Annotated in this window: 52 protein-coding genes and 1 tRNA gene (2 of these 53 cut by a window edge); 35 read left to right on the top strand and 18 right to left on the bottom strand. The window is 72.5% G+C overall.

Annotation, left to right across the window (positions count from 1 at the left end; genetic code table 11):
• The 7 genes from ACGF1Z_RS29615 to ACGF1Z_RS29585 form a co-directional block, all read left to right on the top strand.
• A protein-coding gene (locus ACGF1Z_RS29615) for an MFS transporter (protein WP_393009083.1) crosses the window boundary here: on the top strand, nt 1-1,212 show its 3' portion. It extends 213 nt beyond the left edge of the window; 1,212 of the gene's 1,425 nt are visible here — the last part of the coding sequence; its start codon lies off the left edge, out of view; it ends in the stop codon at nt 1,210-1,212.
• A 444-nt stretch (nt 1,213-1,656) separates the two neighbouring features.
• Nucleotides 1,657-2,799 (top strand): MFS transporter, encoded by a 1,143-nt coding sequence (locus ACGF1Z_RS29610; RefSeq protein WP_393009082.1) that lies wholly within the window; start codon nt 1,657-1,659, stop codon nt 2,797-2,799.
• Nucleotides 2,796-5,105, top strand: a complete 2,310-nt coding sequence (locus tag ACGF1Z_RS29605; RefSeq protein WP_393009081.1) for a molybdopterin oxidoreductase family protein — start codon at nt 2,796-2,798, stop codon at nt 5,103-5,105. The genes ACGF1Z_RS29610 and ACGF1Z_RS29605 overlap by 4 nt, the downstream gene beginning before the upstream one ends.
• A gap of 7 nt (nt 5,106-5,112) precedes the next feature.
• Nucleotides 5,113-5,712: a 4Fe-4S dicluster domain-containing protein gene (locus tag ACGF1Z_RS29600; RefSeq protein WP_393009080.1), complete on the top strand. Its 600-nt coding sequence runs from the start codon at nt 5,113-5,115 to the stop codon at nt 5,710-5,712.
• Nucleotides 5,709-6,395 (top strand): Rieske (2Fe-2S) protein, encoded by a 687-nt coding sequence (locus tag ACGF1Z_RS29595; RefSeq protein ID WP_393009079.1) that lies wholly within the window; start codon nt 5,709-5,711, stop codon nt 6,393-6,395. The genes ACGF1Z_RS29600 and ACGF1Z_RS29595 overlap by 4 nt, the downstream gene beginning before the upstream one ends.
• Entirely contained in the window at nt 6,392-6,811 is a 420-nt protein-coding gene (locus ACGF1Z_RS29590) for a hypothetical protein (protein ID WP_393009078.1), read from the top strand. The genes ACGF1Z_RS29595 and ACGF1Z_RS29590 overlap by 4 nt, the downstream gene beginning before the upstream one ends.
• A gap of 57 nt (nt 6,812-6,868) precedes the next feature.
• A complete protein-coding gene (locus tag ACGF1Z_RS29585; RefSeq protein WP_393009077.1) occupies nt 6,869-7,084 on the top strand; it encodes a hypothetical protein in 216 nt (71 codons plus the stop codon).
• A 19-nt stretch (nt 7,085-7,103) separates the two neighbouring features.
• On the opposite strand, the gene mscL is transcribed toward ACGF1Z_RS29585, so the two are convergent.
• The 6 genes from mscL to ACGF1Z_RS29555 all read right to left on the bottom strand — a co-directional run bounded on the left by mscL (nt 7,104) and on the right by ACGF1Z_RS29555 (nt 12,921).
• Nucleotides 7,104-7,616 (bottom strand): large conductance mechanosensitive channel protein MscL, encoded by a 513-nt coding sequence (gene mscL, locus ACGF1Z_RS29580; RefSeq protein ID WP_393009076.1) that lies wholly within the window; start codon nt 7,614-7,616, stop codon nt 7,104-7,106.
• 114 nt (nt 7,617-7,730) lie between these two features.
• On the bottom strand, nt 7,731-8,264 hold the full coding sequence (locus ACGF1Z_RS29575; protein WP_393009075.1) for a hypothetical protein: 534 nt from the start codon (nt 8,262-8,264) through the stop codon (nt 7,731-7,733).
• Between the two features lie 223 nt (nt 8,265-8,487).
• On the bottom strand, nt 8,488-9,348 hold the full coding sequence (locus ACGF1Z_RS29570) for an S-methyl-5'-thioadenosine phosphorylase (RefSeq protein WP_393009074.1): 861 nt from the start codon (nt 9,346-9,348) through the stop codon (nt 8,488-8,490).
• 90 nt (nt 9,349-9,438) lie between these two features.
• Nucleotides 9,439-9,765: an FmdB family zinc ribbon protein gene (locus tag ACGF1Z_RS29565; RefSeq protein WP_393009073.1), complete on the bottom strand. Its 327-nt coding sequence runs from the start codon at nt 9,763-9,765 to the stop codon at nt 9,439-9,441.
• A gap of 69 nt (nt 9,766-9,834) precedes the next feature.
• Nucleotides 9,835-11,115: an MFS transporter gene (locus ACGF1Z_RS29560; RefSeq protein WP_393009072.1), complete on the bottom strand. Its 1,281-nt coding sequence runs from the start codon at nt 11,113-11,115 to the stop codon at nt 9,835-9,837.
• Between the two features lie 246 nt (nt 11,116-11,361).
• Nucleotides 11,362-12,921: a potassium/proton antiporter gene (locus ACGF1Z_RS29555; RefSeq protein WP_393009183.1), complete on the bottom strand. Its 1,560-nt coding sequence runs from the start codon at nt 12,919-12,921 to the stop codon at nt 11,362-11,364.
• Nucleotides 12,922-13,143: 222 nt separating this feature from the next.
• Between ACGF1Z_RS29555 and ACGF1Z_RS29550 the strand changes: the two genes are divergently transcribed.
• A complete protein-coding gene (locus ACGF1Z_RS29550) occupies nt 13,144-15,870 on the top strand; it encodes a penicillin acylase family protein (RefSeq protein ID WP_393009071.1) in 2,727 nt (908 codons plus the stop codon).
• A 39-nt stretch (nt 15,871-15,909) separates the two neighbouring features.
• On the opposite strand, the gene ACGF1Z_RS29545 is transcribed toward ACGF1Z_RS29550, so the two are convergent.
• Nucleotides 15,910-16,515 carry a 5-formyltetrahydrofolate cyclo-ligase gene (locus ACGF1Z_RS29545; RefSeq protein WP_393009070.1) on the bottom strand — a complete coding sequence of 202 codons (606 nt, stop codon included), beginning with the start codon at nt 16,513-16,515 and terminating at the stop codon, nt 15,910-15,912.
• A 151-nt stretch (nt 16,516-16,666) separates the two neighbouring features.
• Between ACGF1Z_RS29545 and galU the strand changes: the two genes are divergently transcribed.
• The 7 genes from galU (at nt 16,667) to ACGF1Z_RS29510 (ending at nt 22,051) form a co-directional block, all read left to right on the top strand.
• Entirely contained in the window at nt 16,667-17,566 is a 900-nt protein-coding gene (gene galU, locus ACGF1Z_RS29540) for a UTP--glucose-1-phosphate uridylyltransferase GalU (protein WP_393009069.1), read from the top strand.
• Nucleotides 17,567-17,570: 4 nt separating this feature from the next.
• On the top strand, nt 17,571-18,929 hold the full coding sequence (gene glp, locus ACGF1Z_RS29535; RefSeq protein WP_393009068.1) for a gephyrin-like molybdotransferase Glp: 1,359 nt from the start codon (nt 17,571-17,573) through the stop codon (nt 18,927-18,929).
• 57 nt (nt 18,930-18,986) lie between these two features.
• Nucleotides 18,987-19,472 (top strand): cyclic pyranopterin monophosphate synthase MoaC, encoded by a 486-nt coding sequence (gene moaC, locus ACGF1Z_RS29530; protein ID WP_393009067.1) that lies wholly within the window; start codon nt 18,987-18,989, stop codon nt 19,470-19,472.
• Complete coding sequence (locus tag ACGF1Z_RS29525) at nt 19,469-20,065, top strand: molybdenum cofactor biosynthesis protein B (protein WP_393009066.1); 597 nt, start codon at nt 19,469-19,471, stop codon at nt 20,063-20,065. The genes moaC and ACGF1Z_RS29525 overlap by 4 nt, the downstream gene beginning before the upstream one ends.
• The gene (locus ACGF1Z_RS29520; protein WP_393009065.1) at nt 20,062-20,679 is read left to right on the top strand and encodes a GNAT family N-acetyltransferase; all 618 of its coding nucleotides are present in this window, start codon (nt 20,062-20,064) and stop codon (nt 20,677-20,679) included. Before ACGF1Z_RS29525 ends, ACGF1Z_RS29520 begins: the two co-directional genes overlap by 4 nt.
• A gap of 146 nt (nt 20,680-20,825) precedes the next feature.
• Nucleotides 20,826-21,881 (top strand): gephyrin-like molybdotransferase receptor GlpR, encoded by a 1,056-nt coding sequence (gene glpR / locus ACGF1Z_RS29515; RefSeq protein WP_393009064.1) that lies wholly within the window; start codon nt 20,826-20,828, stop codon nt 21,879-21,881.
• Nucleotides 21,882-21,977: 96 nt separating this feature from the next.
• Nucleotides 21,978-22,051 (top strand) — tRNA-Ala (locus ACGF1Z_RS29510).
• Between the two features lie 105 nt (nt 22,052-22,156).
• On the opposite strand, the gene ACGF1Z_RS29505 is transcribed toward ACGF1Z_RS29510, so the two are convergent.
• Both ACGF1Z_RS29505 and ACGF1Z_RS29500 read right to left on the bottom strand, forming a co-directional pair.
• Entirely contained in the window at nt 22,157-23,125 is a 969-nt protein-coding gene (locus ACGF1Z_RS29505; RefSeq protein ID WP_393009063.1) for a trypsin-like serine peptidase, read from the bottom strand.
• Between the two features lie 143 nt (nt 23,126-23,268).
• Nucleotides 23,269-23,769 (bottom strand): GNAT family N-acetyltransferase, encoded by a 501-nt coding sequence (locus ACGF1Z_RS29500; RefSeq protein WP_393009062.1) that lies wholly within the window; start codon nt 23,767-23,769, stop codon nt 23,269-23,271.
• A gap of 50 nt (nt 23,770-23,819) precedes the next feature.
• Between ACGF1Z_RS29500 and ACGF1Z_RS29495 the strand changes: the two genes are divergently transcribed.
• Nucleotides 23,820-24,623, top strand: a complete 804-nt coding sequence (locus tag ACGF1Z_RS29495) for an exodeoxyribonuclease III (protein ID WP_393009061.1) — start codon at nt 23,820-23,822, stop codon at nt 24,621-24,623.
• 19 nt (nt 24,624-24,642) lie between these two features.
• On the opposite strand, the gene ACGF1Z_RS29490 is transcribed toward ACGF1Z_RS29495, so the two are convergent.
• On the bottom strand, nt 24,643-25,257 hold the full coding sequence (locus ACGF1Z_RS29490; RefSeq protein ID WP_393009182.1) for a MerR family transcriptional regulator: 615 nt from the start codon (nt 25,255-25,257) through the stop codon (nt 24,643-24,645).
• Nucleotides 25,258-25,500: 243 nt separating this feature from the next.
• On the opposite strand from ACGF1Z_RS29490, the gene ACGF1Z_RS29485 reads away from it, so the two are divergent.
• The 5 genes from ACGF1Z_RS29485 to ACGF1Z_RS29465 all read left to right on the top strand — a co-directional run bounded on the left by ACGF1Z_RS29485 (nt 25,501) and on the right by ACGF1Z_RS29465 (nt 29,777).
• On the top strand, nt 25,501-27,024 hold the full coding sequence (locus tag ACGF1Z_RS29485; RefSeq protein ID WP_393009060.1) for a flavin-containing monooxygenase: 1,524 nt from the start codon (nt 25,501-25,503) through the stop codon (nt 27,022-27,024).
• Entirely contained in the window at nt 27,021-27,920 is a 900-nt protein-coding gene (locus ACGF1Z_RS29480) for an alpha/beta fold hydrolase (RefSeq protein ID WP_393009059.1), read from the top strand. Before ACGF1Z_RS29485 ends, ACGF1Z_RS29480 begins: the two co-directional genes overlap by 4 nt.
• Nucleotides 27,917-28,807, top strand: coding sequence for an SDR family oxidoreductase (locus ACGF1Z_RS29475; RefSeq protein WP_393009058.1), 891 nt, complete (start codon nt 27,917-27,919; stop codon nt 28,805-28,807). Before ACGF1Z_RS29480 ends, ACGF1Z_RS29475 begins: the two co-directional genes overlap by 4 nt.
• A 109-nt stretch (nt 28,808-28,916) precedes the next feature.
• Nucleotides 28,917-29,099: a hypothetical protein gene (locus ACGF1Z_RS29470; protein WP_393009057.1), complete on the top strand. Its 183-nt coding sequence runs from the start codon at nt 28,917-28,919 to the stop codon at nt 29,097-29,099.
• Between the two features lie 123 nt (nt 29,100-29,222).
• The gene (locus tag ACGF1Z_RS29465) at nt 29,223-29,777 is read left to right on the top strand and encodes a GNAT family N-acetyltransferase (RefSeq protein WP_393009056.1); all 555 of its coding nucleotides are present in this window, start codon (nt 29,223-29,225) and stop codon (nt 29,775-29,777) included.
• On the opposite strand, the gene ACGF1Z_RS29460 is transcribed toward ACGF1Z_RS29465, so the two are convergent.
• A complete protein-coding gene (locus tag ACGF1Z_RS29460) occupies nt 29,720-33,076 on the bottom strand; it encodes a S41 family peptidase (protein WP_393009055.1) in 3,357 nt (1,118 codons plus the stop codon). The genes ACGF1Z_RS29465 and ACGF1Z_RS29460 overlap by 58 nt on opposite strands.
• Nucleotides 33,077-33,260: 184 nt before the next feature.
• Here ACGF1Z_RS29460 and ACGF1Z_RS29455 point away from each other — a divergent pair, with 184 nt between their 5' ends.
• Nucleotides 33,261-33,833 (top strand): TetR/AcrR family transcriptional regulator, encoded by a 573-nt coding sequence (locus ACGF1Z_RS29455; protein ID WP_393009054.1) that lies wholly within the window; start codon nt 33,261-33,263, stop codon nt 33,831-33,833.
• Nucleotides 33,834-33,940: 107 nt separating this feature from the next.
• A complete protein-coding gene (locus tag ACGF1Z_RS29450) occupies nt 33,941-36,148 on the top strand; it encodes an MMPL family transporter (protein WP_393009053.1) in 2,208 nt (735 codons plus the stop codon).
• A gap of 96 nt (nt 36,149-36,244) precedes the next feature.
• Here the strand turns inward: ACGF1Z_RS29450 and ACGF1Z_RS29445 are convergent, their stop codons facing one another.
• Nucleotides 36,245-36,607: an SsgA family sporulation/cell division regulator gene (locus ACGF1Z_RS29445; protein WP_393009052.1), complete on the bottom strand. Its 363-nt coding sequence runs from the start codon at nt 36,605-36,607 to the stop codon at nt 36,245-36,247.
• Nucleotides 36,608-36,756: 149 nt separating this feature from the next.
• On the opposite strand from ACGF1Z_RS29445, the gene ACGF1Z_RS29440 reads away from it, so the two are divergent.
• The 4 genes from ACGF1Z_RS29440 (at nt 36,757) to ACGF1Z_RS29425 (ending at nt 40,558) form a co-directional block, all read left to right on the top strand.
• Nucleotides 36,757-37,788 (top strand): energy-coupling factor ABC transporter permease, encoded by a 1,032-nt coding sequence (locus tag ACGF1Z_RS29440; protein WP_393009051.1) that lies wholly within the window; start codon nt 36,757-36,759, stop codon nt 37,786-37,788.
• A complete protein-coding gene (cbiQ, locus tag ACGF1Z_RS29435) occupies nt 37,788-38,549 on the top strand; it encodes a cobalt ECF transporter T component CbiQ (protein ID WP_393009050.1) in 762 nt (253 codons plus the stop codon). The genes ACGF1Z_RS29440 and cbiQ overlap by 1 nt, the downstream gene beginning before the upstream one ends.
• Entirely contained in the window at nt 38,537-39,292 is a 756-nt protein-coding gene (locus tag ACGF1Z_RS29430) for an energy-coupling factor ABC transporter ATP-binding protein (RefSeq protein ID WP_393009049.1), read from the top strand. Before cbiQ ends, ACGF1Z_RS29430 begins: the two co-directional genes overlap by 13 nt.
• A gap of 102 nt (nt 39,293-39,394) precedes the next feature.
• The gene (locus tag ACGF1Z_RS29425) at nt 39,395-40,558 is read left to right on the top strand and encodes a serine hydrolase domain-containing protein (RefSeq protein ID WP_393009181.1); all 1,164 of its coding nucleotides are present in this window, start codon (nt 39,395-39,397) and stop codon (nt 40,556-40,558) included.
• An 81-nt stretch (nt 40,559-40,639) separates the two neighbouring features.
• Here ACGF1Z_RS29425 and ACGF1Z_RS29420 read toward each other — a convergent pair whose 3' ends face one another.
• The 5 genes from ACGF1Z_RS29420 to ACGF1Z_RS29400 form a co-directional block, all read right to left on the bottom strand.
• Nucleotides 40,640-41,152 carry an RICIN domain-containing protein gene (locus ACGF1Z_RS29420; RefSeq protein WP_393009048.1) on the bottom strand — a complete coding sequence of 171 codons (513 nt, stop codon included), beginning with the start codon at nt 41,150-41,152 and terminating at the stop codon, nt 40,640-40,642.
• Between the two features lie 132 nt (nt 41,153-41,284).
• A complete protein-coding gene (locus ACGF1Z_RS29415; RefSeq protein WP_393009047.1) occupies nt 41,285-42,136 on the bottom strand; it encodes an EamA family transporter in 852 nt (283 codons plus the stop codon).
• Nucleotides 42,133-42,621 (bottom strand): YbaK/EbsC family protein, encoded by a 489-nt coding sequence (locus tag ACGF1Z_RS29410; protein ID WP_393009046.1) that lies wholly within the window; start codon nt 42,619-42,621, stop codon nt 42,133-42,135. Before ACGF1Z_RS29410 ends, ACGF1Z_RS29415 begins: the two co-directional genes overlap by 4 nt.
• A 107-nt stretch (nt 42,622-42,728) precedes the next feature.
• On the bottom strand, nt 42,729-44,363 hold the full coding sequence (locus ACGF1Z_RS29405; RefSeq protein ID WP_393009045.1) for a penicillin-binding transpeptidase domain-containing protein: 1,635 nt from the start codon (nt 44,361-44,363) through the stop codon (nt 42,729-42,731).
• A gap of 241 nt (nt 44,364-44,604) precedes the next feature.
• Nucleotides 44,605-46,347: a dolichyl-phosphate-mannose--protein mannosyltransferase gene (locus tag ACGF1Z_RS29400; protein WP_393009044.1), complete on the bottom strand. Its 1,743-nt coding sequence runs from the start codon at nt 46,345-46,347 to the stop codon at nt 44,605-44,607.
• A 52-nt stretch (nt 46,348-46,399) separates the two neighbouring features.
• On the opposite strand from ACGF1Z_RS29400, the gene rsmI reads away from it, so the two are divergent.
• The 6 genes from rsmI (at nt 46,400) to ACGF1Z_RS29370 (ending at nt 51,837) form a co-directional block, all read left to right on the top strand.
• Nucleotides 46,400-47,287, top strand: coding sequence for a 16S rRNA (cytidine(1402)-2'-O)-methyltransferase (gene rsmI, locus ACGF1Z_RS29395; RefSeq protein WP_393009043.1), 888 nt, complete (start codon nt 46,400-46,402; stop codon nt 47,285-47,287).
• Between the two features lie 139 nt (nt 47,288-47,426).
• On the top strand, nt 47,427-47,858 hold the full coding sequence (locus tag ACGF1Z_RS29390) for a hypothetical protein (protein WP_393009042.1): 432 nt from the start codon (nt 47,427-47,429) through the stop codon (nt 47,856-47,858).
• 64 nt (nt 47,859-47,922) lie between these two features.
• Nucleotides 47,923-48,792 (top strand): TatD family hydrolase, encoded by an 870-nt coding sequence (locus tag ACGF1Z_RS29385; protein ID WP_393009041.1) that lies wholly within the window; start codon nt 47,923-47,925, stop codon nt 48,790-48,792.
• Between the two features lie 72 nt (nt 48,793-48,864).
• On the top strand, nt 48,865-50,022 hold the full coding sequence (locus tag ACGF1Z_RS29380) for a ubiquitin-like domain-containing protein (protein WP_393009040.1): 1,158 nt from the start codon (nt 48,865-48,867) through the stop codon (nt 50,020-50,022).
• Nucleotides 50,023-50,062: 40 nt separating this feature from the next.
• Complete coding sequence (gene rsmA / locus ACGF1Z_RS29375) at nt 50,063-50,947, top strand: 16S rRNA (adenine(1518)-N(6)/adenine(1519)-N(6))-dimethyltransferase RsmA (RefSeq protein WP_393009039.1); 885 nt, start codon at nt 50,063-50,065, stop codon at nt 50,945-50,947.
• On the top strand, nt 50,944-51,837 hold the full coding sequence (locus tag ACGF1Z_RS29370; RefSeq protein ID WP_393009038.1) for a 4-(cytidine 5'-diphospho)-2-C-methyl-D-erythritol kinase: 894 nt from the start codon (nt 50,944-50,946) through the stop codon (nt 51,835-51,837). The genes rsmA and ACGF1Z_RS29370 overlap by 4 nt, the downstream gene beginning before the upstream one ends.
• Before the next feature lie 30 nt (nt 51,838-51,867).
• On the opposite strand, the gene ACGF1Z_RS29365 is transcribed toward ACGF1Z_RS29370, so the two are convergent.
• Nucleotides 51,868-52,839, bottom strand: a complete 972-nt coding sequence (locus tag ACGF1Z_RS29365) for a hypothetical protein (RefSeq protein WP_393009037.1) — start codon at nt 52,837-52,839, stop codon at nt 51,868-51,870.
• A 240-nt stretch (nt 52,840-53,079) separates the two neighbouring features.
• Between ACGF1Z_RS29365 and ACGF1Z_RS29360 the strand changes: the two genes are divergently transcribed.
• Together ACGF1Z_RS29360 and ACGF1Z_RS29355 are read left to right on the top strand one after the other, a co-directional pair.
• On the top strand, nt 53,080-54,363 hold the full coding sequence (locus ACGF1Z_RS29360; protein WP_393009036.1) for an acyltransferase: 1,284 nt from the start codon (nt 53,080-53,082) through the stop codon (nt 54,361-54,363).
• Nucleotides 54,364-54,817: 454 nt separating this feature from the next.
• Nucleotides 54,818-56,416, top strand: partial view of an ABC-F family ATP-binding cassette domain-containing protein gene (locus ACGF1Z_RS29355; RefSeq protein ID WP_393009035.1) — the 5' portion only. It continues 198 nt past the right edge of the window; only the first 1,599 of its 1,797 coding nucleotides appear in the window; its start codon is at nt 54,818-54,820; its stop codon lies beyond the right edge, outside the window.

Below are 56,416 nucleotides of genomic sequence, written 5' to 3'. Positions count from 1 at the left end.
GTCACCGCGACCAGCCTGAAGGACGTCGGCTTCGGGTTCTCCACGTCCCAGCTGTTCTGGCTGACGGCCGTCCCCGGTCTGACCGGCGGTACCGCCCGGATCCTCTACACCTTCCTCGGCCCGATGATCGGGCAGCGCCGCTTCACCGCCCTGTCGACGCTCGTGCTGATCGTGCCGCTGATCTGGCTCGGCATCGCCGTTCAGGACCCGTCGACCCCGTACGGCGTGATGGTCGCCATCGCCGCCCTCTGCGGTATCGGCGGCGCCAACTTCGCCTCCTCCCTGGCCAACATCGGCTTCTTCTTCCCGAAGGCCGGGAAGGGCAACGCGACCGGCATCAACGGCGGTCTGGGCAACCTGGGCGTCTCGGCCGTCCAGCTGCTGACCCCCATCGTCATCACCTGGTCGACGATCGCGATCGGCTCCGCCCAGCACAAGGCCGACGGCACGCCGGTCCACCTGCAGAACGCGGCCTTCATCTGGGTCCCGGTGCTGCTGGTGCTGGCCGCCGTCGCCTGGTTCGGCCAGAACGACCTGAAGGTCGCCTCCACCCCGTTCAGCCGCCAGAAGATCATTTTCAAGCGCAAGCACAACTGGCTGATGACCTGGCTGTACGTCGGCACCTTCGGCTCCTTCATCGGCTTCGCCGCGGCCCTGCCCATGCTGATCAAGACCACGTTCCCGGACTACTCGATGGCCACCTACGCCTGGATGGGGCCGGCGGTCGGCGCCCTCGCCCGGTGGGCGGGCGGCTGGATCGCCGACAAGTGGGGCGGCGCGCGGGTGACGATCCTGTCCTTCGCGGGCATGGCGGTCTCCCTCCTGGGCGTGATCGCCTTCCTGCCTTCGGGCGGGGACGGCGGCTCCTTCTACGGCTTCTTCCTCTGCTTCCTCGCGGCGTTCCTCTTCTCCGGCATCGGCAACGGCTCGACCTTCCGGCAGATCCCGGTCATCTTCCGCGGCACCCACCTGAAGGGGCTGACGGAAGGCACCCCCGAGTACGCCCGGGCGCTGAAGCAGGCGGAGATGGAGTCCGGTGCCGTCACGGGCTTCACCTCGGGCGTCGCGGCCTACGGCTTCTTCTTCATCCCGGCCCTCTTCGCCTCGGTGGCCGTGACCAGCGCGATGTGGGGATTCGTCGGCTTCTACGTCAGCTGTATGGTCGTGACCTGGTGGTTCTACGCCCGCAACGGCGCCGAGGCGCCGAGCTGACCGGCCCCGTCGGACTCCGGAGAAGGCCCTGCCCCGGCGGGGCCTTCCCCCGTCCCCGGGCTGGGGGGCCTTCGGCGGTCCACCGGTGACCGATGCCACCCCATGGGACCGATCAGGCGGAATGCCACGGAGGAAGCAGCGAGGACGATGTCCTCCCCTTCCACAAGCTCGGCGAAGCGAAGGGGGGAGCCCGCGCCAGGCCGCGCACCCTCCATGGCACACCGTCCCCCACCCCGGAGCAGGTGGCGGCCCGCGAGACCTTCCGCGCCCGCGGCCCAGGAGACCTTCCGCGCCGGCGGCCGCTACGCCGTCCGAGTCCGGCGGGCCCGCCGAGCGCCGGTGCCGTCCTGAGCATCCGCAGCCGCCCGCGCCCTGGCAGGAGACACTCACCCCTCCGTGCCATATAACGGGCGAATAGGGTAAAAAACTACCTAAAGTGGCGGCGTGATCGAGCCACCGCAGGCCTCCGCCGAGCCCCAGCAGGCCACCGCCGACCCCCCGCCCGTCCCCACCGAACGGCCCCCTCAGAGCCCCGCCCAGGTGCGCCGACGTGCCTCCGTCGCCGGGACCGGCGTCTCCCTTCTGCTGATCCTCGCGATCGTCCTCGGCAGCCGACTGCTGCGCGACTTCGACTCGGCCCTCCTTCCCTACGCGGTGGCGACCGTCTTCCTCGCCTTCGGCGTCGCCTACCGCTACACCGTGTGGGTCTCCGCCCCGGGCGCCCGGCGTCTGTTCCAGCAGGGCTGGCGCGCCTTCTTCTCCGTCGAGAACTTCCGCAGGGCGCCCACCGCCCTGCCCCGGATGATCGCCACGTACCTCGGCTTCCAGAAGTTCCTCGGCGCCCGCTCGCACGCCCGCTGGGCCGCCCACCAGCTGATCTTCTGGGGCTGCGTCCTCGCCGCGCTCATCACCTTCCCGCTGACCTGGGGCTGGTTCACCTTCACCTCGTCGACGGGCTCGGGACCCGGCTACGAGATGCGGATCTGGGGCTTCAAGGTCCTCGGCTTCGACTCGCTGAACGTCGTCGGCTGGCTCATGTTCCACGGCCTGGACATCGCCGCCGTGCTCGTCATCCCCGGCGCCGCCTACTTCCTGTGGCGCCGGATGAAGGACCGCGGAGCCGTCACCGGACAGCGCTTCGCCTACGACCTGGTGCCGCTGCTGGCCCTCGTCGTCATCTCCGTCACCGGTCTGCTGCTCACCTTCTCCTCGATCTTCCTGCACGGCGGCGGCTACGAGTTCCTGGCGATCCTGCACATGGTGTCGGTGGTCTTCACCCTCATCTACATCCCGTTCGGGAAGTTCTTCCACATCGTGCAGCGGCCCGCCGCCGTCGGCATGCAGCTGTTCAAGTACACCGCCCGCCGCCGTGCCGGGCAGCCCGACGGCGACGGCGACGGCTCCGGCCTCCTCGCCTGCCGCCGCTGCGGGCAGCCCATCGACAGCGCCTCCTACGTCGAGAACCTCCAGGGCACCATGCGCGACCTGAGGCTCGGCTTCGACGAATGGGCCGAGTACTGCCCGCGCTGCAAACGCGTCCTGCGGGGCACCGCCTACCTCAGCCACGTCAAGAAGGGCTTCAAGTGACCTCGCCACTGCCCGCTCCCCTGCCCCTTGACCCCTCCGTCGCGCCGCCCGGCACCCGCAACTTCCGCGACGCCGGCGGCATCCCCGCCGACCGCTGGCACGCCGACCAGAACGGCGAGACCCTCGTCCCCACCCACTGCTGCTTCTGCGGAGTGCAGTGCGGCATGTATCTGCGCGTCGACCGCGGCGGCAAGGTCTTCGGCGTCGAACCCCGCAACCACGACATCAACCGCATGCGGCTCTGCCCCAAGGGCATCAACGCCTACCAGCAGGTCAACCACCCCGACCGGCTCACCAGCCCGCTGCTCCGCCGCAACCGCGACGAGCCCTTCCGCGAGGCGAGCTGGGAGGAGGCCCTCGACTTCACCGTCTCCGAGATCCGCCGCATCCAGACCGAGTACGGCAACGACGCCTTCGGTCTGCTCGGCGGCGCCAGCCTCTACTCCGAGAAGACCTACCTCGTCGGCAAGTTCGCCCGCGTCGCCCTCAGGACCCGGCACGTCGACTACAACGGCCGGCTCTGCATGGTGTCCGCCGCCGGGGCCAACAAGCTCGCCTTCGGCATCGACCGGGCGGGCAACCCCTTCTCCGACATCCTCCTCACGGACTGCCTCCTCATCGCCGGCTCCAACGTCGGCGAGTGCTTCCCCGTCATGACCCAGTACCTGTGGGGAGCCAGGGACCGCGGCGCCACCCTCATCGTGGTCGACCCGCGCGAGACGGCCATCGCCCGCACCGCCGACATCCACGTCGCTCTCAAGCCCGGCACGGACTCCGCCTTCTTCAGCGCCGTCCTCCACGTCGTCGTCGCCGAGGGCCTCACCGACGAGGCCTACCTCGCCGCCCACACCACCGGCTGGGAGGAGGTGAAGAAGACCGTCGAGGCGTACCCGCCCGCCCGCTCCGCCCAGATCTGCGGCGTCCCCGAGGAGCAGATCGTCCAGGTCGCCCGCATGTTCGCCGGCGCGGGCAGGGCCATGGCATGGCACGCCCGCGGCGTCGAGCACCACTCCCAGGGAGTCGAGAACTGCCTGACGATCATCAACCTGTGCGTCGCCACCGGGAACATCGGCCGCCCCGGCGCCGGCTACGGCACCATCACCGGCCAGGGCAACGGCCAGGGCGGACGCGAACACGGCCAGAAGTCCGACCTGCTGCCCGGCGGGCGCTCCATCTCCAACCCCGAACACCGCCGTCAGATCTGTGAGATCTGGGGCATCGAGGAGTCCGAACTCCCACCGGCCGGCACCTCCATGATGGAGATGGTCTGGCAGATGCAGCGCCGGGAGATCCGCGGCCTCATCGGCATCTGCAACAACCCCTTCGTCTCCCTCCCGCACTACGCCACGGTGAAGGAGGGCTACGACGCCACCGAGTTCCACGCCCAATTCGACTTCTTCCTCTCCGAGACCGCCGCCAACGCCCACGTCGTCTTCCCTGTCACCGTCTGGGCCGAGGACGAGGGCGTCATGGCCAACGCCGAGGCCCGGGTCGTCAAGCACAACAAGGCCCAGGAACCGCCCGCCGGCGTCCGCACCGACACCTGGGTCATCTGCGAGCTCGCCAAGCGGCTCGGGGCCGGCGACAAGTTCGCCTTCCCGGATTCCCGCTCCGTCTTCGAGGAGCTCCGCATCGCCTCGGCCGGCACCGTCAACGACTACTACGGCATCACCTACGAGCGGCTCGAGGAGACCGGCGGCATCGCCTGGCCCTGCCCCACCACCGACCATCCCGGCACGCCCCGCCTCTTCGAGGACGGCCGGAGCTACCACCCCGACGGCAAGATCCATATGCAGGTCGTCGAATGGCATCCGCCCATGGACCCGTACAGCGAGGAGTACCCCCTCTCACTCACCACCGGACGCACCGTCGCCCACTTCCTCTCCGGCAACCAGACCCGCCGCCTGGGCGCCCTCGTCGAGCAGACCCCGCGTCCCTGGGTCGAGGTCCACCCGTCTCACGGCTTCCGCAACGGCGACCCGGTCCGCGTGGTCACCCGGCGCGGCAGCGAGGTCTTCCCCGCCCTGGTCACCGAGGCGATCCGCCCCGACACCGTCTTCGTCCCGTACCACTGGCCCGTCCCCACCGCCGCCAACGCGCTGACCATCGACGCCCTCGACCCCCGGTCCAAGATCCCCGAGTACAAGGTCTGCGCCGCCCGCATCGAGGCCGCGGAGCGCATCGACGAGGTGCCGGCACCGCCCACCGCCCCCGGCCACGTCGCCTACCCGGCCACCCAGATCTCCCGCGACGACCCCCTTCCCCCCACGTCCCCGCAGGGCCGTGGCACCTCGGAGAGGAGCTGACGGCGTCATGATGGGCCGCACGATCTTCATCGACCCGGGCCGCTGCATCGGCTGCCAGGCCTGCGTCTCCGCCTGCCGCGAATGCGACTCGCACCGCGGCAAGTCGATGATCCACCTCGACTACCCCGACGAGGGGCACTCCGTCGCCTCCCTTCCCACCGTCTGCATGCACTGCGAGGACCCCGTCGCCCCCTGCGCCGAGGTATGCCCGGCCGACGCGATCCTGGTGACCGCGGACGGCGTGGTGCAGCAGGCCGACACCACCCGCTGCATCGGCTGCGCCAACTGCGTCAACGCCTGCCCCTTCGGCGTCCCGAAGATCGACCTCCAGGCGAAACTGCAGATGAAGTGCAACCTCTGCTACGACCGCACCGCCTACGGTCTCGCCCCCATGTGCGCCACCGTCTGCCCCACCGGCGCCCTCTTCTACGGGACCCTGGACGAGCTCCGCGCCGAACGCCCCGGCGTCGAGGTCGCCGACTCCTTCACCTTCGGGTCCACCACCGTCTCCACCGGCGTGGCGATGGTCGTCCCCGCCGACAAGGTCCAGTGGCCGGTCCCCGGCGGCCTGCCCATCGTCGAAGTCAACGGAGTGGATGTCCGATGAGCCTCACCGAACAGCCCCCCGGCCACGGCTCCGACCCCACGGACGCGCATCCCACGGACGCCGACCCCGCCGACGCGGCCCAGGTGGCCCTCCGTGACCGCATCTCCGCCGACTCCCTCACCACCCGCCGCGACTACCTGCGGATCGTCGCCACCGTCTCCGGCGGCCTGGCGGTCGGCGGCATCGGCGTCGCGTCCGGGATCCTGCACCGGCACGGTGACAGCGACGGTGCCCTCGAACCCAAGCGGATCGCCGACCGGATCCTTCCCGGCGACTCCGTCGCCTTCCGCTATCCCGACGAGGAGGACCGCGCCGTCGCCGTCCGCCTTCAGGACGGCACCCTCGCCGGCTACTCCGCCGTCTGCACCCACCTCGCCTGTGCGGTGCTCTGGCGCAAGGACCGGGGGAGCGAGGGCGAGCTCTACTGCCCCTGCCACGAGGGAGTCTTCGACGCCCGCACCGGGGAGGTCACCGCGGGCCCGCCGCCCCGCGCCCTGCCGAAGGTGATCCTCGTCGAGGACGACGACGGCAGCGTCTGGGCCGTGGGCACCACCCGCTCCGGGGAGAGCACCCAGGAAGGCCTGTGCCGCCAGCTCGGCCAGGAGCGCCCCGGCCTCGCCGAACGCCTCGGCTGTCCGGATGCCTCCGCCCGCGGCGCCCTGGAGAGGAGCCGCAGGACATGACCGACACCCCGTTCCCCAAGGACCCGGCCGCCCCCGGCCACCAGGGCGGATCCCCCCGGGACGTGCCGTCCCCGGCCGTCTACACCCCCGGCAGCGCCCAGCCCCGGCTCAACCGCCCGGTCCACGAGCGCTACCCCCAGATCCGCCCCACCAGCGGCTACGGCGATCCCCGGGTCCGCCACACCGGTCCGGGCCCGGGCGCCGGCACCGACCAGGAGCCCGAGCGCTCCTCGAAGCTCTCCGCCCGCCTGGCTCTCGCTCTCACCGTGGTCATCGGCCAGCTGTGGGGGCTGACGGTCGTCGTCGACGAGTGGATGTCCGGCGACACCGGGACCGCCTGGTGGGGAGCGGGCTTCCTGGTCCTGTCGTTCCTCGTCGTCCTCGGCCTCTGGCTGCTCGACCCGAAGGACCGGTGAGCGGAATTCCGCAGATCAGAGGGGAACACGGCGGTGCTTCCGGCGTAACCTGAATACATGAGCACCGCCCCCGCCCACGGACCGCGCGCAGCGAAGCAGTCCGACACACCCCCCAACCCCCAACCCAGGCCGGCACTGATCTTCGACGATCCGCTGGACCGGCAGTCCGCGGACGATACGGACCGTGGATGGGGCGAGCGGCCTCCCACCGGCGGCGACAGCGCCGCCGACCTTGCGCGCTTCCTCGACGAGAAGCCGCCGCACCACCTCTGACACCGACGCGAGCCGTCGGTCAGGAGGTGGAGTGCGCCCCCGTGCCGCTTCCGGTCTGCGAGGTCACGCCGGTGTTGTTCACGGGACCGCGCTGCGAGACCAGGTGGTCGCGGATCTCCTTGAGCACCTCCAGCTCGCTGACCTCCAGCGTCTCCTGGACGCCTTCCTTCGCCTTCTCGTGCGCGGCGCGCTTCGCGAGGATCTTCGCCATCGGCAGGACCATGAGGAAGTAGACGACGGCCGCCGTGATCACGAAGCTGAGGACGGCGCTGAGCACCAGACCCCACTGGATCTGGATGCCCTGCATCTCGCCGTCGACCACCCGGCACGGGGCCTGCAGGCAGGACGAGTAGCCCTCCAGGTCCTTGGTGCCGAAGGCTCCCACGAGCGGGTTGATGATGCCCTTGACCACCGAGTTCACGATGTTGGTGAACGCGGCGCCGATGACGACGGCCACCGCCAGGTCGATCACGTTGCCACGCATCAGGAAGGCCTTGAAGCCTCCCAGCAAGCTTTCCTTCTTCTCGGCCACCAAGGTGCCTTTCGTCGCGTGTGCTCCTGTGTGCGGAGCCATTACGCCGCGCTCGGCGCAGAGGCGTCCAATCCGTACACACGGGACGGTTACTTGACAGACCGTCAGTGCGAATCAGCACAGCGTAACCGCCAGTTGTGACGTGATGCCCGCACCGGCGAGCGCCGTCGCCGTCGACCGCGGTACGGACAGGACGACCAGGGCCCCACCGTCCGAACGAGTCTCACCCGGACGCGGCACTTCGTCCACTCGGGCGCCCGAGGCGACCACCCGGGCCTCACCGCCGCCGCCCAGACCGGAGTTGGGCGCGGCGATCACGTCCACCCGGTCGCCGGGGCGCAGCAGCCGGACCGTCGCCGCGTCGGCGATCCGCACCGGAGCGGACACGAGCGGCGCCGGCGCCGGCGCGTGATGCCCCCGGACCTGCGGGGGTGGCTGCGGGACCGGGTCGTCCGCTCCGGCGGCTCCGGTCGCCGCGAGCGCGGCGGCGGTCATCGCGAGGACCGCGGCGGGCGCCCGCCGCCTGCGGCGCAGGGCCCGTCGCAGCCGTGCCTTCCCGCCGCGCACGCGCAGCGGGTCGAAGTGCGGCACGCCGCACGGCGGGGGCACCGAGGTGCGGGTGTGAGGGAGGCAGGAGTCCGTGTGCATCGCGCAACCGCCTGTCGTGAGTCGGACGGTTCGCCGGACCCTCCGGCGAACCGCACTCACCGTCCCGCACGAGCCGCGATCCTGCTCGGGCCTGTGGACAACCCGGCGCTTGTGGACAACTTCCTCACTCCCGCGAGCGATTGTCGCCGCGGGGCGGGGCGAGGAGGCTTGAGGCAGATCGGTCCTCGCGTCGCGGTCCGCGCCTCACCCCCGCTCGCGCCGCTCAGGGCAGGTCGATGCCCAGATCCCATCCCGCATGGGCCTGGGTGCACAGGCAGTCCCGGTCGACCGTCGCGGGGAGCGCGCTCACCGCGTCGAAGAGCACGTCGCGCAGCCGGCCGACGTTCTCGCCGAACACCCGCAGGACCTCGGTGTGGGAGACGCCGTCCCCCGTCTCCGCGCCCGCGTCCAGATCCGTCACCAGTGCGAGGGAGGTGTAGCAGAGTCCCAGTTCCCGGGCGAGGACGGCCTCGGGATGGCCGGTCATGCCGACGACCGACCAGCCCGCGGCCGCATGCCAGCGCGACTCGGCGCGCGTCGAGAAGCGGGGGCCTTCGATGACGACCATCGTGCCGCCGTCGACCGGCTCCCAGCCCTGCCCCCGGGCGGCCTTCACGGCCACCCGGCGCCCGTCCGGGCAGTAGGGGTCGGCGAAGGTCACGTGGACCACGTTCGGTACGGCCCCGCCCCAGGCCTCCGGCAGCGGTTCACCGTCGAAGAAGGTCTGCGCGCGGGACTTCGTCCGGTCGACCAGCTGGTCGGGCACGACGAGGGTGCCGGGGCCGTACTCCTCGCGCAGTCCGCCCACCGCACACGGCCCGAGGACCTGGCGCACCCCCACCGAGCGAAGGGCCCAGAGGTTGGCGCGGTAGGTGATCCGGTGCGGCGGCACGTGGTGGCCGCGGCCGTGCCGGGGCAGGAAGGCGACCCGCCGGCCGGCCATCTCGCCCAGGAAGAGTGAGTCGCTGGGGCTGCCGTACGGGGTGTCGACCGACACCTCGGTCACATCGTCCAGGAAGGAGTAGAACCCGGAGCCGCCGATCACACCGATGTCCGCGAACACGTCAGTCGTCTGGGTCGCCATGAGCGTCACCCTAGCCGCGCTGTGAAACGCCGAATGCCTCACCGAACGGATCGGTAAGGCATTCGTCAGGTACGTGCAGCGGCGCCTGGGTCAGGCCGCCGAGGTGGAGCTCGACGAGGTCGAGGTCGAGGTCGTGCTCGACGACGTGGAAGACGCCGAGGAGGAGGACGACGACGAAGACGACGAAGGCGTCGTGGACGAGGAGGCCTTGGACGAGGCCGGGGAGCTGCTGGACGACGAACCACGGCTGTCGTTCCGGTAGAAACCGGAGCCCTTGAAAACGATGCCGACCGCGGAGAACACCTTCTTCAGGCGTCCCTCGCAGCTCGGGCACTCGGTCAGGGCGTCATCCGTGAACTTCTGCACCGCCTCGAGGCCCTCGCCGCACTCGGTGCACTGGTACTGGTAGGTCGGCACTTTGACTTCCTCCTGGCACTCACACTCATCGAGTGCTAACGACGATCCATAGTGACGTATTCCGCGGGTTCAGTCCACCGGCACGGGGACTCGGTGACCGATACCACGTGCCGCGACCCGGCTCGACACGTGGGGCCGGAGTCGCGAACGCAGGGCGACCAGGGTGACGAGAGCGAGCGCCGTGCCCGCCATCGGCACCAGGAACCCGGTGCTGGAGCCATGGGCGTCGGCCAGCCGGCCGGCGACCGTGACGGCCGCGGCCTGGCCCAGCGCCACGGCGCCGGTCAGCCAGGTGAAGGCCTCGGTGCGGGAGGACGCCGGGACCAGGGTCTCGACGATCGTGTAGCCGGTGATCAGGGCCGGGGCGATGCACAGCCCCACGATCAGGCCGAGGGCGCCGAGCAGGACGACCGAGTGGGTGGACCACAGGAGGGAGGCGGCGACGGTCAGACCGGCGTAGCCGAGGAACAGGCGGCGGCGCGGGCCGGTCTTCCAGGCGATGGCGCCCATGGCGATGCCGGCGAGCATGTTGCCGGCGGCGAAGATGCCGTACAGCAGGCCGTTGGCGCCGGGGTTGCCGATCTCCTCGGAGAAGGCGGTCAGGGAGACCTGCATGCCGCCGAAGACCGAGCCGATGCCGAGGAAGGCGATGGCGAGGACGCGGACACCGGGGATGGACAGGGCCGAGCGGTGCGGTTCGCCGTCTGCTTGGGCCGCCGCGGCGGCCAGGCCGTGGGCCGGCTGGGTGCGGTGCTGGGCTGCGAAGAACAGGCCACCGAACAGGGTGAGCGCGGCCTCGGCGATCAGGCCGGCTGCGGGGTGGACGCCGGTGCACAGGGCGGTGGCGAGGACCGGGCCGACGACGAAGGTGAACTCGTCCGTCACCGACTCGAAGGCGGCGGCGGTCGGCATCAGAGGGGTGCCGTCCAGCTTGGCCGCCCAGCGGGCCCGGACCATCGGTCCGACCTGAGGCACCGAGGCGCCCGAGGGGATGGCCGCGAGGAACAGTGCCCACAGCGGGGCGCCGGCCAGCGCGAGCGCGACGAGAAGGGAGACGGAGGCGGTGTGGATGAGCACGCCGGGAACGAGGACGGCCCGCTGGCCGAAGCGGTCGGCGAGTTTGCCGCTCTGCGGGGCGAAGAGCGCCATGGAGACGCCGGTGACGGCGGCTACGGCACCGGCGCTGCCGTAGGAGCCGCTGGTGTGCTGGACGAGCAGGACGATGCCGATGGTGAGCATCGCGAAGGGCTGCCGGGCGGCGAAGCCCGGGAGCAGGAAGGAGAGAGCACCCGGGGTGCGCAGCAGCTGTCCGTAACCGGGCCGCTTCTCGTTGACGACCGTGGACGCCACGGTCCTTGCCTTTCTGCCGCCTGGTAGCGCGCCCGAGCACGGTGGTGCGGGTTTCGCCGAGAGCTGTCCTCTTGCGCGGAACTGCGGTAGATACCGGGCTCCACTGCGGAGGGCGCCTCGGCCGCCATACGGTCGCGCCAGCTCTGCGTCAGGCAGAGTTGGTTCGATCAAGTGTGCCTTCATGGTACAGGGAAGGGCGTCTTCCCGCCTGGGAAAACGCCCTCCGGTCCGAATTAATGCCTGGGATTAACCGGACGTTCGCCGGAACGGCTTTCGAGGGGGTCTCCGGTGCGGTTCCACCGCGCCGACGGCGGTGGAGCCGCCGGTGCCCAGCCAGCCGGCCAGCTTTCCGCCCTGGCCGACGGCCCGCAGCCGGCGCTCGGCGGCGTCCCGTACCGGGTCGGTGGCGACGACGAGTAGTTCGTCGCCGCGGCGCAGCACGGTGGCGGGGCCGGGGACGAAGCTCCTGTCCTCCCGGACCACCAGGGTGACGGCGGCGCCGGCGGGGAGCCGGAGCTCGGCGACCTCGACGCCGTGCATCTTCGAGCCCTCGGGGATCGCCACGGACAGCAGGTGGCCGCGCAGCCGCTCGAGCGGGGCCGACTCGACGCCCAGGTCGGCGGCCTCGGCCGAGTCCCGGAGTTCCAGGGCCCGGGCCAGCCAGGGGAGGGTGGGGCCCTGGATCAGGGTGTAGACGACGACGAGCACGAAGACGATGTTGAAGACCCGCTCGCTGCCCTGGATCCCCGAGACCATGGGGATCGTGGCGAGGATGATCGGGACGGCTCCGCGCAGGCCGGCCCAGGACAGCAGGGCCTGTTCCCGCCAGGGGATGCGGAAGGGAAGGAGGCTGGCGAAGACCTCCATGGGGCGCGCGACCACGGTGAGGACCAGGCCGATGACGATCGCCGGCCAGAAGTCGCGGACCAGCTCGTGCGGGGTGACGAGCAGGCCGAGCAGCACGAACATGCCGATCTGGGCGATCCAGCCGAGCCCCTCGGCGAAGCCCCGGTTGGCGGGGGCGTGGGGCAGCTTGGCGTTGCCGAGCACCATCGAGGCCAGGTAGACGGCGAGGAAGCCCGAGCCGTGCGCCATGGCGCCGGCGGCGTAGGCGGCGACGGCGATGGCCATGACGGCGATCGGGTAGAGGCCGGAGGCGGGCAGGGCGACATGGCGCAGCCCGTAGGCGCCGATGATGCCGACGGCGAGGCCGACCGCGGCGCCGATCGTGAGCTCCAGTGCGATCTCGCCGACGAGGAAGTACCAGGAGTCGGCCTGTCCGACGGCGGAGAAGGCGACGACGAGGATGACGACGGGGGCGTCGTTGAATCCGGACTCGGCTTCCAGGATGCCGGTGACCCGGGAGGGCAGCGGGACCTTGCGCAGCACGGAGAAGACGGCGGCGGCGTCGGTGGAGGAGACGACGGCGCCGATGATGAGGGCCTGGCGCCATTCCAGGCCGACGAGGTAGTGCGCGGCCGAGGCCGTGATGCCCACGCTCACCGCGACGCCGACGGTCGACAGGACGACCGCTGCGGGCAACGCGGGTTTGATCTCCTTCCACTTGGTGCCCAGGCCGCCCTCGGCCAGGATCACCACAAGTGCGGCGTAGCCGATCACCTGGGTCAGTTCGGCGTTGTCGAAGGCGACGTTGCCGATGCCGTCCTGCCCGATGGCGACCCCGATCCCGAGGTACAGCAGCAGGCTGGGGAGCCCGCTCCGGGACGAGATCCGCACCGCCGCGACAGCGATGAGCAGTACGAGCGAGCAGATGAGCAGGAGTTCGTTGAGCTGGTGGACAGTCAGTGGCCGTTCCTTCCCTCACGTGCAGGCAGATCGTTCCTCCGCTGCCGGTACTTCGTTACCTTACCTAATCTTTAACGCGTTCTTGACGTCTCCTTGGTGTCTCTTCGTACGTCAGTACGTATAGGTACGGTGCTCTTCCTGACACCGCGTCCAGTGCCTCCAGGCGCTGCGCCTAAGGTTGCACCCGTACTCCAGGACCACCCTGCCCCTCGAAGGACAGCGATGCCCTCCAACACGACCGCGCCCCCCGCCAAGAAGAAGGGGCGGCGTGCCCGCCTGATCGTTCTCGTCCTGGTCCTCGCTCTGGTCGCGGGTGTCGGGTACGGCGCGTACTGGGGCGTCAGCACCGTCCGGGGCTCGTTCCCGCAGACCAGCGGCACGATTCGGATCGACGGACTCTCCGCCCCGGTCGAGGTGAAGCGCGACGCCTACGGCGTTCCGCAGATCTACGCCGACAACGAGGCGGACCTGTTCCGCGCCCAGGGCTACGTCCAGGCGCAGGACCGCTTCTACGAGATGGACGTCCGCCGTCACGTGACGGCCGGCCGTCTGTCCGAGATGTTCGGCAAGAGCCAGGTCGACACCGACGCGTTCCTGCGCACGCTGGGCTGGCGTCGGGTCGCGCAGCAGGAGTACGACAAGGTCCTGTCGCCGGAGACGAAGAAGAATCTCCAGGCCTACGCCTCGGGCGTCAACGCCTATCTCAAGGGCCGGGACCCGTCCGACGTCTCCGTGGAGTACGCCGCCCTCGCCTTCAGCAACGAGTACAGCATCGAGCCGTGGACCCCGGTGGACTCGGTGGCCTGGCTCAAGGCCATGGCCTGGGACCTGCGCGGCAACATGCAGGACGAGATCGACCGCTCGCTCATGACGAGCCGGCTCAAGCCGCAGCAGATCAAGGACCTCTACCCGGGGTACCCATACGAGCTGCACCAGCCGATCGTCGACAAGGGCGCCGTCGACAAGATCACCGGCAAGTTCGACCCCAAGGCCGAGGCCAAGAACGACGACGGCGGCACCGGCGGGGACAGCGGCTCCCAGGGCATCCAGTCCCAGCTCGCCGCGCTCTCCGACAGCCTCGACGAGATCCCGGCCCTCCTCGGCCCCAACGGCAACGGCATCGGCTCGAACTCCTGGGTCGTCTCGGGCGACTACACGACCTCCGGCAAGCCGCTGCTCGCCAACGACCCGCACCTCGCGCCGATGCTGCCGTCCCTCTGGTACCAGATGGGCCTGCACTGCCGCTCCGTCTCGGCGACCTGCCGCTACGACGTCGCCGGCTACACCTTCTCCGGCACCCCCGGCGTGATCATCGGCCACAACGACTCGGTCGCCTGGGGCTTCACCAACCTCGGCGCCGACGTCACCGACCTCTACCTGGAGAAGATCGGCACCGACGGCTACCTCGTGGACGGCAAGACCAAGCCGTTCCTCGTCCGCGACGAGGTCATCAAGGTCGCCGGCGACGGGGACCGCACGATCACCATCCGCTCCACCGAGCACGGCCCGCTCGTCTCGGACCGCTCCACCGAGCTGGAGAAGGTCGGCAAGACCGCACCCGTCGGCAACGCCGCCCCCGACCGAGGCACCGGCTACGGCGTGGCCCTGCGCTGGACCGCGCTGCAGCCCGGCAAGTCCATGGACGCCGTCTTCGAGCTCAACCGCGCCAAGGACTTCCCGAGCTTCCGGGCCGCGGCCAAGGACTTCGAGGTCCCGTCCCAGAATCTGATCTACGCCGACACCCAGGGCCACATCGGCTACCAGGCCCCCGGCAAGATCCCGGTCCGCACCAAGGCCAAGACCTACGACGGCACCCTGCCCGTGCCCGGCTGGGACTCCTCGTACGACTGGAAGGGATACATCCCCTTCGACGAGCTGCCCTACGAGTACGACCCGGCCCGCGGCTACATCGTCACGGCCAACCAGGCCGTCGTCGACGAGAAGAAGTACCCCTACCTCCTCACCCGGGACTGGGGCTACGGCTCCCGCAGCCAGCGGATCAACGACCTGATCGAGTCGAAGATCAAGGACGGCGGCAAGATCTCGTCGGACGACATGCAGACGATGCAGACGGACAACCGCAGCGAGATCGCGACCCTGCTCAACCCGCTGCTGCTGAAGATCGACATCTCCGACCCGCAGGTGCGCGAGGCGCAGAAGCTGCTCGAGGGCTGGGACTACACCCAGGAGCCGGACTCGGCCGCCGCCGCGTACTTCAACGCGGTCTGGCGCAACGTCCTCAAGCTCGCCTTCGGCGACAAGCTGCCCAAGGAACTGCGTGTCGAGGGCGAGTGCATCAACGTGCGCGTCGCCGACACCACCGGCCCGGTCGACGAGCAGAACAGGCTGGTCCGCGAGTGCGGCGAGCGGGACGCCGACACGGCGCAGCCGGACGGCGGCGACCGCTGGTACGAGGTGGTCCGCCCGCTGCTCAAGCAGGAGAAGAACGAGTGGTGGAAGACGCCGGGCGACCGGCTCGACGCCCCCACCGAGACCCGTGACCAGCTGCTCGCCCAGGCCATGAGGGACGCCCGCTGGGAGCTGACCGCCAAGCTCGGCAAGGACGTCTCCACCTGGAGCTGGGGCCGGCTGCACCAGCTGACCCTGAAGAACCAGACGCTCGGCACCGCCGGCCCCGCGTTCGTGCAGTCGATGCTCAACCGCGGCCCGTGGAACCTGGGCGGTGGCGAGGCCGCGGTCGACGCGACCGGCTGGAACGCGGCCGGCGGCTACGACGTGATCTGGGTGCCGTCGATGCGGATGGTCGTCAACGTCGGCGACTGGGACCGGTCCCGCTGGATCAACCTCACCGGCGCCTCCGGCCACGCCTTCAGCAGCCACTACACCGACCAGACCGAGAAGTGGGCGAAGGGCGAGCTGCTCGACTGGTCCTACGGCCAGGCTGCGGTCGAGGCCGGCACCAGGGACACGCTCAAGCTGGAGCCGTAGCGCTCCCCGGCGCTCGGACGGGCGGGAGCAGACGGCTCCTCAGCGCCCGAAGCGCCGGACCCCCTCCGGGGTCACCACCGCGTGCACGGGGTGGTCGTGCGGTTCCTCCGGGACCCGCGCGACCACCTCGTTCGCGTAGAGGAGCACCACCAGCGCCGGATCCGCCGCCGCCCGTACGAGCCGGGCCAGGACGCGGTCGTACGAGCCGCCGCCCCGTCCGAGCCGCATGCCCCGCGCGTCCACCGCGAGGCCCGGGAGCAGCACCGCGTCCGCCGCGCACACCGCCTCGGGACCGAGGCGCTCGCCGACCGGTTCGAGCAGCCCCCGGCCCGCCTTCGCGAGCCGCCCGGCGCCCTCGTAAGCAGCCCAGTCCAGGTCGTTGTCGGGCAGCAGGACCGGCAGCAGAACCCGTACGCCCTGCTCGCGCAGCGCGTCCAGGAGAGCCCGGGTGCCGGGTTCGCGCCCCACCGAGACGTATGCGGCGACGGTGCCGGCCTCCGCCAGCTCGGACAGCTCCAGGGCGTGCTCCGCCAACAGGCCGGCCGTGTCCGCGATGTCCTGCGGGGTCAGCGCCGCGCGGGCGGTCAGCAGGGCCCGGCGCAAGAGGGCCTTCTCGGTCGGTTCCTCACGGGGTTCGGTGCTCAAAGCGGCTGGTATTCCTCTGGTATCGGGCGGTAGCGGTACGAGGGCCGGGAAAGCGCGGCCGATGCGTGGTTTCTCTCTGCATCTCTCCGTATCTCCTGCATCTCCTCCATCTCTCATATTCCTCCCATACCGAACGGCTAGGGTGCTCCGCATGACTCAGACGTCGTCCCTCACGAAGGCTGTCATCCCGGCCGCGGGCCTCGGCACCCGGTTCCTGCCGGCCACCAAGGCGACGCCCAAGGAGATGCTGCCGGTCGTGGACAAACCGGCGATCCAGTACGTCGTGGAGGAGGCCGTCGCGGCCGGGCTCTCCGACGTCCTGATGATCACCGGCCGCAACAAGCGCCCGCTCGAGGACCACTTCGACCGGAACTACGAGCTGGAGGAGGCGCTCACCCGCAAGGGCGACGACGAACGGCTCGCCAAGGTCCAGGAGTCCAACGACCTGGCCACCATGCACTACGTCCGCCAGGGTGCCCCCCGCGGTCTCGGCCACGCCGTGCTCTGCGCCGCCCCGCACGTGGGCGAGCAGCCCTTCGCGGTGCTCCTCGGCGACGACCTGATCGACCCGCGCGACCCGCTGCTCGCCCGCATGGTCGAGGTGCGCGAGCGCTTCGGCGGCAGCGTCATCGCGCTCATGGAGGTCGAGGCCTCCCAGATCCACCTCTACGGCTGCGCGGCCGTCGGCCCGACGGACGAGTCGGACGTGGTGAAGGTGACGGACCTGGTGGAGAAGCCGGAGCCGGCGGAGGCCCCGAGCAACCTCGCGATCATCGGCCGCTACGTCCTGGACCCCGCCGTCTTCGCGATACTGCGGGAGACCGCGCCGGGCCGCGGCGGGGAGATCCAGCTGACCGACGCCCTGCAGAAACTCGTCCAGGACGAACGGGTCGGCGGACCCGTCCACGGCGTCGTCTTCAAGGGCCGCCGCTACGACACCGGCGACCGTGGCGACTATCTGCGTGCCATTGTCAGACTGGCGTGCGAACGTGAAGACCTGGGACCGGACTTCCGGACCTGGCTCCGCAGTTACGTCAGCGAGGAGATGTAGCACCTTGAGCAGCAGCACGGCACCGTCGGACCGCGACCCCGCGGGCGACTCCTCCGGTGACCCCTGCGCGGGCCCGGCCCGCGGCCTGTGGTCCGTCGACGAGCACCTCGACGACATCCTGGCCACGGTCGCCCCGCTCGAGCCCATCGAGCTGCAGCTGCTCGACGCCCAGGGGTGCGTGCTCGTCGAGGACGTCACGGTGCCGGTCGCGCTGCCGCCCTTCGACAACAGCTCCATGGACGGGTACGCGGTGCGGGTCGCCGACGTGGCCGGGGCGAGCGCGGAGTTCCCCGCCGTCCTGACCGTGATCGGCGACGTCGCCGCGGGCGCCGGCGGCCTGCCCGAGGTCGGCCCGGGCGAGGCCGCCCGGATCATGACGGGCGCCCCGCTGCCGCCCGGTGCCGAGGCCGTCGTCCCGGTCGAGTGGACCGACGGCGGCACGGGCGGGGGTGCGGCGGGCGCCATGCGCCCCGCGGCGGCCGCTCCGGAGGGCGCCGCGGGTGAGGTCCGCGTCCACCGTCCCGCCGAGGCCCGCGCCCATGTCCGGGCCCGGGGCAGCGACGTCACCGCGGGCGAGCTGGCGCTCGCCGCGGGGACCGTCCTCGGGGCGCCGCAGATCGGCCTGCTCGCGGCGATCGGCCGGGGCACCGTGCGGGTGCGCCCCCGTCCGCGGGTGGTCGTGATCTCCACCGGCAGCGAACTGACCCAGCCCGGCGAGCCCTTGGCCGAGGGACAGATCTACGACTCCAACAGCTTCGCGCTGGCCGCCGCCGCACGCGAGGCCGGCGCCCTTGCCTACCGCGTCGGCGCCGTCGCCGACGACGCCGAGTCGCTGCGCGCCGCCATCGAGGACCAGCTGATCAGGGCCGACCTGATCGTCACCACGGGCGGGGTCAGCGTCGGGGCGTACGACGTGGTGAAGGAGGCGCTGACGGCGGACGGCGAGGTCGACTTCCGCAAGTTGGCGATGCAGCCGGGCAAGCCGCAGGGCTTCGGCATGATCGGCCCCGACCACACCCCGCTGCTCGCCCTGCCGGGCAACCCGGTCTCCTCGTACGTCTCCTTCGAGCTGTTCGTACGCCCCGCGATCCGCGCCCTCATGGGCCTGCGCGACCGGCCCGACGCGCAGCGCCCCACCGTCCGCGCCGTGCTGACGTCGGACCGCGCACTGTCCTCGCCTGCGGGCCGCCGCCAGTTCCTGCGCGGCACCTACGACGCCGCGTCGGGCACCGCCACCCCGGTGGGCGGCGCGGGCTCCCACCTGATCGCGGCGCTCGCCCACGCGGACGCCCTCCTCGTCGTACCGGAGGAGGCCACGGCGGTGGAACCCGGCACGGAACTCGAAGTGGTCCTCCTCGGCTGAGGGGTGCATGGTGGGGGTACCGTGTCGTCCCACACAGCGACCGGGAGTGTCACCGCCATGAGCACGCAGCAAGGCCTCACCCACATCGACGAGGCGGGGGCGGCCCGCATGGTCGACGTCTCCGCGAAGGACGTCACGGCCCGCACCGCCCGTGCCAGCGGCCGCGTCCTCGTCTCGCCGCGCGTGATCGAGCTGCTCCGTGGTGAGGGCGTGCCGAAGGGCGACGCGCTGGCCACGGCCCGGATCGCCGGGATCATGGGCGCCAAGAAGACCCCGGAGCTGATCCCGCTCTGCCACCCGCTGGCCGTCTCGGGCGTCACGCTGGACCTGGCGGTCGCCGACGACGCCGTCGAGATCCTGGCGACGGTGCGGACCACGGACCGTACGGGCGTGGAGATGGAGGCCCTGACGGCGGTGTCGGTGGCGGCCCTGACCGTCGTCGACATGGTCAAGGCGGTCGACAAGGGCGCGGTCATCTCCGACGTACGGGTGGAGGAGAAGACCGGCGGCAAGTCCGGCCACTGGACGCGGAGCGCCTCATGACCCGCGCGGGCCGGGTGGCCGGAGCGCACGAGCACGAGGCTCACGCCCCGGCGGCGCTCGACGGCGCGGTCGGCGGCGCCCTCACCGCCCCGTACTCCGCCCTCGTGGTCACCGCCTCCAACCGGGCGGCGGCCGGCGTCTACGAGGACAAGGGCGGCCCACTGATCGCGGAGGGGCTGCGCCGCATGGGCTTCGCCGTGGACGGCCCGCAGGTCGTCCCGGACGGCGCGCCGGTCGAGGCGGCGCTGCGTGCCGGGGTCGCGGCGGGCTACGACGTCGTCCTCACCACCGGCGGTACGGGCATCTCGCCGACCGACGAGACCCCCGAGGTCACCCGGCGCGTCCTCGACGTGGAGATCCCGGGCATCCCGGAGGCGATCCGCGCGTACGGCCGGGAGAAGGTGCCGACCGCGGCGCTCTCGCGGGGCCTGGCCGGGGTGGCCGGGGGCACGCTGATCGTGAATCTGCCCGGTTCGACGGGTGGGGTGCGCGACGGGCTCGCGGTGCTGGAGCCGCTGCTGGTCCACGCCGTGGACCAGATCCGCGGCGGCGACCACCCGAGAGCGGCGTCGGAAGCGGGCCCGGAGTCATGATCCCCTCCTGGCCCGTGGTCCTGGTGGACGGCGACGTGCTGCTCCGCCCGATAAAGATGCGCGACCAGCGGGCCTGGCGCGAGGTGAACCGGCGCAACCGCGACTGGCTGCGCCCGTGGGAGGCGACCGTCCCGCCGCCCGGCCCGGTCGGCCCGGTGGCGCAGCGTCCCACGTACCGTCAGATGGTGCGCCATCTGCGGGCGGAGGCGAACGCGGGCCGGATGCTGCCGTTCGTGATCGAGTACCAGGGGCGTCTGGTCGGGCAGTTGACGGTGGCGGGGATCGCCTGGGGCTCGATGTGCTCGGGCCATGTGGGCTACTGGGTGGACAGCGAGGTGGCCGGCCGCGGTGTCATGCCGACGGCGGTCGCGCTGGCCGTGGACCACTGTTTCCGCACGGTCGGGCTGCACCGGATGGAAGTCTGCATTCGCCCGGAGAACGGTCCCTCGCGGCGGGTCGTCGAGAAATTGGGATTCAGGGAGGAGGGGCTGAGGCCCCGTTACCTCCACATCGACGGCGCCTGGCGTGACCATCTGGTCTTCGCGCTGACGGTGGAGGAAGTGCCGGAGGGACTGCTGCGCCGCTGGCACCAGGCCCGTCGCCAACCCCACTAATTCCCATAAGTGTTCGAATTACATCGCCAGTTGACCGTCAATCGATCTGAACAATCACAAAAAAGTTCAGTGATATCAGCCAGATCGTGCGACACACCGGGCCAATTGGCCGATGCCCTCACCCGAACCCCTCTACCGTGTGAGGCGTGAGCAGCAGCGGCCTCATCTACGCAGTCATCGTCGGGGCCTGGGCCGCCTACTTGGTGCCGATGTGGCTCCGCAGGCAGGACGAGCTGAACGAGGCCCGTCCGACGGAACGCTTCAGCACCGCCATCCGGCTGCTGTCCGGACGGGCGGGCATGGAGCGCCGTTACGCCAAGGAGCTGCGGGACCGGGATCGTGCGGCGGAGGAAGCGGCGCCCGACGTGGACCCGGACGCGGAGACAGAGCATCTGAGCTCGGTCGACGTCCGGGCCTTCAGCGCGCCCGCGGCCAGGACGGAAGCCCGTCTGGAGATGCCGGAACCGGCCCCGAAGCCCCAGGCCCCCGCCCAGGCCCCCGCCCCCGGACCCGCCCGGCGCACGCCCAGCGCGGCGGCCGAGCGGGCCCGCAGAGGCAAGGCCCTGGCCCGGCGCCGGCGCACCACGGTGCTCCTCTTCCTGGCCTTCACCTTCGGTGCGGTCGTGGCGGCCGTCGGCGGCCTCGCGTTCCTGTGGGCCCCGGCCGTCCCGGCCGTGCTCCTGAGCGCGTACATCGTCTACCTGCGCGCCCAGGAGCGCCGGCGCTTCGTCTACGTGATGGACCGGCGCAGCGCGGAGGCCGCCGCGGCCCGGCTGCGCGAGAGCCGCCGTCCGGCCCCGACGCCCGAGCCGGAGCCCGCCCAGCCCCCGGCGCCGGCCCAGTCCGTCTCCCCGCAGGAGGCGGACCGCCGCGCGCTGGTGGAGCAGACGGACCACGCGGAGTGGGTGGACCAGCAGCGCGAGCGGGGTCCGGCCCGCGGCGACAGCTGGGAGCCGGTCCCGGTCCCGCTCCCCACGTACGTCACCGCCCCGGTCGCCCCGCGCGCCTCGGGCGGGGTCGACATCACGGATCCGGAGACCTGGAGCTCGGCCCGCTCCTCCACGGCGGCCGACCCGACTCCGGCTCCCGCCCCGGCTCCCCGCCAGCGCACGGCCCAGCCGCGCCCCCGCCGCGACCACGGCCGGACCCCGCTCTTCGACCAGTACGCGGACGACGACCGACCGCGGGCGGCCAACGAGTGACCCCTCGCCGGGGGCCCGCGACGGTCCCCGGCTGACCTGCGGGGGAGCGGATTTCCAACATCGCCCGTGGGGATGCTAATGTTTCACACGTCGCAAGGGCCTGTGGCGCAGTCTGGTAGCGCACCTCGTTCGCATCGAGGGGGTCTGGGGTTCAAATCCCCACAGGTCCACAGACACGAAGGGCCCCGTCCGATCGCAAGATCGGGCGGGGTCCTTCGCTTGTTTCCGGGCTCGGTTCCGGGCCCGTCCCCGGGTCTCTTCCTCTGGTGCGAACGTCAGGAGGCCTGGGCCTTGTTGTAGAGGTTCTGGACGTCCGTGCCGAAGTACGGGCCGAACATGCGGTTCGGCAGGAAGTTGTAGCCGAAGCTGTTCACCGAGGCCTGGAAGCCGGTGCCGGTGCTCTCGTCGAAGGAGGCGAACCAGGGGCCGCCGCTGGAGCCGCCGGTCATGTTGCAGGCGAGCGAGTGGTCCTGGGAGAGCAGGAAGTCCTTGGACGTGTTGCCGGCGCAGTAGGTCAGCTTCTTGCCGTCGTACGGAGCGGCGGCCGGGAAGCCGAAGGCGTACATCGGCTTGTTGTAGCCGCCGTTGAACCGGATGCCCTGGGCGCCGGTGACCGACGTGAGGGTCCGGCCGTTCAGCGGGGCGACGACGGCCGCGCCGACGTCGTAGTTGATGTCCTCGCTCGCCTCCCACTGCGGGGTGGTGAGGGTCCTGGCGGCCGTCCACTGCCCGTAGGGCGCGTTGCCGTCGGCGTAGGCGGGGACGAAGACCCAGTCGGTGTGCCAGGCGCCCTGGTACTTCACGCAGTGCCCGGCGGTGATCACCGTGCTGGCGTTCTGGCTGGTGACCGCGTTGCCGGAGCAGGAGGCCGTGCGGCCCTGGAAGGTGAAGAAGACCCGGCCGGAGGTCTTCACGACCGCGCCGCCGCCGGTCCACGCGCCGCCCGCCTGCGGGAACGCGGCGGGGGACGCGGCCGTGGTGCCGGCCGCCGTCGGGGCGATGGTCGTCGGGGCGGCCGCGTGCGGGACCCGGCGCACGGAGCCGGGGTCCGCCGTGAGGTCCAGCGGGGTGGCCGAGCGCATCCGGTCCGGCGTCCAGAAGGCGGCCGTCCGGTCCTGCTGTGCCGTCGTGAACGAGTGGCCGGTGGTGTCGGCGGCCTGGGCCGCCCCCGTCGAGGCGAGTCCGCCGGCGACGAGGGCGCCGACGGACAGCAGGACGGCCGGGGCGAAGCGATGGCGTCTCACGCATGTCTCCTTCTGCCGAGGCAGGTGGGGGATGAGAACGGTGCGGATCGACGTGCCCGGGCAGCGTGACAGAGCCCCCGAGCTTTGTCAGGGGCGTGTCACAGCCATTCTGGGGCGGGCGGCGGGCCGCCCCCCGTGGGACCTCAGACGGTCCCGAGCGCCTTCGCGTAGCAGCGGCTGTTCGGGTACTCCCGGTAGTAGCCGAACTTGGCGCACGGCTCGTAGCCGCTGGTGGTGTAGAGGGCGATGGCCTCGGGCTGGGCCGTACCCGTCTCCAGGACCATGCGCGTCCGGCCGGCGGCCCGGGCGTCGGCCTCCAGGGCGGCGAGGATGCGGCGGGCGAGGCCCAGGCCGCGCGCCTCGGGAACCACGTACATGCGCTTCAGCTCGGCGTCGCCGTCGGCGTAGCCCTCGTCGTTCGCCTCCTGGGTGCGCCAGCCGCCGGTGGCGACCGGGAAGCCCCCGGGGTCGTACGCGATCAGGTAGAGGCCCTGCGGCGGGGCGAACATCGACGGGTCGAGCGGAGTGAGATCGCCCTCACCGTCACCGTCGTCGTCCGCGTAGCGCACGGCGTACTCCAGCTGCACGGCGTCGTTCAGCTTGACCGCGTCAGGGTGATCGAAGGGAGTGGGGCGAATATCCATGCGCAGCATCGTACATGTATGCGGGCGTCGGGTGTCGGTATTCTCCCGGGATGCTCACTGTGACGTCCGTGAATGTCAATGGTCTCCGAGCCGCCGCCAAGAAGGGCTTCGTCGCGTGGCTGGCCGGGACCTCCGCCGATGTGGTCTGCCTCCAGGAGGTGCGCGCCGAGGAGGCGCAGCTGCCCGCCGAGGTGCGGGCCCCCGAGGGCTGGTTCACCGCCCACGCGCCCGCCGCCGCCAAGGGGCGCGCCGGGGTCTCGCTCTACACGCGGCGCGAGCCCGACGCCGTACGCGTCGGCTTCGGGTCGGAGGAGTTCGACGGCAGCGGCCGGTATGTCGAGGCCGACCTGCCCGGCGTCACCGTCGCCAGCCTCTACCTGCCCTCGGGTGAGGTCGGCACCGAACGGCAGGACGAGAAGGTCCGCTTCATGGACGCCTTCCTGCCGTACCTGAAGGAGCTCAAGGAGCGCGCCGCCGCCGACGGCCGCGAGGTCGTCGTCTGCGGCGACTGGAACATCGCCCACCGCGAGGCCGACCTGAAGAACTGGAAGGCCAACCAGAAGAACGCCGGCTTCCTCCCCGAGGAGCGGGAGTGGCTGACCCGGGTCCTCGCGGAGGGCGACGGCGGGTACGTGGACGTCGTCCGCGCCCTCCATCCCGACCAGGACGGCCCCTACTCCTGGTGGTCCTACCGCGGCCGCGCCTTCGACAACGACAGCGGCTGGCGGATCGACTACCAGATCGCCACCCCCGGACTCGCGGGCAAGGCCGTCAAGGCCTACGTCGAGCGGGCCGCCACGCACGCCGAGCGGTGGAGCGACCACGCGCCGGTGACGGCCGTCTACCAGCTCTAGCCGCGTCGCCGGCCGGGGCTCAGGGGCGCATCCGGCGGTCCAGGGCCAGGGACAGCTCGGCCTCCACGACGCTCTTCGCCAGCGGCCGCAGGCGCTGGAGGTCCTTCTCCTCCGTGTACGTGCCCAGGAGTTCCGTGAAGAGCTCCGCGAGCGCCTCCGCGTGCTCGCGGACCCGGCCGCCCGCCTCCAGGACGGCGGCCAGCGGGACGCCCTCGCGGACGAGGGCGGACGAGACGTCGAGCAGGCGGCGGCTGACGTGGACGATGTCCTCGCCGTCCGTGGCGAGATAGCCGAGGTCGAGGGCGGCGGCCAGGTTCTCGGGGGTGACCTCGCCGGCGAAGGTGTCGGCGAGCTCCTCCGGGGTCAGCCGGACCGGCTCCTCCTCGGTCGGGGTGCCGAGTTCGAGGACCTCGCCGACGTCGCGGCCGGACTCGAAGGCGGTGGTGAGGTCGGCGATGCCGTTGAGGGTGTGGCCGCGTTCGAGCAGGGCGGCGATGGTGCGCAGCCGGGCCAGGTGCCGCTCGTCGTACCAGGCGATCCGGCCCTCGCGGCGGGGCGGCGGTATCAGTCCGCGCTCCCGGTAGAAGCGCAGGGTGCGGACGGTGATGCCGGCGGCGGCGGCCAGGTCGGCCATGCGGTACTCGTGCGGGGCTCTGTCCCGGCCCCCGGGCCGCGCCGTCCCTCCGGTGCCCGCGGTCCCCGTGGGTGCCGCCGTGTCCGCCTGCTCTCCCGTTCGTTCTGCCACGCCCGCCAGCCTATGTTGTACCGCCGGTAACTTTCCCCGGTCCAACCCCTACCGCTCGGTATGCCGCTGCTCTACAGTCCGACTGTGCCAGTGATCGCTGGCGTAATCATGGCCGGGCGCACGGGAGGCGGCATGGCGAAGCACGAGCACGTACGGGTGGCGGTGATCGGATCGGGATTCGGCGGACTCGGGGCCGCCGTCCGGCTGCGCCGTGAGGGGATCACCGACTTCGTCGTCCTGGAGCGGGCCGACGCCGTCGGCGGCACCTGGCGGGACAACAGCTACCCCGGCTGTGCCTGCGACGTCCCCTCCCACCTCTACTCCTTCTCCTTCGCGCCCAATCCCGACTGGCCGCGCACCTTCTCCGGGCAGCGCCACATCCGCGCGTACCTGGAGCACGTCACCGACACCTTCGGGATCCGCCCGCACCTGCGCCTGGGGCACGAGGTCATGAAGATGGCCTGGGACGAGGACGAGCTGCGCTGGGAGATCGAGACGAGCCGCGGCTCCTTCTCCGCCGACGTCGTCGTCTCCGCCACCGGGCCGCTGTCCGACCCGAAGATCCCCGACATCCCGGGGCTCGCCGACTTCACCGGCAAGGTCTTCCACTCCGCCCGCTGGGACCACGACTACGACCTCACCGGCAAGCGCGTCGCCATGGTCGGCACCGGCGCCTCCGCCATCCAGATCGTTCCGGCCGTCCAGCCGAAGGTCCGGAGGCTCACCCTCTTCCAGCGCACGCCCCCGTGGGTCATGCCGCGCGTGGACCGGGCCATCAGCGGCCCCGAGCGCTGGCTGCACCGGCGGCTGCCGTTCACCGCGACCGCCCGCCGGGGCCTCCTGTGGGGCATCCGCGAGCTCCAGGTCAGCGCCTTCACCAAGCGGCCCAACGAGCTCGGCCTGGTCGAGCGGCTCGCCAAGGCGAACATCGCCCGCTCGATCAAGGACCCGGAGCTGCGGGCCAGGCTGACCCCCTCGTACCGCCTCGGCTGCAAGCGCATCCTGCTGTCGAACGCCTACTACCCGGCACTCGCCCAGCCCAACGTGGACGTGGTCGCCTCCGGCCTGAAGGAGGTCCGCGGGAACGTCCTCGTCGCCGCCGACGGGACCGAGACCGAGGTCGACGCGATCATCTTCGGCACCGGCTTCCACGTCACCGACATGCCGATCGCCTCGCGAGTCGTCGGCGCCGACGGCCGCTCGCTCGCCGACCACTGGAAGGGCGGCATGGAGGCGCTGCGCGGCGCCACCGCCGCCGGCTTCCCCAACTGGATGACGATCATCGGCCCCAACACGGGCCTGGGGAACTCCTCGATGATCCTCATGATCGAGTCCCAGCTGAACTACATGGCCGACTACCTGCGCCAGCTCGACGTGCTCGGCGGCCGCGCCGCCCTCGCCGCCCGGCCCTCCGCCGTGGGCGCCTGGAACCGCCAGGTGCAGGCCCGGATGGAGCGGACCGTGTGGCAGGCGGGCGGCTGCGAGAGCTGGTACCTCGACGCCAACGGCCGCAACACCACCCTGTGGCCGGGCACCACCGGCGAGTTCCGGCGCGAGACGCGGTCCGTCGACCTCTCCGAGTACGAGGTGCTGCGGGCGCCCGCGAAGGCCCCGGCCGGCCGCCGCACCACCCGCAAGAAGGAGGCCGCGCAGTGAACCCGCAGACCGTGACCTCCGCCGACGGCTCCCGTCTCCATGTCGAGGTGCACGGCCGGGCCGACGCCCCCGCCGTCGTCCTCGCCCACGGCTGGACCTGCTCCACCCGCTTCTGGGACGCGCAGATACGGGACCTCGCGGCCGACCACAAGGTCATCGCCTACGACCAGCGCGGCCACGGCGGCTCCCCCGTCCCGGCCGCCGACGGCAAGGGCTACTCCACCGAGGCCCTCGCCGACGATCTGGAGGCCGTGCTCGCGGCCACCCTCGGCCCCGGCGAGCGGGCCGTCCTGGCCGGGCACTCCATGGGCGGCATGACCCTCATGGCCGCGGCCCGGCGTCCGGCCCTGCGGCAGCACGCCGCCGCCGCGCTGCTCTGCTCGACCGGGCCCGCGCGGCTCACCGCCGAGGCCCTCGTCGTCCCGCTGGGGCCGGGCGGGCTGCGGACCCGGCTGACCCGCTCCGTCCTCGGCTCGAAGGCGCCGCTCGGGCCGGTCAGTCCCGTCTCGAAGAAGATCCTCAGGTACGCGACGATGGGACCGGGGTCCGCGGCCGACCGGGTCGACGCCTGCGCGCGGATCGTCCACGCCTGCCCGCGCGGCGCGCGGTACGGCTGGTCGCAGGTCCTCGCGGGCCTCGACCTGGAGGCGGAGCTGCGGGAGCTGCGGCTGCCCGTCGCGGTGCTCGTGGGCACCGCCGACCGGCTCACCCCGCCGGTCCACGCCCGCGCCATGGCGGCCGCCCTGCCGCACTGCACGGGCCTGGTCGAACTGGCCGGCATGGGCCACATGACGCCGGTGGAGGCCCCCGAGGCCGTCACCGCACAGATCCGCGAACTGACGCTCACGTACCTGGGTGTGACGGAGCAGGCCGTGAAGGAGGAGGCAGAGGCATGAGCAGGGTGAGCCTGGAAGGACAGGTGGCGGTCGTCACCGGAGGGGCCCGCGGCGTCGGTGAACTCCTCGCGCGCAAACTCTCCGCCCGCGGCGCGAGGATCGCGCTCGTCGGCCTGGAGCCCGAACTCCTCAAGGAGGTCGCGGGCCGGCTCCACACCGAGGCCGACTGGTGGCACGCGGACGTCACCGACCACGAGGCCATGGCGAAGGTCGCGGCCGAGGTGAAGGAGCGGTTCGGCAAGGTCGACACCGTGGTCGCCAACGCCGGTGTGGCGGCAGGCGGTCCGTTCGTCGACTCCGATCCGGTCGCCTGGCGGCGGGTCATCGAGGTCAACCTGATCGGCGGCGCGGTGACCGCCCGGGCGTTCCTGCCCGTCCTCATGGAGTCCCGCGGCTACTTCCTGCAGATCGCCTCGCTGGCCGCGATGACCCCGGCGCCGATGATGACCGCGTACTGCGCCTCCAAGTCCGGTGTGGAGGCCTTCGCGCACAGCCTGCGGGCCGAGGTCGCCTACAAGGGCGTCAGGGTCGGCGTCGGCTACCTGTCCTGGACCGACACCGACATGGTGCGGGGCGCCGACCAGGACGACGTGATGCGCGAGCTGCGCTCCCGGCTGCCGTGGCCGTCGAACCGCACCTACCCGCTCGGCCCGGCCGTCGACCGGATCGTCGCCGGCATCGAGCGCCGCTCGGCCCATGTGTACGCCCAGTGGTGGCTGCGCGGAATGCAGTCGAGCCGCGGCTACCTGCCGGGGATCATCGCGACCGTCGGCCGGCGCGAGATGCAGCGCTTCGAACCGCGGCTGGCGTCCGTCCCGAAGGGGCTTGTGGGTGCGGGCGGTGCGGCGGACGAGCACGCCCGCACGGACTCGGCCCGGCCGTCGTAACAGTCCGTATTCGGTCGAAATGCGCGGAGTGTCCTGGCGTGTCAATCTGGTCGAGGCCCAGGGGCGACCAACGCCCCGTTCCCCTCTCACCCGTCTAGGAGTGACTTTCATGGGCATCAAGGACCAGTTCCAGGACAAGGCGCAGGAGCTCTCCGAGCGCGCGAAGCGGCCGATGGGCAACGCGAAGCAGGAGGCGTCCGAGCGCGCCTCGCAGGCCAAGGGCCGTTCGCAGCAGCCGCGGGAGCGCACGGACGAGTCGCAGGACCGCCTCGACGCGGACTACGACGCCTGACGCCGTCCTGTGAGGAAGGCGCACCCGGGACGCCGGGTGCGCCTTCGCGCATGTTCCTGTGGACAACCGGCGGCTGTGGATAACCCCCCGCACGGAATCGCGAAGTTACGTACCGTGATCCCCATGTCCGTAACCGACGCAAGCGACATGACCGCCGCGCTCGTCCTCGAACGACTGCGATCCGACCACGCGCCCGCCCTGCTCGCCTTCGAGCGGGAGAACCGGGCCTACTTCGCCGCGTCCGTGCCCGACCGCGGGGACGCGTATTTCGAGGAGTTCCCGGCCCGGCACCAGGAGCTGCTGGACGAGCAGGAGACCGGCTCGATCCTCTTCCACGTGCTGGTGGCGCCGGGCGACGGGGAGATCGTCGGCCGGTTCAATCTGGTCGACGTGGCCGACGGCAGCGCCGAACTCGGCTACCGCGTGGCCGAGAAGGCCGCCGGACGCGGCGTGGCGACCACGGCGATACGGGAGTTGTGCGTCAGGGCCCGGGAGGAGTACGGGCTGAGCCGGCTGACCGCCGCCACGACCCTCGACAACGGGCCGTCCCGGGCGGTGCTCGCCCGGGTCGGCTTCGGTGCGGTCGGGAGCGTGACGCTGGGCGGGGTGCCCGGGATCGCCTACGAGCTGGACCTCGGCGGCAGTTTGGGCCGGGAGCGGTCCGGCACCGCCTCGTAGCCGGGCGGGCTCGCGGGCGGGTTCTCGTCCAGGAGCGCGAGGGCCACGTGTACGGCGTCGTCGAGCTGTGCGTGGCGGCCCTCGGCCCAGTCGAGCGGGGTGCGCAGGATCGCGAGGTCCGGCGCCACCCCGTGGTTCTCGATGGACCAGCCGTACTCGGGGAACCAGGCCGCGTTCATCGGGACGGTGATCTGGGTGCCGTCGCCGAGCCGGTGGCGTCCGGTCATGCCGACGACTCCTCCCCAGGTGCGCTGGCCGACGACGGGGCCGAGCCGGAGCAGCTTGAAGGCGGCGGTGATCATGTCGCCGTCGGAGGAGGTCGCCTCGTCGGCGAGTGCCACGATCGGCCCGCGGGGCGCGTTGGTGGCGTAGGAGACGGGCTGGGCGTTGCGGGTGAGGTCCCAGCCCAGGATCTTGCGGGTCAGTTTCTCTATGACCAGTTCGCTGATGTGGCCGCCGGCGTTGCCGCGGACGTCCACGATGAGGGCCGGCCGGGAGACCTCCATCCGCAGGTCGCGGTTGAACTGGGCCCAGCCGGAGCCGCCCATGTCGGGGATGTGGAGGTAGCCGCAGCGCCCGCCGCTGACCTCGTGGACCACGGCGCGCCGCTTGGTCACCCAGTCCTGGTAGCGCAGCGGGCGTTCGTCGACGAGGGGGACGACGGCGATCCGGCGGGCCCGGCCCTCTCCCCCGGCGGGGGTGAAGGTGAGTTCGACGGTGGTGCCCCCGGTGCCGGAGAGGAGGGGATAGGGGCCGGCGACCGGGTCGACGGGCCGGCCGTCGACGTGGGTGAGGACCGCGCCCTCCCGGATGCCGTTGCCGGCGAGGGGCGAGCGGGCCTTGGAGTCGGAGGAGTCGCCGGGCAGGATCCGCTTGACCACCCAGCCGTCTTCGCGGGGGACGAGGTTGGCGCCGAGCAGGCCCTGGGCGCGCTGGTAGTGGGACGGGCCCTCGTTGCGCCGGGCGGGGGTGACATAGGCGTGGGAGGTGCCGAGCTCGCCCATGACCTCGCGCAGCAGGTCGGCGAACTCGTCCGGGGAGGCGACCCGTTCGACGAGCGGGCGGTACTGGTCGAGCACGGCGGTCCAGTCGACGCCGCCCATGCCGGGTTCCCAGAAGTAGGCGCGGACGATCCGGCCGGCCTCGTCGAAGGCCTGCCGCCACTCGGCGGCCGGGTCGACCTCGTGCACGATCCGCCGCAGGTCCAGATAGACGGTGGAGTCGCTGTCGCCGGACTCGGTGGCGGGGGCGGCCCGCAGCTCGCCCTCGTCGACCACGACGAGCCGGGTGCCGTCGCCGCTCACGGCGAACCAGTCGAGATGGTCCACGAGTTCGGTCTTGCGGGCCTTGGTGATGTTGAAGTGCTCCAGCGTGGGGCGGGGGGAGGGATCGGACGGATTGGCGAAGGTCTCGCCCAGGGCGCCGGAGATGGGCCAGCGCAGCCAGACCAGGCCGCCGCCGGAGACGGGCTGGAGGGCGGAGTACTTCGAGGCGGTCACGGGGAACGGGGTGACCCGGTCGGCGAGTCCCTCGATCTCCACGGTCACCGTGCCGTCGCCCCCGGCCCCGATCTCCTCGGCCGGGTCCATGCCGCCGGCCGCGGGCCGGCCGTCGGGGAGGAGCGCGAAGGGGGAGGGGGTCGCGGAGGAGAGCGGAACGAGGTAGGGGCGGCAGCCCAGCGGGAAGGACAGGTCGCCGGTGTGCACGTCGTAGACGGGGTCGAAGCCCCGCCAGGAGAGGAAGGCGAGATAGCGCCCGTCGCGGGTGAAGACCGGGTTCTCGTCCTCGAAGCGCCCGTTGGTGACGTCGACGACCACCCCGGCGCCGGGGCCGGCGATGCGGGCCATCTTGATGGAGCGCAGGGAACGCCCGATGCCCGGATGGGACCAGGTCAGCCAGGCCCCGTCGGGGGAGAAGGCGAGGTCGCGGACGGGGCCGTTCACCGAACTGATCAGCTCGGTGACCTCGTCGCCGCCGGGCTCGGTCGTGGAGTCCTCGGGTGCGTCGACGGTCAGGAGGAGCAGCCGTCCGTCGCTGGAGGCGATGGCGAGCCGTTCGCCGTCGGGGTCGGAGACCATCTCCTCGACCCGGCCGAGTTCCCCGGAGGCGAGCCGGCGCGGAGGGCGGTCGCCGCTGGCCCGCGGGAGCGAGGCGACCTCGATGGCGTCATCGCCCTCGGCGTCGGTGACGTAGGCGACCTGGCCGCTGCTGCCCAGCATCTCGGGCAGCCGGACCCGTACGCCGGGGGTGTCGGCGATGGTCCGGGCGGGGCCGTCGCGGTGGGTGAGCCAGTAGAGGCTGCCACGCACCGAGACGGCGCTGGCCCGGCCGGTCTCGTCGACGGACAGGGCGTCCACGTGGTGGGCGGCGGGCACGTGGTACGGGCGCCGGCCGGTGCGGGGGCCGCCGAGCCGGACGTCGAGGCGGCGCGGCCGGGCGTCGGCGGTCAGCCGGTCGACGATCCACAGTTCGCCCGCGCACTGGTAGACCACCCGCTGCCCGTCGCTGGAGGCGTTGCGGGCGTAGAAGTCGTCGTGGTCGGTGTGGCGGCGCAGGTCGGAGCCGTCGGGCCGGCAGGAGTAGAGGTTGCCGATGCCCTCGTGGTCGGAGAGGAAGGCGATCCGGGTGCCGCCGCCCTCCTCGGCGGGCGCGGCGACGAACATCGGGGCGTCGAGGTGCCCGTCGAGGTCCGGGAGCAGCTGTTCGCCGTGCAGCCACAGCCGGCCCATGGCCCCGCCCCGGTAGCGCTTCCAGGAGGCCGGCTCGTGCGGGGGTGTGCCGGTGAGCAGCAGGGTGCGGCGGTGTCCCGCGGAGCTCTCGGCCGGGGAGGTGTCCTCGTCGAGGTCGGCGACGGCGATGTGGGAGACCGGGCCCCAGGGCATCCGGCCGCCGGGGGAGCCGTCGGTGGGCACGGTGTACGCCCAGGAGAAGTACGAGAAGGGCTGGCCGTGCGAGGAGACGGCGAGGATGTCGGACCCGCCGTCCTCGCCGGGCGGCGACCAGCCGCAGACCCGGGTGTCGGTGGAGCCCCAGTAGGTGAGCCGCCGGGAGGGGCCGCCGTCCACCGGCGCGAGATGGATCTCCGGGTCGAGGCTGCGCCAGCTCGTGTAGGCGATCTGGCGTCCGTCGGGGGAGAAGCGCGGGTGGCCGACCCGGGTCCGGTCGGCGGTGATCCGCCAGGCCCGGCCGGGGCGGTGGCCCTCGGGGACGAGGGGGGAGACCCAGAGGTCGTCCTCGGCCGCGAAGCAGAGCAGTTCGCCGTGGAGGTGCGGGAAGCGGAGATACGCGACGTCACTCACCTCCTCATGCTTTCCGCGCGGAGGGGGTGCGGCAACTCGTACGCCAGTCCCATCCTGTGGAGGTTCCGGAGGGGCTGTGTCCCAGGACACGTACGAAACGGTTTCGTTTCGCTTGGGTCGCGGGTATCGTCGTGGTGTACGAAACCGTTTCGTTCGTGTCGATCGTCGGAACAGGAGGCCGGACATGGCTCGCAGCAGGCTCACCCCGGAACGGGAGGCCGAGCTGTACGAAGCCGTGCTCGACCTGCTGCGCGAGGTCGGCTACGACGCCCTCACCATGGACGCCGTCGCCGCCCGCACCCGGTCGAGCAAGGCCACCCTCTACCGCCAGTGGGGGAGCAAGCCCGAACTCGTCGCCAAGGCCCTGCGTCACAACAAGCCGGTCTCGATCGGCGAGGTCGACACCGGCAGCCTGCGCGGCGACTTCCAGGCCGTGCTGGAACGGACCGACGACTGCCAGATGGAGAAGGACTCCGCGCTGATGCGGGGCCTCGCCCATGCCGTGCACAACAACCCCGAACTGCTCGAGGCGCTGCGCGAGCTGCTCATCGAACCCGAGATGACCGGCCTTCGCGAGGTGCTGGACCGAGCCGTGCGGAGGGGCGAGATCGACGCCGGCAACCCGGCGCTCACGCTCGTGCCCCACATGCTGATCGGAGCGTTCATCGCCCGCCCGCTGATCGACGATCGGCCGGTGGACCAGGAGTTCCTCAGTGCCTACGTCGACGCCGTCGTGCTCCCCTCACTCGGCGTCTGACCACCCGACCCACCCTGCCGTACCCCGCAGTTCCTGACGTCGCACCGCTCACGCCGTCGGGCCGGCTCCCCATGCCCTGTCCCACTCACCAATGGGAGTAAGCCCCCGTGGCCACGTTCCTGTACAAGCTCGGCCGTTCCGCCTTCCGGCGCCGACGGCTCGTCGCCCTGATCTGGGTGGCGCTCCTCGCGCTCGCCGGCGTCGGGGCCGCCACCGCGCCCGCCGCGACCTCCAGCTCCTTCTCCATTCCCGGCACCGAGGCACAGCGCGCCTTCGACCTGCTCGAACAGCGCTTCCCCGGCGGCAGCGCCGACGGCGCCACCGCCCGGGTGGTCTTCAAGGCCCCGGCCGGCCAGACCATGAAGGACCCGGCCAACAAGGCCAAGGTCGAGAAGACGGTCGCCGCCCTCAAGTCCGGCTCCGAGCAGATCGCCCAGGTCACCGACCCGTACCAGGCGCAGGCGATCTCCCGGGACGGCTCGACCGCTTACGTGTCCGTCGCGTACAAGGTCAACGCGATGGAGCTCACCGACGCCAGCCGCGACGCGCTCAAGGAGACCGGCCAGGCGGCGCAAGGACAGGGGCTCACCGTGGAGATCGGCGGTGACGCGCTCCAGAGCATGCCGGAGACCGGTGCCGGCGAGATCGTCGGCGTGATCATCGCGGGCGTCGTGCTCGTCATCACCTTCGGTTCGCTCGTCGCCGCCGGACTGCCGCTGCTCACCGCGATCATCGGCGTCGGCATCGGCGTCTCGACCATCACCGCGCTCGCGAGCGTCCTCGACCTCGGCTCCACCACCTCCACCCTCGCGATGATGATCGGCCTCGCGGTCGGCATCGACTACGCCCTCTTCATCGTCTCCCGCTACCGCGCGGAGCTCGCCGAGGGCCGCGAGAAGGAGGAGGCCGCCGGGCGCGCGGCCGGCACCGCCGGCTCCGCCGTGGTCTTCGCCGGTCTGACCGTGGTCATCGCCCTGGTGGGCCTGGCCGTCGTCAACATCCCGATGCTCACCAAGATGGGCTTCGCCGCGGCCGGCACGGTCGTGATCGCGGTCCTCATCGCGCTCACCCTCATCCCCGCGCTGCTCGGCTTCGCCGGCGACCGGGTCGTCGGCCGCAAGCAGCGCAAGGCCGCCGCGCAGGACGCGGACCCGCAGGACGCCGCCGCGCAGGACGCCGGCCCGAAGAAGGAGAAGCCGAACGCCGGCACCCGCTGGGCCCGCTTCGTCATCCGCCGCCCGCTGATGGTGCTCCTCGTCGGCGTGCTCGGCCTCGGCGCCATCGCCGTGCCGGCCGCCTCCCTGGAGATGGGCCTGCCGGACGACGGCGTGAAGCCCGCCTCGGCCACCGAGCGCCGCGCCTACGACCTGCTCTCCGACGGCTTCGGCCCCGGCTTCAACGGCCCGCTGCTCGTGGTCGTCGACGGCGACAAGACCGCCGCCGACAAGACCGTCTCCACGATCAAGGGCCTGGAGGGCTGGGCCGCCGTCACCCCGCCGACCCCCAACAAGGCCGGCGACACCGCGATGATCACGGTGGTCCCGAAGGACCGTCCGTCCTCCGTGGCCACCGAGAACCTGGTGCACGACATCCGCGGCGCCACCGGCGACGACGTCCTGGTCACCGGCGCCACCGCGATGAACATCGACTTCTCGCAGAAGATGAACGACGCGCTGCTGCCCTACCTGGCGCTGGTCGTCGGACTCGCCTTCCTGCTCCTCATGGTGGTCTTCCGCTCGGTCCTGGTCCCGCTGAAGGCGGCCCTCGGCTTCCTGCTCTCCGTGGTCGCCGCCCTCGGCGCGGTCGTCGCGGTCTTCCAGTGGGGCTGGCTGGGCAGCCTGTTCGGCGTCGAGCAGACCGGCCCGATCATGTCGATGATGCCGATCTTCATGGTCGGCGTCGTCTTCGGCCTCGCGATGGACTACGAGGTCTTCCTGGTCACGCGGATGCGTGAGGCGTACGTCCACGGGGCGCGCCCCGGCGAGGCGATCGTCACGGGCTTCCGGCACGGCGCCAGGGTGGTCACCGCCGCCGCGGTGATCATGATCGCGGTCTTCTCGGGCTTCATCGGCTCCAGCGAGCAGATGGTGAAGATGATCGGCTTCGGCCTCGCCGTCGCCGTCCTCTTCGACGCCTTCGTCGTCCGCATGGCGATCGTCCCGGCCGTGCTCGCGCTCCTCGGGCACAAGGCCTGGTGGCTGCCGAAGTGGCTGGGACGGGTGCTGCCCAACGTGGACGTCGAGGGCGAGGGCCTGGCCGCGCACGACTCCCGGGGCAGGGGCCGTGACGAGGACCGGGAGCTGGTCTCCGTCTGACCCTCCGAGATCTCCGGGGCCGCCGCACGAGCGGGCGACGGCCCCGGACCGCGCCGGGACCTGTGGGGACGGGGAGCCGACGCGACGCGTACGCCGTCAGCGTGCCTTCATCGGCGCGCGGGCGGCGTAGGTGTGTTGGAGGAAGCGGAGCAGGGGGGTCGTGTCGAACTGGACCACCGCGACACCGTCGGCGGTGTGGAACTCCACCACGGTCTGCACCCGTCCGCAGGGCCAGACGCCGACGTCCCCGCGCCGGGCGGGGGCGCGCAGTCCGGTCTCCAGCAGGGCGCGGGGGAAGGACCATTCGATGTCGCCGGGGAAGACGAAGCGGACGGTCGCGGGTTCGAAGGCGGGGTCGAAGCGGAGGGCCACCGGAACGGGTCGCGAGAGCGGGGCGTCGCTGATGATCCGGCCCTTGGCGTGGTCCTCGACTCCATGGTCATCGGCGGCGCGGGGCATCGGGCGACTCCTCACACTCGTTCGTACCATTAGTCCTTAATGTCCCACTATTTCCGGGCGCGCGCCCGGGCGAGGCGCGATCCCTCAATCTGCTTCTGACCTCAGGGCGCTCTTGCAAACCATTCGCAGGAGCGCTCTATCATTCGGACGTGCATGTACCCGACGGATTCATCAACGCCCCCGTATCGGCCGCAGCCGGTGTCGTCGCCGCCGGCGCCGTCGCCGTGAGCCTGCGCGGAGCACGCAAGGAACTCGACGAGCGGACGGCCCCGCTGGCCGGCCTCGTCGCGGCCTTCATCTTCGCCGTACAGATGCTCAACTTCCCCGTCGCCGCCGGCACCAGCGGACACCTGCTGGGCGGCGCGCTCGCGGCGATCCTCGTCGGGCCCTACACCGGCGTCCTGTGCATCGCCGTCGTCCTGCTCATGCAGGGTGTCCTGTTCGCCGACGGCGGCCTCACCGCGCTCGGTGTGAACATCACGGTCATGGGCGTCGTCACGGTGGTCGTCGCCTACGCGCTCTTCCGCGGCCTGGTCCTCCTGCTGCCGCGCACCCGCCGCTCGGTGACCGCCGCCTCCCTCGTCGCCGCGCTCGTGTCCGTGCCGGCCGCGGCCACCGCCTTCACCGCGATCTACGCGATCGGCGGCACCACCGACGTGCCCCTCGCCAAGGTCCTCACGGCGATGGTCGGCGTCCACGTCCTCATCGGCATCGGCGAGGCCGTCATCACCATGCTCACGGTCGGCGCCGTGATCGCCGTCCGCCCCGACCTCGTGTACGGCGCGCGCGGCCTGACCGCGCCGCTCAAGCTGCGCGTGGACGGCGCACTGGTCGACGCCGCCCCCGCGGCCGTGCCGGCCGCGGCCCGGTCGCCGCGGAAGCTGTGGATCGGCGGTGTCGTCACGGCCCTCGTCCTCGCCGGCTTCGTCTCCTTCTACGCCTCCGCCAGCCCCGACGGCCTGGAGAAGGTCGCCGCCGACAAGGGCATCGACAGCAAGGTCCAGCCGCACGCGGCCGCCGGCTCCCCGCTCGCCGACTACGGCGTCAAGGACGTCTCCGACGCGCGTCTCTCCGGCGGTCTGGCCGGCGTCATCGGCGTCGGCGCGACCCTCGCCGTCGGCACGGGTGCCTTCTGGGTGGTCCGCCGCCGCAGGGGCGTCGCCTCCGCGCTGGAGGCCTGATGGGCGCCGGGCACGCGCACAAGCTCTACCGGCACGGGCACTCGCCGGTCCACGCGCTGCCCCCGCACACCAAGCTCGCCGCCGTCTTCGCCTTCGTCGTCGTGGTGGTCGCCACGCCCCGCGAGGCGATGTGGGCGTTCGGTCTCTACGCGCTGCTGCTCGCCGGCGTCGCGGCGGCGGCCCGGGTGCCCGCCCGGTTCGTGCTCGGGCGGCTGCTCATCGAGATCCCGTTCGTGGCGTTCGCGCTGCTCATGCCCTTCGTGGTGCCGGGCGAGCAGACGCAGGTCCTCGGCGTCCCGCTCTCCGTCCCCGGGCTCTGGGGCGCGTGGAACGTCCTCGCCAAGGGCACCCTCGGCGTCGCCGCCTCCGTCCTCCTCGCCGCCACCACCGAACTGCGCGCCCTGCTCCTCGGCCTGCAGCGGCTGAAGCTGCCGCCGATGCTCGTCCAGATCGCCTCCTTCATGATCCGTTACGGCGACGTCATCACCGACGAGATGCGGCGGATGTCGATCGCACGCCGCTCGCGGGGCTTCGAGGCGAGCGGCATCCGCCACTGGGGCGTCCTCGCCAAGTCCGCCGGCGCGCTCTTCATCCGCTCGTACGAGCGGGGGGAACGCGTGCACCTCGCCATGGTCAGCCGCGGGTACACCGGGGCGATGCCGGTCATCGACGAGGCGACCGCCACCCCGGCGCAGTGGCGCCACGCCGCCGCCCTGCCCGCCGCCGCCCTGATCGTCTGCCTCCTGGGATGGACCCTGTGACCGAGCACCCCTCACTGGACGTCCGCGGCCTCGCGTACGCGTACCCGGACGGGCACCAGGCCCTCTTCGGCGTGAACCTGACCGTCGGGCGCGGCGAACGGGTCGCCCTGCTCGGCCCGAACGGCGCCGGCAAGACCACGCTCGTCCTGCACCTCAACGGGATCCTCACCGGCGGCGCCGGCGGCGTCACCGTCGCCGGGCTGCCGGTGGAGAAGCGGCACCTGGCCGAGATCAGGCGCCGGGTCGGCATCGTCTTCCAGGACCCCGACGACCAGCTCTTCATGCCGACCGTCCGCGAGGACGTGGCCTTCGGCCCGGCGGCGGCCGGCCTGCGGGGCGCCGAGCTGGAGGCCGTGGTCCGCAAGGCCCTCGCCCGGGTCGGCATGGAGGAGTTCGCCGACCGCCCGCCGCACCACCTGTCCTTCGGGCAGCGGCGCCGGGTGGCCGTGGCGACCGTCCTCGCGATGGAGCCCGAGATCCTCGTCCTCGACGAGCCCTCCTCCAACCTCGACCCGGCCTCGCGCCGCGAGCTCGCCGACATCCTGCGCTCCCTGGACGTCACCGTCCTCATGGTCACCCACGACCTGCCGTACGCGCTGGAGCTCTGCCCGCGCGCGGTGATCCTCAGCGAGGGTGTGATCGCCGCGGACGGGCGCACCGCCGACATCCTGACCGACGAGGAGCTGATGGCCCGGCACCGCCTGGAACTCCCGTACGGCTTCGTGCCGAGCTCCGTGACCTGACGCTTCCCGCCGCGCTCCGTGGCCTGACGCACCCCGGAATCCGCGGGCCCTCCCGTCCGTTGCACCATGGGGATCGGTCGTAGGAGAGGAAGCGTGGGTCAGGTGGACGTCCGGGGCACGGTGGCGGCGGGTTTCGAGCCGGTCAGGGACGCGTTCCTGCGCAACTTCGAGGGGCGCGGCGAGCGCGGCGCCGCGGTCGCGGTCTACCGGGACGGCACCAAGGTCGTGGACCTGTGGGCGGGCACGAAGGACGTCCGGGGCGAGCAGCCCTGGGCCGTGGACACCGCCCAGGTCGTCCGCTCGGCCACCAAGGGAGTGGCGGCCGCCGTCCCGCTCCTGCTCCACCAGCGCGGCCAGCTGGACCTGGACGCGCCGGTCGGCACGTACTGGCCGGAGTTCAAGGCGGCGGGCAAGGACCGGGTGACCGTACGCCAACTGCTCGCCCACCGGGCGGGCGTCCCGGTGCTCGACCGCCCGCTCACCCTCGCCGAGGCGGCGGACCTGCCGACGGCGACGGCCGCGATCGCCGCCCAGACCCCCGTGTGGGAGCCGGGCACGGCACACGGCTACCACGCCCACACCTACAGCTGGCTGCTCTCCGGCCTGGTCCAGCGGGTCACCGGCCGCACGATCGGCCGCTGGGTCGCCGAGGAGATAGCCCGGCCGCTGGGCCTCGACCTGTGGATCGGCCTGCCCGGGGAGGAGGCCCACCGGGTCGGCCGCCTCGGCCCGGTGGAGGAGCGGGAGCCGGCCGACAGCGGGATGCTGCGACTGCGCCCCAAGCCCGCGGTGACCGCGGCGTACCAGGACCCGGAGTCCCTGACCCGCCGCGCGTTCGCCGTGATCGAGCCGCAGCCCGACGAGAACGACCCGGTCTACCGGGCCGCCGAACTGCCCGGTTCGGCGGGCGTCGCCACCGCCCGGGCCCTGGCCCGCTTCTACGCGGCCACGCTCGGCGCGGTCGACGGCGGCCCCCGCCTCTTCGCCCCGGCGACCCTGACCCTGGCCCGCACCGAGGAATCGGCGGGCCCGGACCGGGTCCTGGTGGTCAACACCCGCTTCGGCCTGGGCCACATGCTGCACGGACCGGCCTCACCGCTCCTCGGCCCCGGCTCCTTCGGGCACCCCGGACGCGGCGGTTCGCTCGGCTTCGCCGACCCCGAGTCGGGCATCGCCTTCGGCTACGTCACCAACGGGATGCGCAAGACGGTCACGGCCGACCCGCGCGCCCAGGCACTGATCCGGGCGGTGCGGGCCGCCCTGTGAGCCGCGGTCGAGAGCCGCGGGGCGCGAGTCCGGGGTGCGTGTCCGGGAGCAGGCCCCGTCGCCGCCGGTCCGCGGGCTCCGTCAGACGAGGCGCCACATCTGGTCGCGGTAGTCCTCGCAGTCGTACTGGAAGACCCGGCTGCCGTTGTCGAGGCCCTGCACGACCAGGCACTTGCCGCTGTTGAGGTTCTTCAGCTTGTAGACGTCCGGGTCGTCGGTGAGGACCTTCTGCCACAGCTGGTCGGCCCAGGGGCCGCACGTGTACTGCTCGCCGGGATTGCCGTTCTCCGGGCCGCGGACGAGGAGGCACTTGCCGCTGTTGACGTTTCTCAGGCGGTAGGTGCCCTTCGTCTCCAGGTAGGTCTCGTCGAGGACCCACTTCTGGTCGGCCCAGTAGCCGCAGTCGTACTGCACGGCGGGGTTGCCGTCGTCCGGGCCCTGGACGAGGAGGCACTTGTTGCTGTTGACGTTCTTCACGTGGAACTCGGGCGTCGGGGCGTCGACGGCGGAGGCGGTGGTGGCGGAGCCGACCAGCGTGCCGGCCGTCAGCGCGACGGCGGCCAGGGCGGAACCCAGGGTGCGCGTCCTGATCATTCTCGGATCTCCCTCGTAGGTGTGTGCGCGATCTTGATCAGGACCATAGGGGGGTGAGATCGCTCTTGTCGTCGAGTTTGGGATGCGGAGTCGGGATTCCGGTCGAGTGCCCGGCTTTGCCGGGCGCCGCCCTCAACTCGCGTACAGCATCAGCCCGATCCCCACGACCATCAGACCCGCCGCCGCCACCCGCGGCCCGCCGAAGCGCTCCTTGAAGAGCAGCGCGCCGATCGCGGCGCCGACGATGATCGAGGACTCGCGGAGCGCGGCGATCGGGGCCAATGGCGCCTTCGTCTGGGCCCACAGGACGAGGGCGTAGGCGGCGACGGACATCGCCGCGCCGAGCAGGCCGCGGGCCGCGTACGGGCGGAGCTCGGCGACCAGTCCGGAGCGGCGGCGGGCCAGCGCGTACGCCGGGATGACCAGGCCCTCCAGGAGCATCAGCCAGGCGATGTAGCCGAGCGGGGTCTGTGCGGCCCGGACGCCCATGCCGTCGACGACCGTGTACGCGGCGATCGACAGGCCCGTCGCGCCCGCCGCCAGCAGAGCCGGCCAGTGCGGGCGGGTGCCCTTGCCGCGGATGCCCCAGAGGGCGAGGCCGGTGAGACCGGCGCAGGCGACGGCCACGCCGGCCAGCTGGCCGGCGTCCGGGACCTCGCCGACGAACACGGCGGCCAGCAGGGTGACCACCAGCGGCGCGGTGCCCCGGGCGATCGGGTACATCTGGCCGAAGTCCCCGAGGTCGAACGACTTCATCAGCAGCCCGTAGTAGGCGACGTGCAGCACGGCCGACACGACCAGACAGGGCCACGCGCCCGCCGCCGGCAGCGGGGTGACGCACACGCCGACGAGGCCGAGGAGCGCGCCGCCGCCGGATATGAGGGTGAAGGAGAGCAGCTTGTCCCCGATCCCCGCGGCGATCGCGTTCCAGCTCGCATGGGTCACGGCGGCCGTCAGCACCGCCACGACGACCAGCGGCGTCACGCCGTACGCTCCCGGACGTCCACGAGCGCGCCGCCCGCGCGGGCGATCAGCGTCCCCGGGGCGAGGGCGAACACGCTGTGCGGGGTGCCGGCCGCCGCCCACACCACCTCGTGGTCGAGCAGTCCGCGGTCGGCGAGCACCCGGGTGCGGGTGAGGTGCCCGAACGGCGGGACGCCGCCGATCGCGTACCCCGTCGTCTCCCGGACCAGCCGCGCGTCGGCGCGGGTGACCTCCGCCGCGCCCAGCTCCTCCCGTACCCGCTCCACGTCCACCCGCGAGGAGCCGTCCATCAGGACGAGCACCGGCACCCCGTCCGCCGCGAAGACCAGCGACTTCACGATCTGCGACACCGCGCAGCCGACGGCCTCGGCCGCCTGCTGCGCGGTCCGGGTCTCGTCGGGGAAGCGCCGGACCTCGACGTCGAGGTCCAGCTCCTTGAGGGCGGCGGCGAACCGGGGGTGGGCGTCAGCGTGCGAGGTCGTCATGTCACCGCACGCTAGCGGTCCGTGTACGGGCCACGCGACCTGCTTCCGGGACGTGGACCGGCCGGGGCGACCCGTCACGGTCCGCCGGCCCGGTCCGGCCCGATCCGCTAGTCCGCGTTCAGCACCCGCGCCACCAGCGGGCCGGCCGCGTCCACGCCGTGCCCGCCGCCCTCGACGAACGCGGCCGCCGCGAGGTCGTCCGAGAACGCCGTGAACCAGGAGTCCGACGTGGCCTGTCCGCCGACCTCCGCCGATCCGGTCTTCGCGCCCTTGTCGCCACCGACCGAGGACATCACGCCGGACGCGGTGCCGTAGCCGGCCGTCGCCGTGAGCCGCATCATGTCGCGCAGCTGCCGGGCCGCCGAGGCCGGCAGCTTCCGCTCGGCCGTGGCGAACTCGCGGTCGTCCAGGCTCCGGGCGACCAGATACGGCTGCCTGAAGCGCCCGTCCTTGGCGGTGGCGGTGATCGAGGCCATGTTGAGCGGATTCATCTGGACGGTGCCCTGGCCGATGTACTGCTCCGCGGCGCCGCCGCCCGTCGCCTCGGGGACGGAGCCGTCGACGGACCGGATGCCGGTCTTCCATTCGAGGCCGATGCCGAAGACCTCCCTGGCCTCCTTGCCGAGCGCGGAGTCGTCGCCGACGTTGTCGATCTTCTTGATGAAGGCGGTGTTGCAGGAGCGGGCGAAACTCTTTGCGAACGGGGCGCCGTCCAGCGAGAAGCCCTTCAGGTTCCCGATCGTCCGGCCCTGGTACATGGCGGTCGGCGGGCACTCGGCGACCTGGTCCGCCTTGACCAGGCCCTTCTCCAGGAGCAGCGCGGCCGTGACGATCTTCATCGTGGAGCCGGGCATCTTCTTGCCCTCGAAGGCCGCGTTGAAGCCGTTCGCCGGGCTGTTGGCGACCGCCCGCACCGCGCCGGTCGACGGCTGGACCGCGACGACGGAGGCGGAGCCGTACTGCTTCACGGCCCGTTCGGCCGCCGCCTGCACGTCGGCGTCGATCGTCGTCTCCAGCTTCCCCTCCTCCCCCTTGGTGAGGGTCAGCAGCGTCGTGTCCGGCACGCCCGGGGCACCGGCCTCGACGACGAGCTCCACGCCCGGCCTGCCGCCGGCCTTGGCGCCGTAGCGCTCGCGCAGCTGGGCCAGCACCGGCCCGAGCGACGGGTACTTCTCCGCCGTCAGCACCCGCCCCTTGCGGTCGACGGCCTCGATGTCGCCGGACTTCGCGTAGCCGGTGCGGAGCGAGGAGCCCGGCGTCAGCTTCGGATGCAGCACGGCCGGCTTCCAGTCGACCAGCGGGCGTCCGGTGGTGACTCCGCGCACCACGGTGAGCCGCGAGGTGTACGTCCAGGGCTTGGAGACCCCGGCGTCCGTGACGGTCGCCTTCACCGTGAACGGCACCGTCGCACCGCTCGCCGGTCCCGGCGTGATGGTGGCCGCGGAGACCGCGGCCTCCGCCCGGAAACCCAGCAGCGCGGACCCGGCGGAGACCGGATTGTTCGTCAACTGTGCGGCCGTCTCCGCCTCTCCGCCGGCCCAGGCCGCGAGGAAGTCCTTCGCGGTCGCCGTCACCTCCTCGTCGGTGACGGGCCCGGTCTTCCGGTCCCCGGACCCGGACGCCGCGGTGGCGCCCGAACCCCCCGTGACCCCGTTCCAGAGGTTGTATCCCCCGTACCCGACCCCGCTCGCCACGACGACGAACACCCCGCCGACGATCGCGACCTTGGCTCCACTGCGCATGACTGCGCCTCCCTCCCCAGGTGTGGCCCTCTCGGCAGCCTAGGGCGCAGGAGTGACAGGAGCTACGGTCGTTACCGGAAAGCGACCGGACCGCCGGTTTGCCGTCCCCGGCCGGTCACCCCGGCCCTCCCTCCGGACGCCGAGCCGGCCACCGGGCCCTTCCGAGGGCGCCCGCCGCGGACGCCGGGACGCGCAGAAGGGCGCGACCGCCGGTCGCGCCCTTCCCGGTGCCCTCGCCCCGCTAGACCCAGGTGTCCAGCCACATCCTGTTCCGCCACTGGTCCAGGGGAATGGACGTCCCGGTGTACAGGGGCCAGAAATAGATGAAATTCCAGACGATGAGGAGAACGAGCACTCCCGCGCCCACCGCCCCGAAAGTACGGCGCCTTTCCGAGGAGCCCGCGGGTCCCACCATCGCCCCGATCATCATGGCCACCGCGAGACACAGGAACGGGACGAACACCACGGCGTAGAAAAGGAAAATGGTGCGTTCCTGATAGAGGAGCCACGGCGCCCAGCCGGCCAGGATGCCGCAGGCGATCGCTCCGGCGCGCCAGTCGCGGCGGAAGGCCCAGCGCCACAGGACGTAGAGGATGGCGAAGCAGGCGGCCCACCACAGGAGCGGGGTGCCGAGGGCCAGGACCTCCTGGGCGCACTTCTCCTTGGCGTCGGCGGGGCAGCCGGCCGTGCCGGGCGCGGGGGACTCGTAGAAGTAGGAGACCGGGCGGCCGAGGACCAGCCAGCTCCACGGGTTGGACTCGTAGGTGTGCGGCGAGCTCAGGCCCACGTGGAACTTGTAGACCTCGCTCTCGTAGTGCCACAGGCTGCGCAGCCACTCGGGCAGCCAGCCCCAGGTCCCGCCGCCGCCGATCTTGTCCTGCTCGGCGGCCCAGTGGCGGAAGTAGCCCTTGTCGGTGAAGATCCAGCCGGACCAGGAGACCAGGTAGGTCGCGATCGCGAGCGGGACCGTGGAGACGAAGGCCGGGACCAGGTCGCGCCGGGCCACCGCCGCGTACGGGCGGAACGCGCCGGCCGTGCGCCGGGCGCCCAGGTCCCACAGGACGGTCATCAGGCCGAACGCGGCCATGATGTAGAGCCCGTTCCACTTGGTGCCGGCCGCCAGGCCCAGCATCACTCCGGCCGCGAGCCGCCACGGACGCGGGCCGAGCCGCAGCTTCTCCGCGACCGACGCGTCCGGGCGCAGGATCCTGTCCTCGCCCACCGGAAGCGCCGCCGCGAGACGCGCCCGCGCCCGGTCCCGGTCCACCACCAGGCAGCCGAACGCGGCGAGCACGAAGAACATCAGCACCTGGTCGAGCAGCGCCGTCCGGCTCATCACGAAGTGCAGGCCGTCCACCGCGAGCAGCAGCCCGGCCAGGCAGCCCAGGAAGGTCGAGCGGAACAGCCGGCGGCCGATCCGGCACAGCATCAGCACCGACAGGGTGCCGAGCAGCGCCACCATGAAGCGCCAGCCGAAGGGCTCGAAGCCGAAGATCTTCTCGCCGAGGCCGATGACCCACTTGCCGACCGGCGGGTGGACCACGTAGCCCGGGTCCGTCGGGACCAGCACCGAGCCCGGGTCGGTGAGGATCGTCTTGTCGATGTCCTTCGGCCACGCCCCCTCGTAGCCCTGGTTGATCAGGGCCCACGAGTCCTTGGCGTAGTACGTCTCGTCGAATATCACCGCATGCGGCCTGCCCAGGTTCCAGAACCGCAGCAGGCCGGCGACCAGGGCCACGAGCAGCGGCCCGCCCCACGCGGCGAGCCGCCACAGCCGGTGGGCCGCGGCCGGGGAGACCCCGAAAAGCGACCACAGGCGTGGCGAGGGGCGGGTGTACGGGGGGACGAGCCGCTCCCGCAGTCCGGGGGGCGGGGAGCTCGTGGCGGCCGGGCGGTAGCCGAATTGCCGCAGCCGCTGCTGCCACGAAGAGGGCTCTGCCACGGGGTGCTGACCCTCCAGGGCCTCGGGTGCGGTACTGGTCACCGCGCCATCGTAGGGAACGCGCCTGTGCGCGTCGCCTGTCCGGGCTGGGAGGATGACCCGTGTGACAGGAACGCTGGTACTCGCAGGGACCCCCATCGGTGACATCGCGGACGCCCCGCCCCGGCTCGCCACCGAACTGGAGAACGCGGACATCGTGGCCGCCGAGGACACCCGAAGGCTGCGCGGACTGACCCGCGCGCTCGGGGTGCACACCCGGGGCCGGGTGGTGTCGTACTTCGAGGGCAACGAGTCCGCCCGCACCCCCGAACTGGTCGAGGCGCTCGTCGGCGGGGCGCGGGTGCTGCTGGTCACCGACGCCGGCATGCCGTCCGTCTCCGACCCCGGCTACCGCCTGGTCGCCGCCGCCGTCGAGCAGGACGTCAAGGTCACCGCCGTGCCCGGCCCGTCCGCCGTGCTCACCGCGCTGGCCCTGTCCGGGCTGCCCGTCGACCGCTTCTGCTTCGAGGGCTTCCTGCCCCGCAAGGCGGGCGAGCGGCTCGCCCGGCTCCGCGAGGTCGGGGGCGAGCGGCGCACCCTCGTCTACTTCGAGGCCCCGCACCGGCTCGACGACACCCTCGCCGCGATGGCCGAGGTCTTCGGCGCCGAGCGCCGGGCCGCCGTCTGCCGCGAGCTGACCAAGACGTACGAGGAGGTCAAGCGCGGCCCGCTGGGCGAGCTCGCCGCCTGGGCCGCCGAGGGCGTCCGCGGTGAGATCACGGTCGTCGTCGAGGGGGCGCCCGAGACCGGGCCCGCCGAGCTCGACGCCGAGGAGCTGGTGCGCAGGGTGCGGGTGCGCGAGGAGGCGGGGGAGCGGCGCAAGGAGGCCATCGCCGCGGTCGCCGCCGAGGCCGGGCTTCCCAAGCGCGAGGTGTTCGATGCCGTCGTGGCGGCAAAGAATGCGGCGGCCCCAGGCCCCGGAAACGGTAAAGGACTAATCTGAAAGGCAAAGCGGAACCCGGTGACGGGCCTGCTCGAAGGCCTTTTGGGCAAGGAAGCGCCAAAGAGCGTCCATGGTTCTTCCGGAGCTGATGCGTTCCGGCCGGAAAAGGCGTCCACTGGTTCAGTGGAGAGGAGCTGGAATGAGTGAGATCACCGGCACCGGGACGCCCGTCGCACACGAGGCGTACGCCTTTGCCTGTATGAGATGCGGTTACGGCTGGGAGCAGGCGTACGACATAGAGCACCACGTGGACCCCCACGGCCACGAGTACGTCGTCTACAAGGCCGACGGTGCCCGGGTGCCGTCCCCGCTGTCCCGGCCCACCTGCATGAACTGCAGCAGCCACGTCGTGCGGATCATGCGCGCCGGGCAGGTGTCCTCGGTGCTGGACACGGTGGCCGCGACCGAGCGGCACAGTCGCGGGGCCAGGGCGACCAGGCCGGTGTCCATCGCCGGACCCATCGGCCAGGAACTGACCGAGGACGCCGCGGCGGGCGGCGAGGAGGCCCCGCCGGTACCCCACCACTGGCACCTCTCCGACCTCCTGCATCCTTTCCGCAACCGCAGGTGAGCCGCCTCCCCGGCAGCGGGTGAGGCTTGGCGGTGGGGCTCATGGCCCTCGTACGATCGGGGCCATGAGTTCCAAGGACGCCCCGCCGCCGCTGCCCGAGCCCCTGCTCGTCGAGGTCGCCGATTCGCACACCCATCTCGACATGCAGTCCGGCACCGTCGAGGAGGCCCTCACCAAGGCCGCCGCGGTCGGTGTGACGACGGTCGTCCAGGTCGGCTGCGACATCAAGGGCTCGCAGTGGGCCGCCGAGACCGCCGCCCGCCACGACAACGTGCACGCGGCCGTGGCCCTGCACCCCAACGAGGCGCCCCGGATCGTCCTCGGCGACCCCGACGGCTGGTCCCGCCAGGGCGCCCGGGACGCGGGCGGTGACGGCGCGCTCGACGACGCCCTCGCCGAGATCGACCGGCTGGCCGGCCTGCCGTACGTCCGCGCCGTCGGCGAGACCGGCCTCGACCACTTCCGGACCGGTCCCGAGGGCATGGCCGCGCAGGAGCGTTCCTTCCGCGCCCACATCGAGATCGCCAAGCGGCACGGCAAGGCCCTCGTCATCCACGACCGCGAGGCCCACGCCGACGTCCTGCGGATCCTCGACGAGGAGGGCGCGCCGGAGCGGACCGTCTTCCACTGCTACTCCGGCGACGCCGCGATGGCCGAGATCTGCGCCGCCAAGGGCTACTACATGTCCTTCGCCGGCAACGTCACCTTCAAGAACGCCCAGCCGCTGCGCGACGCCCTCGCCGTCGCCCCGCTGGAACTCGTCCTCGTCGAGACCGACGCCCCCTTCCTCACCCCCGCGCCCTACCGCGGCCGCCCCAACGCCCCGTACCTGATCCCGGTCACCGTCCGGGCGATGGCCGCGGTCCGCGGGACCACGGAGCAGGAGCTCGCCGGGGCCATCGCCGTCAACACGGCCCGGGCCTTCGATTACTGATCCATAACGGTTACGCCGGGTAGCCGGGTCGTCGTGGAGAGTGACTCCGCGCGGGGCTAGGGTCCCGGCCTCGTGAGCACTTCGCACCGATCCGGGGCTCGCCGGGCCGCCCGGCGCCGCAAGGCGAGCCCGTCCGCGGCCGAGGGGCTGCGGCGGATCGTCCCGCAGGCCCTCGTCGTCGCCTTCCTCGCCGGCGGCACCAGCGCCTTCGTCGTCGACGACAAGACCGTCCGGCTGTCCGTCGACGGCGTCCCGCGCACCCTGCACACCTTCGCCGACGACATCGGCGAACTCCTCGCCGACGAGGGCCTGGCGGTCGGCGAGCACGACCTCGTCGCCCCCGCGCCCGACACCGGCCTCGCCACCGGCGACGAGGTCGTCGTCCGCTACGGCCGGCCCGTCTCCCTCACCCTCGACGGCCGCCGCCGCCAGGTGTGGACCACGGCCCGCACCGTCGACGGGGCCCTGCGCCAGCTCGGCGTGCGCGCCGAGGGCGCCTACCTGTCGGCCTCCCGTTCGGCGCCCATCTCCCGGCAGGGCCTCGCCCTCGACGTCCGCACCGAGCGGGCCCTCACCTTCCTGGCCGACGGGCGCGAGCTGGCCGTCCGCACGAACGCGGCCACCGTCCGCGAGGCCCTGCGGCAGGCCGGCCTCACCCTCGCGGGCCAGGACACCACCTCCGTGCCGCTCGACTCCTTCCCGCGCGACGGCCAGACGGTCACGATCCTGCGGATCACCGGCACCCGGGAGATCCGCGAGGAGCCCGTGCCCTTCGCCGTCGAGCGGACCCGCGACCCGGAGCTCTTCGCCGGCACCGAGCTGGTCGAGCAGCGCGGCGTGCCGGGCGTCCGCCGGGTCACGTACACCCTGCGCACCGTCAACGGCGTCCGGCAGCGGCCGCGCCGGGTCGGCGAGGAGACCGTCCGCGAGCCCGTGCCGCAGAAGGTCCGGGTCGGCACCCGCCCCCTGCCCCGCTCGGTCGCCGGCGCCGACGGCCTGAACTGGGGCGCGCTCGCCGCCTGCGAGTCGGGCGGCCGCCCGGACGCCGTCGACCCCTCGGGCACCTACGGCGGGCTCTACCAGTTCGACCCCGGCACCTGGCGCGCCCTCGGCGGCAGCGGCGTCGCCCAGAACGCGCCCGCCGCGGAGCAGACCTTCCGGGCGAAGAAGCTCTACGTGGCGCGCGGGGCGAGCCCGTGGCCCCACTGCGGCGGCCGGCTGCACCGGTGAGGCGTAGGCCGGGCGTACGGGCGCCCCGTAGGCTGTACCGGTGAGCACCACCACCGGCCCCGACAGCCCCGACGCCCTCCTCGGCCCCGCCGACATCCGTGAGCTGGCCGCCGCCCTCGGCGTCCGCCCCACGAAGCAGAAGGGCCAGAACTTCGTCATCGACGCCAACACCGTGCGGCGGATCGTCCGCACGGCCGAGGTGCGCCCCGACGACGTGGTGGTGGAGGTGGGCCCCGGGCTCGGCTCCCTCACCCTCGCGCTCCTGGAGGCCGCGGACCGTGTGACGGCCGTCGAGATCGACGACGTCCTCGCCGCGGCGCTGCCCTCGACCGTCGCCGCGCGCATGCCGCGGAGGAAGGACCGCTTCGCGCTGGTCCACTCCGACGCCATGCACGTCCAGGAGCTCCCCGGCCCGCCGCCCACGGCGCTCGTGGCGAACCTGCCGTACAACGTCGCCGTGCCGGTGCTGCTGCACATGCTGGACCGCTTCCCGAGCATCGAGCGGACCCTCGTCATGGTGCAGGCCGAGGTCGCCGACCGGCTCGCCGCCGGGCCGGGCAACAAGGTCTACGGCGTGCCCTCGGTGAAGGCCAACTGGTACGCGCAGGTCAAGCGGGCCGGCTCCATCGGCCGCAACGTCTTCTGGCCCGCGCCCAACGTCGACTCCGGGCTCGTGTCCCTCGTCCGCCGCACCGAGCCGCTGCGGACCACCGCGAGCAAGGACCAGGTCTTCGCGGTCGTCGACGCGGCCTTCGCCCAGCGCCGCAAGACCCTGCGCGCCGCCCTCGCCACCTGGGCGGGCTCGCCCGCGGCGGCGGAGGCGGCCCTGGTGGCCGCCGGGATCTCGCCGCAGGCCCGCGGCGAGGCGCTGACGGTGGAGGAGTTCGCGCGGATCGCCGAGAACAAGCCGGAGGTCGCGCAGTGAGCGTGACCGTACGCGTCCCCGCCAAGGTCAACGTGCAGCTCGCGGTCGGCGGCGCCCGGCCCGACGGCTTCCACGACCTGGCCAACGTCTTCCTCGCCGTCTCGCTCCACGACGAGGTCACCGCGACCCCCGCCGCAGGGCTGACCGTCACCTGCGAGGGGCCCGACGCCGACAAGGTGCCCCTCGACCGCACCAACCTGGCCGCGCGGGCCGCCGAACTGCTCGCCGCCCGGCACGGCATCGCCCCCGACGTGCACCTGCACATCGCCAAGGACATCCCGGTCGCCGGCGGCATGGCCGGCGGCAGCGCCGACGGGGCGGGCGCCCTGCTCGCCTGCGACGCGCTGTGGGGGCTGAACTCCTCGCGCGCCGAACTCCTGGAGATCTGTGCCGAGCTGGGCAGCGACGTGCCCTTCAGCCTGGTCGGCGGCGCCGCCCTCGGCGTCGGGCGCGGCGAGCGGCTGACCGGGCTGCCGGTCGGCGGCGCCTTCCACTGGGTGTTCGCGGTGGCCGACGGCGGTCTGTCGACCCCGGCGGTCTACGGCGAGTTCGACCGCCTCAACGAGGGTCTGGACGTGCCCGAGCCGGTCGCCTCGCCCGCCCTGCTCGACGCCCTGCGCACCGGCGACGCCACCGCGCTCGCCGGCGCCCTCGCCAATGACCTCCAGCCGGCCGCGCTGTCCCTGCGGCCCTCGCTGGCCGCGACCCTCGCGGCGGGCACCGAGGCCGGTGCGCTGGCCTCCCTCGTCTCCGGTTCGGGGCCGACGACCGCGTTCCTGGTGAAGGACGCCGAGGCCGCCGAGGTGGTCGCGGCGGCCCTGACCGCCTCCGGCACCTGCCGGACGGCGCGGGTGGCGACCTCCCCGGCGGCCGGGGCGACGATCCTCTGAGACCCGCCCGGGTCGCCCGGCCGGATCCCGTCAGTCCTTGTTCTTGGAGATCCGGGCGAGCAGCAGGTTCGGGTCCGGGGCCGACGGGGTGAAGTAGGCCGCGCTCGGCACCTGGACCTGCTTGGCGTGCACGGCCACCGAGGTCGGGTTGTCGAGCCCGTCCGCCGCCGTGAGGACGGTCCGGTGGCTGCCGTCCGGGCGGACCAGCTCCAGCTTGTTCTCCAGCACCAGGGCGGCGAGGACCGTGTCACCGTGCCCGGTGAAGGCGAAGTCGTCGATGGTGAGCCCGGTCGCCCTGGTCTCGGCCGGCCCGGCGGCCCCGTCGTGCCGGCCGACCGGGATCCGCAGCAGCGTCCCCTGTCCCGTGTTGGACACCCAGACGGCCCCGTTGTGCACCTTGAGGCCGTTGGCGCCGAAGGGGAGCTCCGCGGTCGGCTCCAGTGCCGCCCCGGAGGCCCAGACGGCGGGGACCCCGGTGGCGAGCGGCACGCTCCACACCACACCGCGCACCGAGTCGGCGACGTAGATCCGGTCGCACTTCTCGTCGAGCGCGATGCCGTTGGGCAGCCCGTCGGCCGGCAGCTGAGCGATCTGCTCGGGCTCACCGCCGGGGGAGACGCGCCAGATGCCGGTCTCGGCCGTGCCGGTGGCGTAGGCGACGTAGAGGGTGCCGTCGTGGGCGCGGGCGATGCCGGTGGCGATGGCGGCGCCGATGTTGGGCGTCCGCGGGTTCGCCACGGCGGGCAGGGTGGCGAGGATCCGGGTGGTGCCGTTCCCGTCGACGCGGGCGACCTGGTGGGCGTAGGCGAAGGTGAGGTCGGCCGAACCGTCGGGTTCGAGCGCGATGTTCTCGGGCGTCCGGCCGGCGGCGAAGTCGAAGTGGGCGACGACGCGCGGGTCCGACACGGTGGGGTCGCCGGCGGACACCGCGGTTCCCGTGGCGAGCACGGTGAAGGCGGCGCCGGCCGCGACGGCGGCGGCCAGGCGGGGGAGACGGGGCATGGACTCTCCTCGTGGGGGGTGCGGTACGAGTCGACGATGCGGGACCGAAGGCCGGGCATCCCGGCAGCCGGGGCCGCGGGGTCGCCCGCGCGGGCGCACCGGGGCCGCCATCCGCACCCCCGGCGCGGCCGCGGGCACGGACCGGTGCCCGCGCGGACGCCCGCCCGCGGGCCGTACTCAGGCGCGAGGTGAGTATCCGAGCGCTGCCGGCGGCCGTGGGCGGACCGGCACCGTGCCCGTATGGGAATCAGCGCGCGTGACCTCGCTGCCGCGACACCGGCGACCCGGGACCGCTACGTCGACCTGCTGCGGGTCGCCTCGCTCGCGGTCGTCGTGCTCGGACACTGGCTGATGGCGGCCGTCACGGCCGACGGCGGGGTCGGGAACCTCCTCGCCGTCGTGCCCGGACTCCAGGTCCTGACCTGGGCGCTGCAGGTCATGCCGGTCTTCTTCTTCGTCGGCGGCTTCTCGCACGCCCTCGCGCACCGCTCCCGCCCGCAGTACGCGGCGTTCCTGCGGGCCCGGCTCCAGCGCCTGCTGCGGCCCACCATGGTCTTCGTCGGGGTGTGGGGCGCGCTCGCGCTCACCGTCCAACTGCTGGGTGCCGACGGCGGACTGACCGGGGTCGCGCTGCGGCTGGTCACCCAGCCGCTGTGGTTCATCGGGATCTACCTGGCGATGGTGGCCCTCACCCCGCCGCTGCTCAGGCTCCACGGGCGGTACGGGTGGGGCGCGTTCGGCGGGCTGGTGACGGGCGCGGTCCTGGTGGACGTGCTGCGCTTCGCCGCCGGGGTGCCCTACGTCGAGTTCCTGAACTTCGCCCTCGTCTGGCTGGCGGTCCACCAGCTCGGCTTCCTGCGCGCCGACGGCATGATCCGCCGCCCGGCCGTCCTCGCCGGCGCGGGTCTCGCCGGCGCGGCGCTGCTGGTGGCCCTCGGGCCGTATCCGCTGTCCATGGTCGGCATGCCCGGGGAGCGGGTCTCGAACATGGCCCCGCCGACGCTGGCCCTGCTCTGTCACGGCCTGTGGCTGGTCGGCGCGGTCGAGCTCCTGAAGGGCCCCGGCGCGCGGTTCACCGCCCGGGCGCGGGTGTGGCGCGGGGTCGTCGCCGCGAACGGGATCGCGATGACCGCGTTCCTGTGGCACCTGACGGCGATGCTCGGTGTGTACGGGGCGCTGCTCGCCCTCGGCGTGCGGCTCCCGGAGCCCGCGACGGGCGCCTGGTGGGCCCAGGTCCCGCTGCGCATCGCCGCCGCGGCCGCTCTCACCGCGGTGCTGGTCGGCGTCTTCCGCCGCTTCGAGCAACCGGTGCCGGCCGTCCCGGCGAGCGACACCGGCGGGCCGCTCGCCGCGCTCGGCATCACGCTCGCCCTGCTCGGTGTCCTCGGGCTGTCGATGACCGGCTTCGGCGGCCTCCTGGAGGGGCACACCGCGACCCTGATCGCGGTCCGGGTGACCGCCCCGGCCGCGGTCGCGACGGCCCTCGCGGGCTGGTTCCTCGTGGAGCGGGCGGGCCGGGCCTGAGCCCCGGGCCCGGAGGCGGGCCCCCGACGCCGCCGGGAGGGGCCCGCGGCCCCGGCCGAAGGCGCGGCCGGACGCCGCGGCCCCGGTGCCGACCCGCTCCCTCCCCCGGGCCGCAGCTCCGGAGGCGGGAGGGCGGCGCCCGGTCGCCAGGGGGCTCGCCGAGACGCGGAAGGCGGACGCCGCGGCCCCGGTGCCGACCCGCTCCCTCCCCGGGCCGCGGGGGCGACGCCCACGGCACCGGCCCCCGGCCCCGGCCCCCGGCCCGGCCCCCGGCCCCCGGCCCGGCCCCCGGCCCCCGGCCCGGCCCCCGGCCCCCGGCCCGGCCCCCGGCCCCCGGCCCGGCCCCCGGCCCCCGGCCCGGACCCCGGCCCCCGGCCTGCTCGCCCGGACGGCCCGGCCTCCCGGGCGACGTACCCTGGGACGTCGATCGCGCAGAGCCCCGTACAGGAGTGAAATGGCCGTCAACCTGGTCAATGTCGAGTCCGTCAGCAAGGTGTACGGCACCCGCGCGCTGCTCGACGGGGTCTCGCTCGGCGTCTCCGAAGGGGACCGGATCGGCGTCGTCGGCCGGAACGGCGACGGCAAGACCACCCTCGTCCGCATGCTCGCCAAGCTGGAGGAGGCCGACACCGGGCGCATCACGCACAGCGGCGGCCTGCGGCTCGGCGTGCTCACCCAGCACGACTCGCTCGACCCGAAGGCCACCGTCCGGCACGAGGTCATCGGCGTCATGGCCGACCACGAGTGGGCCGGCAGCGCCAAGATCCGCGACGTGCTCACCGGGCTCTTCGGCGGCCTCGACCTGCCCGGCTTCGAGAACGGCCTCGACACCGTGATCGGCCCGCTCTCCGGCGGCGAGCGGCGGCGCATCGCGCTCGCCAAGCTGCTCATCGAGGACCAGGACCTGATCGTCCTCGACGAGCCCACCAACCACCTCGACGTCGAGGGCATCGCCTGGCTCGCCCAGCACCTGCAGAACCGGCGCTCCGCGCTCGTCTGCGTCACCCACGACCGCTGGTTCCTCGACCAGGTCTGCACCCGCATGTGGGACGTGCAGCGCGGCTCCGTCTACGAGTACGAGGGCGGCTACTCCGACTACGTCTTCGCCCGCGCCGAGCGCGAGCGGATCGCCGCCACCGAAGAGGTCAAGCGGCAGAACCTGGTCCGCAAGGAGCTCGCCTGGCTGCGCCGCGGCGCCCCGGCCCGGACGTCCAAGCCGCGCTTCCGCATCGAGGCCGCCAACGCGCTCATCGCGGACGTGCCGGAGCCCCGCGACACCAGCGAGCTGATGAAGTTCGCCAACGCCCGGCTCGGCAAGACGGTCTTCGACCTGGAGGACGTGTCCGTCACCGCCGGGCCCAAGGAACTGCTCAAGCACCTCACCTGGCAGCTCGGTCCGGGCGACCGCGTCGGCCTGGTCGGCGTCAACGGCGCCGGCAAGACCTCGCTGCTGCGCGCCCTCGCCGACGCCGCCTTCTCCGAGGGGGAGACGCAGCCCGCCGCCGGGCGGATCGTCGTCGGCAAGACCGTGCGGCTCGCCTACCTCTCCCAGGACGTCACCGAGCTCCCCGCCGAACTGCGCGTCCTGGAGGCCGTGCAGCAGATCCGTGACCGGGTCGACCTCGGCAAGGGCCGCGAGATGACGGCCGGACAGCTCTGCGAGCAGTTCGGCTTCTCCAAGGAGAAGCAGTGGACGCCGGTCGGTGACCTGTCCGGTGGCGAGCGCCGCCGTCTGCAGCTCCTGCGCCTGCTCATGGACGAGCCCAACGTGCTCTTCCTCGACGAGCCCACCAACGACCTCGACATCGAGACCCTCACCCAGCTGGAGGACCTGCTCGACGGCTGGCCCGGCTCGATGGTCGTCATCTCCCACGACCGCTTCTTCATCGAGCGCACCACCGACCGCACCCTGGCGCTGCTCGGCGACAAGACCCTGCGCATGCTGCCGCGCGGCATCGACGAGTACCTGGAGCGGCGGCAGAGGATGATCGCCGAGGCGATGCCCGCGACCGCGGCCGCCCCGGTCAGGGAGAAGTCCGCCGCCGACGCGCGC

The sequence above is a fragment of the Streptomyces sp. NPDC048018 genome, from assembly GCF_043202995.1.
Classification (GTDB): Bacteria; Actinomycetota; Actinomycetes; order Streptomycetales; family Streptomycetaceae; genus Streptomyces.
This window is presented reverse-complemented; position numbering and strand designations above follow the sequence as displayed.

Coding starts and splice junctions, on each gene's coding strand:
- ACGF1Z_RS29500 (WP_393009062.1), bottom strand. CDS start 23,769: ATGGATATTCGCCCCACTCCCTTCGATCACCCTGACGCGGTCAAGCTG.
- ACGF1Z_RS29445 (WP_393009052.1), bottom strand. CDS start 36,607: ATGCCCCGCGCCGCCGATGACCATGGAGTCGAGGACCACGCCAAGGGC.
- ACGF1Z_RS29470 (WP_393009057.1), top strand. CDS start 28,917: ATGGGCATCAAGGACCAGTTCCAGGACAAGGCGCAGGAGCTCTCCGAG.
- ACGF1Z_RS29520 (WP_393009065.1), top strand. CDS start 20,062: ATGATCCCCTCCTGGCCCGTGGTCCTGGTGGACGGCGACGTGCTGCTC.
- ACGF1Z_RS29455 (WP_393009054.1), top strand. CDS start 33,261: ATGGCTCGCAGCAGGCTCACCCCGGAACGGGAGGCCGAGCTGTACGAA.
- ACGF1Z_RS29525 (WP_393009066.1), top strand. CDS start 19,469: ATGACCCGCGCGGGCCGGGTGGCCGGAGCGCACGAGCACGAGGCTCAC.
- rsmI (WP_393009043.1), top strand. CDS start 46,400: ATGACCCGTGTGACAGGAACGCTGGTACTCGCAGGGACCCCCATCGGT.
- ACGF1Z_RS29405 (WP_393009045.1), bottom strand. CDS start 44,363: ATGCGCAGTGGAGCCAAGGTCGCGATCGTCGGCGGGGTGTTCGTCGTC.
- galU (WP_393009069.1), top strand. CDS start 16,667: ATGACTCAGACGTCGTCCCTCACGAAGGCTGTCATCCCGGCCGCGGGC.
- ACGF1Z_RS29360 (WP_393009036.1), top strand. CDS start 53,080: ATGGGAATCAGCGCGCGTGACCTCGCTGCCGCGACACCGGCGACCCGG.
- ACGF1Z_RS29570 (WP_393009074.1), bottom strand. CDS start 9,348: ATGGCGACCCAGACGACTGACGTGTTCGCGGACATCGGTGTGATCGGC.
- ACGF1Z_RS29600 (WP_393009080.1), top strand. CDS start 5,113: ATGATGGGCCGCACGATCTTCATCGACCCGGGCCGCTGCATCGGCTGC.
- ACGF1Z_RS29410 (WP_393009046.1), bottom strand. CDS start 42,621: ATGACGACCTCGCACGCTGACGCCCACCCCCGGTTCGCCGCCGCCCTC.
- ACGF1Z_RS29595 (WP_393009079.1), top strand. CDS start 5,709: ATGAGCCTCACCGAACAGCCCCCCGGCCACGGCTCCGACCCCACGGAC.
- ACGF1Z_RS29465 (WP_393009056.1), top strand. CDS start 29,223: ATGTCCGTAACCGACGCAAGCGACATGACCGCCGCGCTCGTCCTCGAA.
- cbiQ (WP_393009050.1), top strand. CDS start 37,788: ATGGGCGCCGGGCACGCGCACAAGCTCTACCGGCACGGGCACTCGCCG.
- ACGF1Z_RS29585 (WP_393009077.1), top strand. CDS start 6,869: ATGAGCACCGCCCCCGCCCACGGACCGCGCGCAGCGAAGCAGTCCGAC.
- ACGF1Z_RS29490 (WP_393009182.1), bottom strand. CDS start 25,257: ATGGCCGACCTGGCCGCCGCCGCCGGCATCACCGTCCGCACCCTGCGC.
- ACGF1Z_RS29575 (WP_393009075.1), bottom strand. CDS start 8,264: ATGCACACGGACTCCTGCCTCCCTCACACCCGCACCTCGGTGCCCCCG.
- ACGF1Z_RS29550 (WP_393009071.1), top strand. CDS start 13,144: ATGCCCTCCAACACGACCGCGCCCCCCGCCAAGAAGAAGGGGCGGCGT.
- ACGF1Z_RS29495 (WP_393009061.1), top strand. CDS start 23,820: ATGCTCACTGTGACGTCCGTGAATGTCAATGGTCTCCGAGCCGCCGCC.
- ACGF1Z_RS29430 (WP_393009049.1), top strand. CDS start 38,537: ATGGACCCTGTGACCGAGCACCCCTCACTGGACGTCCGCGGCCTCGCG.
- ACGF1Z_RS29475 (WP_393009058.1), top strand. CDS start 27,917: ATGAGCAGGGTGAGCCTGGAAGGACAGGTGGCGGTCGTCACCGGAGGG.
- ACGF1Z_RS29390 (WP_393009042.1), top strand. CDS start 47,427: ATGAGTGAGATCACCGGCACCGGGACGCCCGTCGCACACGAGGCGTAC.
- ACGF1Z_RS29590 (WP_393009078.1), top strand. CDS start 6,392: ATGACCGACACCCCGTTCCCCAAGGACCCGGCCGCCCCCGGCCACCAG.
- ACGF1Z_RS29385 (WP_393009041.1), top strand. CDS start 47,923: ATGAGTTCCAAGGACGCCCCGCCGCCGCTGCCCGAGCCCCTGCTCGTC.
- ACGF1Z_RS29420 (WP_393009048.1), bottom strand. CDS start 41,152: ATGATCAGGACGCGCACCCTGGGTTCCGCCCTGGCCGCCGTCGCGCTG.
- moaC (WP_393009067.1), top strand. CDS start 18,987: ATGAGCACGCAGCAAGGCCTCACCCACATCGACGAGGCGGGGGCGGCC.
- ACGF1Z_RS29365 (WP_393009037.1), bottom strand. CDS start 52,839: ATGCCCCGTCTCCCCCGCCTGGCCGCCGCCGTCGCGGCCGGCGCCGCC.
- ACGF1Z_RS29485 (WP_393009060.1), top strand. CDS start 25,501: ATGGCGAAGCACGAGCACGTACGGGTGGCGGTGATCGGATCGGGATTC.